This window comes from Streptomyces sp. NPDC092296, assembly GCF_044755465.1.
In the GTDB taxonomy this organism is placed as follows: Bacteria; Actinomycetota; Actinomycetes; order Streptomycetales; family Streptomycetaceae; genus Peterkaempfera.
In genome coordinates, this window is the sequence record NZ_JBIVRB010000023.1 from 1 (window position 1) to 55,326 (window position 55,326).

At 72.3% G+C, this 55,326-nt stretch carries 55 protein-coding genes and 1 pseudogene (1 of these 56 only partly in view); 26 read left to right on the forward strand and 30 right to left on the reverse strand.

From position 1 onward, the window contains the following. Positions 1-134 precede the first annotated feature (134 nt). The 6 genes from ACIQGZ_RS28380 to ACIQGZ_RS28405 all read right to left on the reverse strand — a co-directional run bounded on the left by ACIQGZ_RS28380 (position 135) and on the right by ACIQGZ_RS28405 (position 7,645). Positions 135-1,982, reverse strand: a complete 1,848-nt coding sequence (locus ACIQGZ_RS28380) for a TraM recognition domain-containing protein (protein ID WP_402607283.1) — start codon at positions 1,980-1,982, stop codon at positions 135-137. A gap of 13 nt (positions 1,983-1,995) precedes the next feature. Then, positions 1,996-3,351 carry an ATP-binding protein gene (locus tag ACIQGZ_RS28385; protein WP_402607286.1) on the reverse strand — a complete coding sequence of 452 codons (1,356 nt, stop codon included), beginning with the start codon at positions 3,349-3,351 and terminating at the stop codon, positions 1,996-1,998. Positions 3,352-3,409: 58 nt separating this feature from the next. Continuing rightward, positions 3,410-4,909 carry an SCO6880 family protein gene (locus ACIQGZ_RS28390; RefSeq protein WP_402607433.1) on the reverse strand — a complete coding sequence of 500 codons (1,500 nt, stop codon included), beginning with the start codon at positions 4,907-4,909 and terminating at the stop codon, positions 3,410-3,412. A gap of 87 nt (positions 4,910-4,996) precedes the next feature. Further along, positions 4,997-6,283, reverse strand: coding sequence for a hypothetical protein (locus ACIQGZ_RS28395; protein ID WP_402607287.1), 1,287 nt, complete (start codon positions 6,281-6,283; stop codon positions 4,997-4,999). Further along, on the reverse strand, positions 6,273-7,115 hold the full coding sequence (locus ACIQGZ_RS28400) for a hypothetical protein (protein WP_402607289.1): 843 nt from the start codon (positions 7,113-7,115) through the stop codon (positions 6,273-6,275). Before ACIQGZ_RS28400 ends, ACIQGZ_RS28395 begins: the two co-directional genes overlap by 11 nt. Before the next feature lie 212 nt (positions 7,116-7,327). Further along, positions 7,328-7,645 (reverse strand): hypothetical protein, encoded by a 318-nt coding sequence (locus tag ACIQGZ_RS28405; protein WP_402607292.1) that lies wholly within the window; start codon positions 7,643-7,645, stop codon positions 7,328-7,330. Positions 7,646-7,924: 279 nt separating this feature from the next. On the opposite strand from ACIQGZ_RS28405, the pseudogene ACIQGZ_RS28410 reads away from it, so the two are divergent. Together ACIQGZ_RS28410 and ACIQGZ_RS28415 are read left to right on the forward strand one after the other, a co-directional pair. Next, positions 7,925-8,914: pseudogene (locus ACIQGZ_RS28410) on the forward strand (NlpC/P60 family protein); the annotation flags it as partial. 441 nt (positions 8,915-9,355) lie between these two features. Further along, the gene (locus ACIQGZ_RS28415; RefSeq protein ID WP_402607294.1) at positions 9,356-10,048 is read left to right on the forward strand and encodes a phosphatase PAP2 family protein; all 693 of its coding nucleotides are present in this window, start codon (positions 9,356-9,358) and stop codon (positions 10,046-10,048) included. Between the two features lie 73 nt (positions 10,049-10,121). Here the strand turns inward: ACIQGZ_RS28415 and ACIQGZ_RS28420 are convergent, their stop codons facing one another. Both ACIQGZ_RS28420 and ACIQGZ_RS28425 read right to left on the reverse strand, forming a co-directional pair. Next, positions 10,122-11,807 (reverse strand): FAD-binding oxidoreductase, encoded by a 1,686-nt coding sequence (locus ACIQGZ_RS28420; RefSeq protein ID WP_402607297.1) that lies wholly within the window; start codon positions 11,805-11,807, stop codon positions 10,122-10,124. A gap of 165 nt (positions 11,808-11,972) precedes the next feature. Next, positions 11,973-12,197, reverse strand: a complete 225-nt coding sequence (locus ACIQGZ_RS28425; RefSeq protein ID WP_402607300.1) for a hypothetical protein — start codon at positions 12,195-12,197, stop codon at positions 11,973-11,975. Between the two features lie 194 nt (positions 12,198-12,391). Between ACIQGZ_RS28425 and ACIQGZ_RS28430 the strand changes: the two genes are divergently transcribed. Both ACIQGZ_RS28430 and ACIQGZ_RS28435 read left to right on the forward strand, forming a co-directional pair. Further along, entirely contained in the window at positions 12,392-13,249 is an 858-nt protein-coding gene (locus ACIQGZ_RS28430) for a hypothetical protein (protein ID WP_402607303.1), read from the forward strand. A 263-nt stretch (positions 13,250-13,512) separates the two neighbouring features. Next, entirely contained in the window at positions 13,513-13,707 is a 195-nt protein-coding gene (locus tag ACIQGZ_RS28435; protein WP_402607306.1) for a hypothetical protein, read from the forward strand. Between the two features lie 40 nt (positions 13,708-13,747). Here ACIQGZ_RS28435 and ACIQGZ_RS28440 read toward each other — a convergent pair whose 3' ends face one another. After that, on the reverse strand, positions 13,748-14,080 hold the full coding sequence (locus tag ACIQGZ_RS28440; RefSeq protein ID WP_402607308.1) for a metal-sensitive transcriptional regulator: 333 nt from the start codon (positions 14,078-14,080) through the stop codon (positions 13,748-13,750). 281 nt (positions 14,081-14,361) lie between these two features. On the opposite strand from ACIQGZ_RS28440, the gene ACIQGZ_RS28445 reads away from it, so the two are divergent. Both ACIQGZ_RS28445 and ACIQGZ_RS28450 read left to right on the forward strand, forming a co-directional pair. After that, a complete protein-coding gene (locus tag ACIQGZ_RS28445; protein ID WP_402607311.1) occupies positions 14,362-14,982 on the forward strand; it encodes a DUF47 domain-containing protein in 621 nt (206 codons plus the stop codon). A gap of 5 nt (positions 14,983-14,987) precedes the next feature. Beyond that, positions 14,988-15,992: an anion permease gene (locus ACIQGZ_RS28450; RefSeq protein ID WP_402607313.1), complete on the forward strand. Its 1,005-nt coding sequence runs from the start codon at positions 14,988-14,990 to the stop codon at positions 15,990-15,992. Between the two features lie 213 nt (positions 15,993-16,205). Here ACIQGZ_RS28450 and pstB read toward each other — a convergent pair whose 3' ends face one another. The 10 genes from pstB to ACIQGZ_RS28500 form a co-directional block, all read right to left on the reverse strand. Next, positions 16,206-16,982: a phosphate ABC transporter ATP-binding protein PstB gene (pstB, locus tag ACIQGZ_RS28455; RefSeq protein ID WP_402607316.1), complete on the reverse strand. Its 777-nt coding sequence runs from the start codon at positions 16,980-16,982 to the stop codon at positions 16,206-16,208. Positions 16,983-17,023: 41 nt separating this feature from the next. Continuing rightward, positions 17,024-18,097, reverse strand: coding sequence for a phosphate ABC transporter permease PstA (gene pstA, locus ACIQGZ_RS28460; RefSeq protein WP_402607319.1), 1,074 nt, complete (start codon positions 18,095-18,097; stop codon positions 17,024-17,026). After that, positions 18,094-19,152, reverse strand: a complete 1,059-nt coding sequence (gene pstC, locus ACIQGZ_RS28465; RefSeq protein ID WP_402607322.1) for a phosphate ABC transporter permease subunit PstC — start codon at positions 19,150-19,152, stop codon at positions 18,094-18,096. The genes pstA and pstC overlap by 4 nt, the downstream gene beginning before the upstream one ends. Before the next feature lie 221 nt (positions 19,153-19,373). Continuing rightward, entirely contained in the window at positions 19,374-20,543 is a 1,170-nt protein-coding gene (gene pstS, locus ACIQGZ_RS28470) for a phosphate ABC transporter substrate-binding protein PstS (protein ID WP_402607325.1), read from the reverse strand. Positions 20,544-20,787: 244 nt separating this feature from the next. After that, positions 20,788-21,852, reverse strand: coding sequence for a CHAD domain-containing protein (locus tag ACIQGZ_RS28475; RefSeq protein ID WP_402607328.1), 1,065 nt, complete (start codon positions 21,850-21,852; stop codon positions 20,788-20,790). Positions 21,853-22,010: 158 nt separating this feature from the next. Then, complete coding sequence (locus ACIQGZ_RS28480) at positions 22,011-24,266, reverse strand: RNA degradosome polyphosphate kinase (RefSeq protein WP_402607330.1); 2,256 nt, start codon at positions 24,264-24,266, stop codon at positions 22,011-22,013. Positions 24,267-24,586: 320 nt separating this feature from the next. Beyond that, positions 24,587-25,555: a mycothiol synthase gene (gene mshD / locus ACIQGZ_RS28485; protein WP_402607333.1), complete on the reverse strand. Its 969-nt coding sequence runs from the start codon at positions 25,553-25,555 to the stop codon at positions 24,587-24,589. 71 nt (positions 25,556-25,626) lie between these two features. Beyond that, positions 25,627-27,105: an ATP-binding protein gene (locus ACIQGZ_RS28490; RefSeq protein ID WP_402607335.1), complete on the reverse strand. Its 1,479-nt coding sequence runs from the start codon at positions 27,103-27,105 to the stop codon at positions 25,627-25,629. 5 nt (positions 27,106-27,110) lie between these two features. Beyond that, a complete protein-coding gene (locus tag ACIQGZ_RS28495) occupies positions 27,111-27,869 on the reverse strand; it encodes a response regulator transcription factor (protein ID WP_402607338.1) in 759 nt (252 codons plus the stop codon). A gap of 140 nt (positions 27,870-28,009) precedes the next feature. Next, on the reverse strand, positions 28,010-29,209 hold the full coding sequence (locus ACIQGZ_RS28500; RefSeq protein WP_402607340.1) for a S1C family serine protease: 1,200 nt from the start codon (positions 29,207-29,209) through the stop codon (positions 28,010-28,012). An 823-nt stretch (positions 29,210-30,032) separates the two neighbouring features. Here ACIQGZ_RS28500 and ACIQGZ_RS28505 point away from each other — a divergent pair. Next, complete coding sequence (locus ACIQGZ_RS28505; RefSeq protein ID WP_402607343.1) at positions 30,033-30,287, forward strand: type II toxin-antitoxin system VapB family antitoxin; 255 nt, start codon at positions 30,033-30,035, stop codon at positions 30,285-30,287. Then, positions 30,287-30,700: a PIN domain nuclease gene (locus ACIQGZ_RS28510; RefSeq protein ID WP_402607345.1), complete on the forward strand. Its 414-nt coding sequence runs from the start codon at positions 30,287-30,289 to the stop codon at positions 30,698-30,700. The genes ACIQGZ_RS28505 and ACIQGZ_RS28510 overlap by 1 nt, the downstream gene beginning before the upstream one ends. 94 nt (positions 30,701-30,794) lie before the next feature. On the opposite strand, the gene ACIQGZ_RS28515 is transcribed toward ACIQGZ_RS28510, so the two are convergent. Both ACIQGZ_RS28515 and ACIQGZ_RS28520 read right to left on the reverse strand, forming a co-directional pair. Continuing rightward, positions 30,795-31,838 (reverse strand): LacI family DNA-binding transcriptional regulator, encoded by a 1,044-nt coding sequence (locus ACIQGZ_RS28515; protein WP_402607347.1) that lies wholly within the window; start codon positions 31,836-31,838, stop codon positions 30,795-30,797. Positions 31,839-31,998: 160 nt separating this feature from the next. Then, complete coding sequence (locus ACIQGZ_RS28520) at positions 31,999-32,718, reverse strand: winged-helix domain-containing protein (RefSeq protein WP_402607350.1); 720 nt, start codon at positions 32,716-32,718, stop codon at positions 31,999-32,001. 462 nt (positions 32,719-33,180) lie between these two features. Here ACIQGZ_RS28520 and ACIQGZ_RS28525 point away from each other — a divergent pair, with 462 nt between their 5' ends. The 7 genes from ACIQGZ_RS28525 (at position 33,181) to ACIQGZ_RS28555 (ending at position 37,284) form a co-directional block, all read left to right on the forward strand. Then, positions 33,181-34,002, forward strand: a complete 822-nt coding sequence (locus ACIQGZ_RS28525; RefSeq protein ID WP_402607352.1) for an alpha/beta hydrolase family protein — start codon at positions 33,181-33,183, stop codon at positions 34,000-34,002. A 68-nt stretch (positions 34,003-34,070) separates the two neighbouring features. Continuing rightward, a complete protein-coding gene (locus tag ACIQGZ_RS28530; RefSeq protein ID WP_402607354.1) occupies positions 34,071-34,346 on the forward strand; it encodes a MoaD/ThiS family protein in 276 nt (91 codons plus the stop codon). Positions 34,347-34,451: 105 nt separating this feature from the next. Then, the gene (locus tag ACIQGZ_RS28535; protein ID WP_402607356.1) at positions 34,452-35,165 is read left to right on the forward strand and encodes a DUF2993 domain-containing protein; all 714 of its coding nucleotides are present in this window, start codon (positions 34,452-34,454) and stop codon (positions 35,163-35,165) included. Between the two features lie 264 nt (positions 35,166-35,429). Continuing rightward, positions 35,430-35,510 carry an Ms5788A family Cys-rich leader peptide gene (locus tag ACIQGZ_RS28540; protein ID WP_377274234.1) on the forward strand — a complete coding sequence of 27 codons (81 nt, stop codon included), beginning with the start codon at positions 35,430-35,432 and terminating at the stop codon, positions 35,508-35,510. A gap of 271 nt (positions 35,511-35,781) precedes the next feature. Next, on the forward strand, positions 35,782-36,621 hold the full coding sequence (locus ACIQGZ_RS28545) for a sulfurtransferase (protein ID WP_402607359.1): 840 nt from the start codon (positions 35,782-35,784) through the stop codon (positions 36,619-36,621). 44 nt (positions 36,622-36,665) lie between these two features. After that, a complete protein-coding gene (locus tag ACIQGZ_RS28550; RefSeq protein ID WP_402607362.1) occupies positions 36,666-36,956 on the forward strand; it encodes a DUF1416 domain-containing protein in 291 nt (96 codons plus the stop codon). 127 nt (positions 36,957-37,083) lie between these two features. Further along, a complete protein-coding gene (locus ACIQGZ_RS28555) occupies positions 37,084-37,284 on the forward strand; it encodes a DUF3099 domain-containing protein (protein WP_402607364.1) in 201 nt (66 codons plus the stop codon). A gap of 30 nt (positions 37,285-37,314) precedes the next feature. Here the strand turns inward: ACIQGZ_RS28555 and ACIQGZ_RS28560 are convergent, their stop codons facing one another. Then, positions 37,315-37,677, reverse strand: coding sequence for a DsrE family protein (locus ACIQGZ_RS28560; protein ID WP_402607366.1), 363 nt, complete (start codon positions 37,675-37,677; stop codon positions 37,315-37,317). Between the two features lie 313 nt (positions 37,678-37,990). Here ACIQGZ_RS28560 and ACIQGZ_RS28565 point away from each other — a divergent pair, with 313 nt between their 5' ends. From ACIQGZ_RS28565 to ACIQGZ_RS28575, 3 genes are all read left to right on the forward strand, one after another. Continuing rightward, positions 37,991-38,590: an FABP family protein gene (locus tag ACIQGZ_RS28565; protein ID WP_402607436.1), complete on the forward strand. Its 600-nt coding sequence runs from the start codon at positions 37,991-37,993 to the stop codon at positions 38,588-38,590. A gap of 106 nt (positions 38,591-38,696) precedes the next feature. Then, on the forward strand, positions 38,697-39,158 hold the full coding sequence (locus tag ACIQGZ_RS28570; RefSeq protein WP_402607368.1) for a Fur family transcriptional regulator: 462 nt from the start codon (positions 38,697-38,699) through the stop codon (positions 39,156-39,158). A 9-nt stretch (positions 39,159-39,167) separates the two neighbouring features. Further along, a complete protein-coding gene (locus ACIQGZ_RS28575; RefSeq protein ID WP_402607371.1) occupies positions 39,168-40,133 on the forward strand; it encodes a YgfZ/GcvT domain-containing protein in 966 nt (321 codons plus the stop codon). Between the two features lie 63 nt (positions 40,134-40,196). Here the strand turns inward: ACIQGZ_RS28575 and ACIQGZ_RS28580 are convergent, their stop codons facing one another. The 3 genes from ACIQGZ_RS28580 to ACIQGZ_RS28590 all read right to left on the reverse strand — a co-directional run bounded on the left by ACIQGZ_RS28580 (position 40,197) and on the right by ACIQGZ_RS28590 (position 42,893). Further along, positions 40,197-40,808, reverse strand: coding sequence for a DUF4232 domain-containing protein (locus ACIQGZ_RS28580; protein ID WP_402607374.1), 612 nt, complete (start codon positions 40,806-40,808; stop codon positions 40,197-40,199). Between the two features lie 193 nt (positions 40,809-41,001). After that, positions 41,002-41,649: a LuxR C-terminal-related transcriptional regulator gene (locus ACIQGZ_RS28585; protein ID WP_402607376.1), complete on the reverse strand. Its 648-nt coding sequence runs from the start codon at positions 41,647-41,649 to the stop codon at positions 41,002-41,004. Continuing rightward, on the reverse strand, positions 41,634-42,893 hold the full coding sequence (locus ACIQGZ_RS28590; protein WP_402607378.1) for a sensor histidine kinase: 1,260 nt from the start codon (positions 42,891-42,893) through the stop codon (positions 41,634-41,636). The genes ACIQGZ_RS28585 and ACIQGZ_RS28590 overlap by 16 nt, the downstream gene beginning before the upstream one ends. Positions 42,894-43,168: 275 nt before the next feature. Between ACIQGZ_RS28590 and ACIQGZ_RS28595 the strand changes: the two genes are divergently transcribed. Together ACIQGZ_RS28595 and hemC are read left to right on the forward strand one after the other, a co-directional pair. Next, positions 43,169-43,636, forward strand: coding sequence for a hypothetical protein (locus ACIQGZ_RS28595; RefSeq protein WP_402607380.1), 468 nt, complete (start codon positions 43,169-43,171; stop codon positions 43,634-43,636). 197 nt (positions 43,637-43,833) lie between these two features. Further along, the gene (hemC, locus tag ACIQGZ_RS28600) at positions 43,834-44,769 is read left to right on the forward strand and encodes a hydroxymethylbilane synthase (protein ID WP_402607382.1); all 936 of its coding nucleotides are present in this window, start codon (positions 43,834-43,836) and stop codon (positions 44,767-44,769) included. Here hemC and ACIQGZ_RS28605 read toward each other — a convergent pair. The 3 genes from ACIQGZ_RS28605 to ACIQGZ_RS28615 form a co-directional block, all read right to left on the reverse strand. Further along, a complete protein-coding gene (locus ACIQGZ_RS28605) occupies positions 44,766-45,731 on the reverse strand; it encodes a hypothetical protein (protein WP_402607385.1) in 966 nt (321 codons plus the stop codon). The two genes, hemC and ACIQGZ_RS28605, sit on opposite strands and share 4 nt — an antisense overlap. 161 nt (positions 45,732-45,892) lie before the next feature. Continuing rightward, positions 45,893-46,540, reverse strand: a complete 648-nt coding sequence (locus ACIQGZ_RS28610) for a hypothetical protein (RefSeq protein ID WP_402607387.1) — start codon at positions 46,538-46,540, stop codon at positions 45,893-45,895. Positions 46,541-46,572: 32 nt separating this feature from the next. Beyond that, complete coding sequence (locus ACIQGZ_RS28615) at positions 46,573-47,010, reverse strand: ATP-binding protein (RefSeq protein WP_402607390.1); 438 nt, start codon at positions 47,008-47,010, stop codon at positions 46,573-46,575. Between the two features lie 170 nt (positions 47,011-47,180). On the opposite strand from ACIQGZ_RS28615, the gene ACIQGZ_RS28620 reads away from it, so the two are divergent. The 4 genes from ACIQGZ_RS28620 (at position 47,181) to ACIQGZ_RS28635 (ending at position 50,734) form a co-directional block, all read left to right on the forward strand. Then, on the forward strand, positions 47,181-48,551 hold the full coding sequence (locus ACIQGZ_RS28620; RefSeq protein ID WP_402607392.1) for a transcriptional regulator: 1,371 nt from the start codon (positions 47,181-47,183) through the stop codon (positions 48,549-48,551). Between the two features lie 31 nt (positions 48,552-48,582). Next, a complete protein-coding gene (locus ACIQGZ_RS28625) occupies positions 48,583-48,942 on the forward strand; it encodes a hypothetical protein (protein ID WP_402607394.1) in 360 nt (119 codons plus the stop codon). Between the two features lie 59 nt (positions 48,943-49,001). Further along, positions 49,002-49,523, forward strand: a complete 522-nt coding sequence (locus tag ACIQGZ_RS28630) for a hypothetical protein (protein WP_402607396.1) — start codon at positions 49,002-49,004, stop codon at positions 49,521-49,523. Between the two features lie 203 nt (positions 49,524-49,726). After that, a complete protein-coding gene (locus ACIQGZ_RS28635; RefSeq protein ID WP_402607398.1) occupies positions 49,727-50,734 on the forward strand; it encodes a transcriptional regulator in 1,008 nt (335 codons plus the stop codon). A gap of 839 nt (positions 50,735-51,573) precedes the next feature. On the opposite strand, the gene ACIQGZ_RS28640 is transcribed toward ACIQGZ_RS28635, so the two are convergent. Continuing rightward, on the reverse strand, positions 51,574-52,806 hold the full coding sequence (locus tag ACIQGZ_RS28640) for a helix-turn-helix domain-containing protein (protein ID WP_402607400.1): 1,233 nt from the start codon (positions 52,804-52,806) through the stop codon (positions 51,574-51,576). A gap of 254 nt (positions 52,807-53,060) precedes the next feature. Here ACIQGZ_RS28640 and ACIQGZ_RS28645 point away from each other — a divergent pair, with 254 nt between their 5' ends. Continuing rightward, positions 53,061-53,885, forward strand: coding sequence for a hypothetical protein (locus ACIQGZ_RS28645; protein WP_402607403.1), 825 nt, complete (start codon positions 53,061-53,063; stop codon positions 53,883-53,885). 222 nt (positions 53,886-54,107) lie between these two features. After that, the gene (locus tag ACIQGZ_RS28650; RefSeq protein WP_402607406.1) at positions 54,108-55,175 is read left to right on the forward strand and encodes a hypothetical protein; all 1,068 of its coding nucleotides are present in this window, start codon (positions 54,108-54,110) and stop codon (positions 55,173-55,175) included. A gap of 79 nt (positions 55,176-55,254) precedes the next feature. Here the strand turns inward: ACIQGZ_RS28650 and ACIQGZ_RS28655 are convergent, their stop codons facing one another. Then, positions 55,255-55,326 carry the final stretch of an SIMPL domain-containing protein gene (locus ACIQGZ_RS28655; protein WP_402607408.1) on the reverse strand. Its footprint extends 636 nt past the window's final position, so only the last 72 of its 708 coding nucleotides appear in the window; its start codon lies off the right edge, out of view; its stop codon occupies positions 55,255-55,257.

The window sequence follows — 55,326 nt, forward strand, 5'->3', positions numbered from 1 at the left end:
GACCCTGTGGGAGAGTAGGACACCGCCGAACAATCATTGAGAGAGCTCCGCTCCGGAGACCGAAAGGTCTCCGGAGCGGAGCTTTTCTGCGTTCCGGGGGAAGGGGAGAAGGGGCGCCGCCGGGGCGGGGAGGCTCAGGCGTTGCCGGGCAGCTGGACGGTGGCGGTGGTTGCGGTGGTGGGGTGCAGGACCAGGGCCGTGTCAGGGCCGGGCCGGGGGAGGGGCGGGCCGGCCGGGTCGGCTGGGGAGGTCGCGGTGAGCAGGGCGTGCAGGGCGTCGGGTTCGGCCGGGCCCAGGATGGTGCGGGTGGCGGCCGTTGTCCACAGCCTGTGGACGGTGCGGTCGCTCCAGCGGGCCCGAGCCTGCTCGGGGGAGCGCAGTACGGCGAGGGTGGCGATGCCCTGGGTGCCGCCGCGCGCGACCAGGTCCGGCAGGTCGGGCAGCGGGGCCAGGGCGGCCACGTCGTCGAGGGCGGCGAGCAGCGGCGGATCGAGCCGGCCGGCCGGTGCCCGTACGGCTGCGTGCCGGGCGCGGTCCGCCACGTCCTGGGCGAAGGCGGTCAGCAGCGGCATCACGCCGGGGTGCTGGTGCGGTGCCTCGATGGACTGGGCCACCAGGTAGAGGGTCGCGCGCTCCGCGAGCAGGGACTCCACGTCCGGACGTTCGGTCGCGGACGGGGTGCAGGACTGGAGGACGTGCAGCTCGTCCAGGGCCGCGAAGGCGCGGCTGAGCAGGGCGGTGGCGGCGTCGCGCTGTTCAGCGCCTACGGCGTGGCCGGAGGGGGTCAGCAGGGCCTCCAGTTCGCCGCTCCAGCCCTCGGCGGCGCCCCGGTCGGTACGGAGGATGCGTACCGCGTCGCGGGTGCCATGACCGCCGGACCAGCGGTGCACCTGGCGGAACGGCCGGTCGTCCAGGGCGGCGGCGTGCAGCCAGCAGCGCAGCAGGGTGCGGGCCGCCGCGTGGACGGCGGCGTCGGCGGTGCTGTGCGGGGGGATCACCGGGTGCAGCAGCGCTTCGGCGCGGGCGGTGGCGGTCGCGGGGTCCGCGCAGCCCGACTGCGGGGCCCAGCGCAGCAGTTGGGCGCCGTCGGCCGGGGTGAGGCGCAGCGGGTCGAAGACCCGGACCGGGCCGGTCTTCTCCCGCGCGGCGGTGGTGGCCTGCCAGGTGGTGGGGCCGTCGCAGGTGACCAGGACCGGGCCGGGGGCGTGGATGACGGCCGGGTGGATCAGCAGCGGTCCCTTGCCACGGGCGGCGGCGGGCGGCGCGAAGACGCAGTGGCCGCGGTCGAGGGCGGCGTAGAGGGGGGTGCCGGTGGCGGTGTCCCGGCCGAGGGCGATGCCGTAGGCGAGGGGGTTGGGGGCGGTGCGGGCGCCGGGGTGCGCGAGGCCGGTGTCCGGGTGCTGCCGGATCAGGCCGGCCCGGGGCAGCAGTGCGGCGAAGGAGAGCGGGTGCGGCGGCGGTGGGGCCGCCGGGGCCGGTGGCGGGGTGGCTGCGGGCCGGGGCGCGGCCGAGGGGACGGCGGGTGCGGCCGGGGGCTTGTCCACAGGCTGTGGATGGGGCGGCGCGGCGGGCGGGACGGGGGCTGTGCGGGGCGTGCGGCGCAGGCGGGTGCGGGCGGCGAGGGCGGCGACCAGCAGTGCCGTCAGGGCGGCCAGCAGCACCAGGAAGGTCCACCAGAAGGCGGTGGCGGACGGCAGCGGGCTGGGCAGCTGGTCCGTACCGGAGCCGGCCGCCCAGGCGCCCGGGAGGTCGTGCGGCGCGGCGACCAGGTGTCGGATGGCCTGCGCGGAGCGGGTGAACGGCAGGTGCTGCGGCCAGGCGCCCTGGGTCACGGTGGCGGCCAGCCCGGTGGCCGTCCAGACGAGGGCCACCGAGCCGAGCAGCACGGCGAGCAGCGCGATCACCGCACCGTCCGGTACTCCCGAGCGGTGTGCGGCGGCGGGCGGACGCGGGGCGGGCGCGGGGGGCACGGGACGGGTCATGGCGTTCCGGGTGCTAGGCGGCGGGGTCGTCGGCGAGCTGCTGCTCGGCTCGTACCCGTTCGGCCACCGCGTCCTCGGTCATGGCGCGGTCGGTGTAGACGAGCGGCCGTTCGGTGTCGGTGATGATGTGTTTGACGACCTGGACGTTGCCGTTGACGTCCCAGACGGCGATGCCGGGGGAGAGGGTGGGGATGATCTCCACGGCCCAGCGGGGCAGGCCGAGCACCCGGCCGGTGGCGCGGGCCTCCTCCGCCTTCTGCATGTAGACGGTGCGGGTGGAGGCCATCTTGAGGATGGCGGACGCCTCCCGGGCGGCGGCGCCGTCGACCACGTCCGACAGGTGGTGGACGACGGCGACGAAGCTGAGGCCCAGGCGGCGGCCGAACTTCAGCAGCCGCTGGAAGAGCTGGGCCACGAAGGGGCTGTTGATGATGTGCCAGGCCTCCTCGACCAGGAAGATCCGCTTCTTGCGGTCCGGCCTGATCCAGGTGTGCTCCAGCCAGACGCCGACGATGGCCATCAGGATGGGCATGGCGATGGAGTTGCGGTCGATGTGGGACAGGTCGAAGACGATCAGTGGCGCGTCCAGGTTGATGCCGGCGGTGGTCGGGCCGTCGAACATGCCGCGCAGGTCGCCGTCGACCAGCCGGTCCAGCACCAGGGCGACGTCCAGGCCCCAGGAGCGCACGTCGTCCAGTGAGACGCCGAGCGGGTCCACCGAGATCTGGTTGGGGTTGCGCAGGGTGTCCACGATGTCGGTGAGCACCGGCTGGCGCTCGGTGATGGCGGCGTGGACGTGGGCGTGGGCGGCCTTGAGGGCGAAGCCGGCCCGCTCCTCCAGGCCACGGCCCATCGCCACCTCGACGATGGTGCGCAGCAGGGCCAGCTGGCCGGTGGTGGTGATGGCGGGGTCGAGCGGGTTGAGCCTGATGCCGCCGTCCAGTGCGGCCTGCGGGTCCAGCCGGATGGGGGTTATGCCGAGCGCCTCCGCGATCAGGTTCCACTCTCCGACGCCGTCCTCGCCCTGGGCGTCCAGGACGACGACCTGGCGGTCGCGGAAGCGCAGCTGGCGCAGTACGTAGGTCTTCTCCAGCGCGGACTTGCCGTTGCCGGACTCGCCCAGCACCAGCCAGTGCGGGGCGGGGAGCTGCTGGCCGTAGAGCTGGAAGGGGTCGTAGACGTACCCCTTGCCGCTGTAGACCTCGCGGCCGATGATCACGCCGGAGTCGCCGAGGCCGGGGGCGGCGGTGGGGAGGTAGACGGCCTGGGCCTGGCCGGTGGAGGTGCGTACCGGCAGCCGGGTGGTCTCCACCTTGCCGAAGAGGAAGCTGGTGAAGGACTCGGTCAGCGCGCTCAGCGGGGACGGCATGGCGACTCCTCGGTGCGGCTGGAACTGCTGGAACTGCTGGGGCTGCCCGGGTGGTGGCTCATCGGCGGATGCCGGTGGCGAAGGGCAGGGTGTTGACGAAGGCGCGGTGGTGCTCGCGGTCGCACCACTCCAGCTTGAGGTAGCTCTTGCCTGCGGAGGCGCGGATGGTGCGCTTGTCGCGGGCGAGTGCTTCGGGGGAGCGGGAGGAGACGGTGATGTAGCCGACCAGGTTGACGCCGGCCGCGCCGGAGGCCAGGTCGTCGCCGCGCTGGTCGACCCGGCCGGAGTGGGCCAGGTCGCGCGGGTCGACGGTGCGGTTCATCTTGGCGGCGCGGCTGGCCTCGGCGTCGTCGTTGGTCTTCTCGGTGAGCATCCGCTCAATGGCGACGTCGGTGGGTTCGAGGTCCATGGTGACGGCGACGGTGCGGATCACATCGGGGGTGTGGACCAGCAGCGGGGCCAGGAAGTTGACGCCGACCGGGGTGAGCGGCCACTCCTTCACCCAGGCGGTGGCGTGGCACCAGGGTTCGCGGGTGGCGGACTCGCGGGTCTTGGCGGCCAGGTACTGCGGGTCGGTGGCGTCCAGCTCGGCGGGCCAGGCGTTGCGGCGGGACATGGCCTGGATGTGGTCGATGGGGTGGTCGGGGTCGTACATCGAGTGCAGCAGCGAGGAGAGCCGGGCCTGGCCGAGCGGCTGGCGGACCCGGATGTCGGCCTCCGCGAGCCGGGCGCAGATGTCGGTGAGCTCGCGGGCCATCACGGCGGCGAGGCCCTCGTCGCCCCGGGCGCGGCGGTGGGCGGTGCGGCCCATGGCGTTGGCCTCGGCGGCCAGGTCGCGGGTGTACTGCATGCAGGCGACCAGGTAGGCGCGGTGCTGCTCGGACGAGGTGGAGACCATGGACTGGAGCTGGTCGTAGGAGTTCTGCAACCAGCCCGGGGCGGCGGGGTTGCCGCGCCGCTCGACGTCCTTGGCGTGCGCGTCGGGGTCGGCGGGCAGCGTACGGGCCAGGATCTGGAGCCGGCTGACGAAGCCGTCGCCGTTGGCGACGTGCTTGAGCAGGGTGCCGAACCGGTCGACCAGGGCCTCCTGGTCCTCGGAGTCGCGCAGGCCGACGCCGGGGCCCTCGATCTCGATGGCGGCGGTGACGGTGTGCCGGTCGAGGTGGAGCAGTACGGCGACCTCGTCCGGGCCGAAGGGGGCGGAGAGCCAGCGCAGCCGCCCCACGCCCGGCGGCGGCCCGATCTCCACCTCGCGGCCGTCCAGCCGGGTGCCGGCCTCCATGGCGCCGGACTGCCAGGTGCCCCGGCCGGAGCGGACGGTGCGCCGGTAGGTGCGGTTGATCTCCGCCCACTTGTAGAAGGTGCGTTTGCGGTACGGGACGTAGACGGCGGCGAAGGCGAGCAGCGGAAAGCCGACCAGGCCCAGGATGCGCAGCGGCAGGATGGGCAGCAGCAGGCCCCACATCATGCCGACGAACGCCCCGCCGATGATCAGCAGCACCTCGCCGGTCTCCCGGTTGCGGCCGATCATGGCGGCCGGGCGGGCCTTGCCGATCAGATAGGTCCGGCGCTGATGGGCGTACGGGCTGCCGCCGTACTGGCCGCCGTACTGGGCCTGGCCGACGGGCTGGCTGGTCACTGGCCGTCACACCCCCTTCGGGTTGGAGCTGTTGCGGTTGGCGGAGGAGGCGGGGGGCGGCGACTGGGCCGGTGGTGCGGCGGCGGTGCGGGTGGAGTGGGCGGCGATGCCGGAGCCGACGGAGCCGCCGGGAGCCGAGCCGCCGCCGGAGGCGCGGCCGGGGCCGGAGTCGCCGCTGCCGGCCCGCGAGCCGTGGGTGCTGATGCCCTGCTTGACGAAGTTGGCCGGGCCGTTGACCACGGCGGAACCGGCCGAGACGGCGCTGCTGCGGGCGCGGCGCATCGCGATCATGTCGTCGCCGAAGCCGGGGACGAAGCGGTAGATGGTGGCGCTGGCGAAGATGGACAGGAAGAGGATGGACAGGCCGGACAGCACCCGGGCGAAGGAGTCGGAGGCACCGGCGTCGGTGGCGATGGCCCCGGCCAGGCCGAGGACGATCACGATCACCGGTTTGGCCAGGTCGACGGCGATCATCAGCCCGGCCCAACGGCGTACGTGCTGCCAGAGCTTCCGGTCGACCAGGCCGGCGTAGACGGCGGTGCCGAGCAGGGCGCCGACGTAGAGCATGGCGGCGCGGATCAGCAGCTCCAGCCAGAGCACGGCGGCGGCGAGCACCGCGACCAGCGAGACGATGATCAGGATCAGCGGGCCGCCGCCGAGGTCGCCCTTCTCCAGGGTGTCGGCGAAGCCGCCCAGGTAGGTGCCGGTGTCGGACTTGGTGCCCAGGGCGATGGCCTTGGTGACGCCGTCGGTGGCGCTGACCACGGTGTAGAGGATCAGCGGGGTGAAGGCGGAGGCCAGCACGGTCAGCCAGAGGAAGCCGACGGCCTCGGAGAACGCCTGCTGGAGCGGGGCGCCCCGGACGGCCCGCTTGGCGACGGCCAGCAGCCAGAGCACCAGGGTGAGCACGGTGGAGGCGGCGAATACCACCGCGTACTGGCGGAGGAAGGCGGTGTTGGTGAAGTCGACCTCGGTGGTGCTGTCGATGCCGGTGGAGAGCTGCCGGAGCACCCAGGCGGCGGCCTGGGCGCAGCCCTGGGCGAGGGAGCCGAGCGGGTCGGTGACGCTGTTCAGGGTGTCGCCGCCGGGCACGCCGCTGCCGCCGTGGCAGATGTCGCTGCCCGGCCCCGGCAGGGCGACGCAGGTCGGGCCGGCGGAGGGGGTCGGGGAGGCGCTGGGGGGCGTGGAGGGGTCGGCCAGGGCGCGGTGGGCGGCGGTGAGCGCGGTGAACTGGAGCATGGCCAGCCCGGCGGCGAGGGTGCCCGCCCGGCGGAGCAGGGGACTAGCGGGCATAGCGGAACCCTCCGTACTGCTCGGCCGCGTTCTTGATCTCGTCGGCGCTCGCCGCCTGCTGGTCGCCGTTGACCGGGGCGGGGCCGGACTGCTGGCGGTAGTCGGCGACCTTCCAGTCGTTGCCGACCCAGCGCAGGTCGAGCGTGAGGGTGAACCAGTTCTCGGCGACGGGCTGGGTGGAGCCCTGGCCGGCCAGGCCGATCAGGCCGTTGCTCCAGACGGAGACCCGGGCGGCGGCGTCGCCGTACACCTCGGCCCGGGTGCCGACCGGGATGGTACGGCTGACGAAGGTGAGGCCGGCCGGGGCGGCGCCGTGCTCGTCCAGGCCGTACTTGGCCGCGGCGCCGCCGGCGAAGGCGGCGTCCAGTCGGCTCTGCAGGGCGGCGGCGGTGGCCGGGGTGGCGATGGTGGCGATCACCGTGTGCCGGGAGTCGGCGGCGTACATGGCGGCGGAGCCCAGGGCGACGGCGTAGTTTGCCGCGGCGGACTGGGCGCCCTGGCTGCTGTGGGGGAAGCCGGACGCGATGCCGTTGCTGGTGGTGTCGACCGGGCGCTGACCGGTGGGGGCGGTCGGCGCTGCCTGGTCGGCGGTGCCGCCGGTGCCGCTGCCCGCACCGGCGTTGCCGCCGGTGGCGGCTGTGGTGCCGGTGCCGGGCCGGGGGTCGGGCTTGCCGTGGTTGGCGATGGAGATGGCCACCACCAGCAGCACCACGATGCCCAGCACCGTCAGCAGGGTCCGCAGCGGTCGGGGCTGCCGACCGGTCTGCGGGGGCGGCAGGTCGCCGACCGGAAGCCGCGTACGGGTATGCGGCTGGTCGTCGGAGAACGACACGGCGGCCCTCCTGGGACGAAGGAAGGAGCAACCCCGGCGGGCGGGTCGGGGCACACGGTGGCAACGGTGGCGGACAGCGGGTGGATGCTGCAAGGGGCATATGACCGGCGGACGGAGCACAGCGGGTGGCGGGCGTGCGCCGTGGGCGGGCGGGCGGTCCGCTGCCCCGGGGCCGGTGACCGGGGCGCGCTGCGGGATGACTAATCAGATCGTCAGATCGCCATCCCATAGACAATGGTGAACAGGGTGCCCAGCGAACCGATGATGAACACGCCGGTGAGCCCGGCGACGATCAGCCCTTTCCCCTGTTCGGCGCTGAAGGTGTCCCGCATCGCCGTCGCACCGATGCGCTGCTTGGCCGCACCCCAGACGGCGATGGCCAGGCAGCCCAGCAGGGCAGCCGCCATCACCACCTCGACCATGACCCGCGCCTCGGCGCCGAGGCTGGCGAACGGGCCCCAGTCGGGCGCGATGCCGCCGATGATGGTGTCGATACCGGTGCCCTTGTCGGACTCCGCGCTCAGATACATGCTCTCTCACCGCCTGATCAGGCATTCAAGGCCCCGCACCGGGCTCGGGCGAAGGGCCGGGGACCATTCTTGGCCAGAATTGATGTCGACTTGGCTACTTCTAGGAGATTCGTCGTCGGATGGGGGACACGTCGGCCAGGATGTGCGGGTGTGCAGTACTACTCCTGATAGAGGATACCGCTCACTCCTTGTACCTCTGATGATTGCTCAGAGCAACGCCGTGCAGCAGACTGTGTCCGTACGTCAGCTCAGTGACCGGGCACGTGCAGGGGGCATGTGATGGTACTCCGCAAGGCGTGGGCCGTGGCCGGAGCGGCCGGGGCCGTCGGGCTCTCCTTCGCCTGCCTGGTCGCCGTCGGCACCTACGCCGCCGCCGGACCCGCGCCCGGCGCCGCCGCCCTCGCGCCCGGCACCGTCCCCGCCGCCTACCAGGACCTGATCCAGCGCTGGGGCACCAGCTGCCCCGAGCTGAGCCCGCCGCTGCTGGCCGCCCAGCTCTACCAGGAGAGCGGCTTCGACCCGCGAGCGGTCAGCCCCGCCAAGGCGTACGGCATCGCCCAGTTCATCGAGGCCACCTGGGCCGGCTACGGGGTGGACGGCGACGGCGACGGCGACAAGGACATCTGGAACCCGGCCGACGCCATCCCCGCCGCCGCCGCCTATGACTGCGCGCTGGCCCGCAGCACCCGCAACGTGCCCGGCGACAAGGTCGACAACATGCTTGCCGCCTACAACGCCGGCCCCTATGCGGTGATCCACAACGGCGGGGTGCCGCCGTACGCCGAGACCCAGGGCTATGTGAAGCGCATCCGCTCGCTGGCCATCAGCTTCACCGCCCCGACCAGCCCGATCGGCTACTCCGCGCAGGCGTCCGGCGCCATCTACTTCGCCCAGACCAAGCTGGGCACCCCCTACCTCTGGGGCGGCGAGGGCCTGCCGTCCCAGGGCGGCCGCTTCGACTGCTCCGGGCTGACGCAGGCGGCGTACGCCAGTGTGGGCATCACCCTCCCCCGGGTGGCCAACGACCAGTGGTACGCCGGCGGGCACCCGAGCCGCGACCAGCTGCGGCCGGGCGACCTGGTCTTCTTCGCGTACGACCTGAGCGACCCGCGCACCATCCACCATGTGGGCATCTACGTGGGCGGCGGCTACATGATCAACGCTCCGCACACCGGGGCCGTGATCCGCTACGACAAGATCGACTCCGCCGACTACATCGGAGCCACCCGGGTCACCTCCGACGGCGCCGCCGCGCTCCCGGTGCGCGGCAGCGACGGCACCATCGCCAACGGCGCGGGTGCTCCGGCCGGGGAGCCGGCCACGCCGAGTGGTTCCGCTGCGCCGAGTGGTTCCGCTGGGCCGACCGGTTCCGCTGGGCCGACCGGTTCCGCCGAGCCGAGCGGCTCCCCCGGGCCCACCGGCTCCGGCACCCCCGGCGGCTCCACCGGGTCGGCCTGACCCCCGGTCGGGCCCCGCCGTGTAAGGGAGCGGTGATCGACCAGTCAAGTTTCCATAACAGCCGGTTGACGTGGAACGCTGTGGCCGCTTCGCGGCGTTGTGCCGGTGGCGGCCCGGAACACCGGCCGCCCGGGAGCGCGCAGTGGCACTCCCGGGCCACGCCGCGATGGCTTTTCGCCGCGATGACGCGGGACGACCACGCGCCAGCACCCGGCCGGAAGGCGGCCGGGGAGGCGGAACAGGAGGTGCGGCGTGCCCACGCTGCTGGCTGACGGCTCCAACCCGGACGTCAGCCTGCTCTACGACGTCAACGGCCTGGCCGGGAGCGCCCCGGGCTGGCTGGACAGCGCCGTCTCCTGGATCGGCGAGTACGGCATCCTGCTCGGCCTGGCGGCGCTCTGCCTGACGGCCTGGCTGCGCGCCCGCCGCCGGCCGGACGCACCGGTGGCGGTGGCGGCGGTGGCCTGGGCCCCGCTGGCGGTCGCGCTGGCCGAGATCCTCAACATCCCGATCCGGGCGCTGGTGTCCAGACCCCGGCCCTTCGTCAACCACACCGGGTTGCAGGTGCTGGCCAGCGGCAAGGACGACTTCTCCTTCGTCAGCGACCACGCCACCATGACCATGGCGGTCGCGGTGGCGCTGCTGCTGGTCGAGCGGCGGCTGGGCATCGCCGCCGTGGGGTTGGCCCTGCTGGAGGGCTTCTGCCGGGTCTTCATGGGCGTCCACTACCCCACCGACGTGCTGGGCGGCTATGCGCTCGGCACCGCCGTGGTGCTGCTGCTCGCCCCGCTCGCCACGGCCGTGCTGGTCCCCCTCTGCCGTACGGTGGCCCGCTCCGCCGCCGCCCCGCTGGTGGTCGGCGCCGGGCGGCGCGGTCAGAGCACCCCGCCGCGCTACGAGGCGGACGGCGGCAGCGACCGCTCCGACACCGGCATGGCGGCCTGACCGCCCGCCGCCGCACCGCACCGATCAGGGGCCCCCGCCGTCGACGGCGGGGGCCCCTCGTACGTGGGCGGGGTCAGCGGTTCGGCACCGCCTGTGGGAAGGTGAACAGCCGCCCGGGGTCGTACGCCGCCTTCACCTGGCGCAGCCGGGCCAGGTTGGCGCCGTAGTACGCCTGCTGCCAGTCGGCCAGCTTGGGGTCCAGGTAGTTCTGGTACGCCTGGCCGCTGGCGTACGGCCGCATCGACTGCCAGAGCCCGTCCAGCCACGCCTGGTGCCGGGGCACCGCCGCGCCGGCCGGCCAGTTGGCGATGTACTGCGCCAGGAAGAGGCCGCCGCGGTGCACGAAGGCGGTGTCCTGCGGGCGCACCCGGTTCACCGCGCCGCCCAGCGCGTCCAGCGCCACCGCCGCGCTGCCGCCCGCCGGGACGGTGCGTGCGTAGCGCTCCACCCCGGCCAGCAGGGTGCTGATCGCGGCGTCGGACAGCTGCCGGGTGTAGAAGTCGGAGCGCGCCCCGTACGACTCCCGGACCACCCGCCCCGCCGTGCGCCGCCCCGGCAGGTCGCCCGGGAGGTGGCACTGGGCGATCGACCAGCCGGAGCAGCCCGCCATCACCAGCATGGTGTCCAGGTAGGAGCGGCTGTGCAGCGTCGGCGTCGCGGGCGCCACGCCGGTGGCGGCCGTCAGCCGGTCGATCTGCTGCTGGAGCTCGGACGCCGGCCCCAGATGCACCACGGTCACCTGCACCGCCTGCGGCCCGGTGTGGTCCGCCGCCAGGTGCAGGCCGGACCAGTACGCGTCCGGCGCGGCCGGGCCCCAGCGCTGCCAGCCCCGGAGCACCGCCGCCGCCTGCTTCCACGGCCAGGACAGGAAGGCGTACGAGCAGTCGGGCGCGGGCCGGGTGCGGAAGTCGAAGCGGGTGACCACGCCGAAGTTGCCGCCGCCACCGCCGCGCAGCGCCCAGAACAGGTCGGGGTCGTGCTTGGCGTCCACCGTGCGCACCCGGCCGTCGGCGGTGACGATCTGCGCGGCGGTGAGGTTGTCCGACGTCAGCCCGTACGCCCGGCTGGTGACCCCGACGCCGCCGCCCAGGGTGAGGCCGGCCACGCCCACGGTCGGGCAGGAGCCCGCCGGGATGGTCACGCCGTGCGCCGTCAGGCCCGCGTACACGTCCACCAGGCGGGCGCCGGCGCCCACCGAGGCGGCGCCGGTCGAACTGGTCACCGCCGACAGCCGGCCCACGTCGATCAGCAGGCCGCTGGTGGCCGACCAGCCCGCGTAGGAGTGGCCGCCGCTGCGGACCGCGACCGGGACGCCGTAGCGGCGGGCGAAGGCCAGGCAGGTGGCGATGTCGTGGGTACCGGTCGGGTAGGCGACGCCGGACGGCTGGACGGTGTCGAAGCGCGGTTGGAAGCTCTGCCGGGCGGTCGGGTAGCGGCTGTCGCCCGGCCGGATCAGGGTGCCGTCCAGGCCACGGGCGAGCGCCGCCCAGTCGCCGGGGCGGGCGGTGCCGGTGGTGGCGGGTGTGCTGGTGGTGGGGGCTGCCGTCGGCTTGGCGGTGCTGGGGCCGGGCGTCAGGCCGTCCGCCGCCGAGCCGCCGGTCGTCGCCGAGCCGCCGGTCGTCGTACGGGCGGCGCCGCCGGGTCCGCACGCGGTCAGCCAGGCGGCTGCGGCTGCGGCGCCGCCGAGCCGGAGCACGGCTCGGCGGCCGGGCCGGGTCGGGCTGCCGGACGGGGCGGTGGGGGCCGTCGGCTCGGACATCTCCGGTCTCACCTCTTCGAGTAGGCGCGACAGCGCGCCGTACGCCCGGCGGGCGGGAGCACGCCGTCTGGAGTGGAGGACGCCACGGGCGTCGGAACGGTTGGCCGGGTGGGACTCCGGGATGGGTGGGACTCCGGGATGGGCGGGACTCCGGGCGGGGGCCGGTCAGGAGGGTGCGTGCTCGGCCGCGTCCCGCCGGGCCCGGTCGCGGGAGCGCCGGGCGGGGGCGTACCAGCCGCAGCCGCACCGGGCGGTGCAGAAGGACCCGCTCTCGCTGACGGCCACCTGGTGGACGCCGCCGGGGGGCTGCGGCGCCCGGACGGGCGGTACGGCGGCCTGGTCGGCCCTGGGCGGGCTCGGCAGGCTTGGCGGGCTTGTCGGGCTGGACACGCCTTCACGTTAACGCGCGCAGCGGGCCGCGCGCCCCCTGAACCGTAACCCCGGCCGGACCTCCTCGTTAACCGGCAGGGGCCTCCCCCTGCCCGGCCCGCGTTCCGCGCGGGGCAGGGCAGCCGCACCGGACCACCAGGACCCTAAGGGGCTCAGAGCTGATGAAGCGTCGGGAACGCGGTAGCACCGCACGGGTGCACCGCTCGATCGGTTCCGCCGGAGCGGCGGCCGCCCTGCTCGCCGTGCTGGCCGGCACGGCCGGTTGCACCGGCGTCAGCGGCGACGGCGCGCAGCAGTCGCGGCCGGTCTCGGCGGACCGGCTGGCCGGTGACCCGCTCACCGCCGTCCGCAACGCCGCCGACATCACCGGCCACACCGGCTCGGCGCGGACGACGACCCATGTGGTGACCGCCTCGTCCGGCAAGAAGGCGGAGTTCCACGGCACCGGCGTCTATGACTACGCCAAGCGGATCGGCAGCGTCTCCGTGATGCTGCCGCCGGGCGCCGCGACCAAGGGGAAGATGACCGAGGTCGTGCTGCCCGGCATCGTCTACCTGCAGAACAGCGGGGCCGAAGTGCCCAAGGGCAAGTGGGTGAAGTTGCAGGTCAGCCAGCTGCCGGACGGCAATCTGGTGAGCAGCGGCACCACCGACCCGGCCACCGCCGCCGGTGCGCTGCGCGGTGCCCAGGTGGCGAAGCAGGTCGGCACCGAGACGGTCGGCGGCACCGTGCTGACGCACTACCGGGGCACCCTCGACCTGGTGAAGGCGGCCGACGCCACCGGCGGCGAGGGGGCGGCCGGGATGCGGATGGCGGCCAACACCTTCACCGTCAAGCAGGTGCCGTACGACGTCTGGCTGGACGCGCAGGGCCGGCTGCACAAGGTGGTGGAGGTCTTCACCTTCTCCTCGGTGCCCGGTTCCACGGCCGCGAAGGACCAGGTGGTGGTGACGTCCACCACATCGCTGTCGGACTTCGGCGCCAAGGTCGAGGCGGCCGAGCCCGCCGCCGCCGATGTCGTCCAGGTGAAGGCGGGCCGTTCCGCCAGGTGATCCACCAGCGCAGCGCCCCGGTCCGGTCGGCGGGCCGGGGCGCTGCGCCGTCCGGGCCCGGGAGCCGGGCCTGTTCCGGGTCAGGGGCGGGCCCCTTCGGGTGGGGCGCAAATGGCCCGTCCGTGCCATGTGGAGCGGCGCCCGGCTGCCTACGCTGATAGGGGGTGCCACCGCAGGGCCGCCCGGCGCGCGCCGACACCTCTCCGCACCACCGGTACCGGCAGGCAGTGGCATGTGGGATCGATGACGAGGAGGTGGTGTGCGTGGCGTCTCCGCGCGGGAGGGGTGTCCATGACCACGTGGCCCTCGACGAGATCGAGATGTGCGGCGACCTGATGATCGCCGCCTCGTCCAGCGGGGAGGACCGGCTGGCGCCGGCCCTGATCGACGAAGTGCTGAAGGTGGGTCGTACCGGCCCGGAGGACGCCCCCCGGGTGCCGCCGCCGCGCCACCGCTAGCCGCCGTCGGCCGCCGGTGGGCCGGCTCCCGGCGGGCCGGTCAGGTGCGCAGCATCCGTGCGATGGCGGCGGTGGCCTCCGCCACCTTGGCGTCCGCCTCCGGGCCGCCCTGTTCCACGGCGGCGGCGACGCAGTGCTTGAGGTGCTCCTCCAGCAGGCTCAGCGCGAACGCCTGGAGCGCCTTGGTGCCGGCCGAGACCTGGGTGAGGATGTCGATGCAGTAGACGTCCTCGTCGACCATCCGTTGCAGGCCGCGGATCTGCCCCTCGATCCGGCGCAGCCGTTTGAGGTGCTCGTCCTTCTGCTTGCTGTAGCCGTGCACACCGTGCCCGGTCGGCCCGGTCGGCTCGGCACGGTCCTCCGTAGCGGTCATGCGGCCCGCCCTCCTCTCGGTTCCCCCCAGGGTAGAGGCCCCGGGGCCGCAGCAGTGGGCCCGTGGCGGCGGGCCGGGAACAGCGGGTCACGGGCGGTAGCCGGCGGCTCTGCAGGGGCGCATTCCTCGGCTCCGTCCGGCACACTGTTGGCGCGCGTCCCCGGTGGAGTACGGGGGACGCGAACGGGTGCACCAGGTGGGTGCTGCCACCCCGGTTTGCGTATTCCGATCCGCCAGCACCTAGCATCGACAAGTCCGCACCCTGCACACCGGAGATTTCTGTGCGCTTTCGTCTGACCCCACGGGAGACGAGCTTCTACGACATGTTCACCGCAGCGGCGGAGAACCTGGTCACCGGATCGAAGCTCCTGCTCGAACTGCTCGGCTCGGATGTCGCGGCCCGCTCGGAGATCGCCGAGCGCATGCGCGCCGCCGAGCACGCGGGCGACGACAGCACCCACGCCGTTTTCCACCAGCTGAACTCGTCGTTCATCACGCCCTTCGACCGGGAGGACATCTACTCCCTCGCGTCCTCGCTGGACGACATCATGGACTTCATGGAAGAGGCGGTCGACCTGGTCGTCCTCTATGACATCCAGCAGCTGCCGCAGGGTATCGAGCAGCAGATCGAGGTGCTGGCCAGGGCCGCCGAGCTGACCGCCGAGGCGATGCCCAATCTGCGCACCATGTCCAATCTGACCGAGTACTGGATCGAGATCAACCGGCTGGAGAACCAGGCGGACCAGATCCACCGCAAGCTGCTCGCCCACCTTTTCAGCGGACAGTACGAAGCCATCGAGGTGCTGAAGCTCAAGCAGATCGTGGATGTCCTGGAAGAGGCGGCCGACGCCTTCGAGCATGTGGCGAACACGGTTGAGACCATCGCCGTCAAGGAGTCCTGAGCACGGTGGACACCGCCGCACTCGTCGCCGTCGTCGGCGTCGCGTTCTTCTTCACGTACACCAACGGATTCCACGACTCCGCCAACGCCATCGCCACCTCGGTCTCCACCCGGGCGCTCACCCCCCGGGCGGCGTTGGCGATGGCGGCGGTGATGAACCTGGCCGGTGCCTTCCTCGGCAACGGGGTGGCCGAGACGGTCAGCAAGGGGATCATCGAGACCCCCACCGGCAGCCAGGGCATGACCATCCTGTTCGCCTCGCTGGTCGGGGCGATCGCCTGGAACCTCACCACCTGGTACTTCGGGCTGCCGTCCTCCTCCTCGCACGCGTTGTTCGGCGGCATGGTGGGCGCGGCGCTGGCCGGGGGGACGCATGTCATCTGGTCCGGGGTGGTCGAGAAGATCGTCATCCCGATGTTCCTCTCCCCGGTGGTCGGCCTGATCGTCGGCTATCTGGTGATGGTGGCGATCCTCTGGATGTTCCGGCGGGCCAATCCGCACAAGGCCAAGCGCGGCTTCCGGATAGCGCAGACCGGCTCGGCGGCGGCGATGGCGCTGGGCCACGGCCTCCAGGACGCCCAGAAGACGATGGGCGTCGTGGTGCTGGCACTGACCATCGCGGGGGTGCAGGAGGAGCACGGCATTCCGGTGTGGGTGAAGATCTCCTGCGCGCTGATGCTGTCGCTGGGTACGTACGCGGGCGGCTGGCGGATCATGCGCACCCTGGGCCGCAAGATCATCGAGCTGGACCCGCCGCAGGGCTTCGCGGCGGAGACCACCGCCGCCGGCATTCTCTACACCACGTCCTATGTCTTCAGCGCGCCGATCTCCACCACCCATGTGATCACCTCGGCGATCATGGGTGTGGGCGCCACCAAGCGGGTGCGGGCGGTGCGCTGGGGGGTCGCCAAGAACATCGTGCTGGGCTGGTTCATCACCATGCCCGCGGCGGCGGTCGTGGCCGCGGTGGTCTACTGGATCACCCACGCGATCGTGGTCGCCCTCCGCTGACGTACGGCCCCGGTAGCGCGGCCCCGATGGCTCGGCCCCAGTACGGCGGCCCCAGTACGGCGTGCCCCAGTACGGCGGCTCCCGGACAGCGGCGAGGGCCCGCTCCCCTCGGGCAGGGGAGCGGGCCCTTTTCCATGCCCTGCGGCGGCACCGCCATGCAGCGCCGCAGGACAGCTCGGGGCGGCCGGGGCCGGGTCCGGTGGTCCGGGGGCCTCAGCCGAAGCGGCCGGAGATGTAGTCCTCGGTGGCCTGCACCGACGGGTTGGAGAAGATCCGCTGGGTGTCGTCGATCTCGACCAGCCGGCCGGGCAGGCCGACGCCCGCCAGGTTGAAGAAGGCGGTGCGGTCACTGACCCGGGCGGCCTGCTGCATATTGTGGGTCACGATCACGATGGTGAACCGCGACTTCAGCTCGCCGATCAGGTCCTCGACGGCCAGGGTGGAGATCGGGTCCAGCGCCGAGCAGGGCTCGTCCATCAGCAGCACCTGCGGCTCCACCGCGATGGCGCGGGCGATGCAGAGCCGCTGCTGCTGGCCGCCGGAGAGGCCGGCGCCGGGCTTGTTCAGCCGGTCCTTGACCTCGCTCCACAGGTTGGCGCCCTTGAGGGACTTCTCCACCACGTCGTCCAGCAGCGACCTGCGGCGCACCCCGGCGAGCCGGAGGCCGGCCGCCACATTGTCGTAGATCGACATGGTGGGGAAGGGGTTGGGCCGCTGGAAGACCATGCCGACCGTGCGGCGGACGGCCACCGGGTCGACGCCGGGCCCGTACAGGTCCTCGTCGTCCAGCAGCACCTTGCCCTCGACCCGGGCGCCGGGGATCACCTCGTGCATCCGGTTGAGGGTGCGCAGGAAGGTGGACTTGCCGCAGCCGGACGGCCCGATGAAGGCCGTGACCGAGCGGGGCTCGATGGTCATCGAGATGTCCTCGATGCCCTTGAACGATCCGTAGTAGGCCGACAGTCCGCTGACGTCGATGCGCTTGGCCATGGGGGTTGTCTTCTCTCGTTCTTCGTGGCGCGTCGGGGGGATCAGCGGTCGGACTTGGGCGAACGCCACCGGGCGACGGCCCGCGCGACCAGGTTCAGGCCCATCACGATGGCGATCAGCACCAGGGCGGCGCCCCAGGCGCGGGCGTACGTCTGGTCGTTGCCCAGCGAGTACTGGTGCCAGATGTAGAGCGGCAGCGACTCCTGCGCGTCCTGGAACGGATTGGTGTTGATCACGTCGGTGGTGAAGCAGAGCAGCAGCACCGGGGCGGTCTCGCCGGTGATCCGGGCGACGGCCAGCATGATGCCGGTGGTGATGCCGCCGATCGCGGTGGGCAGCACGATCCGCACGATGGTCTTCCACTTGGGTACGCCCAGCGCGTACGCGGCCTCGCGCAGCTCGCCCGGGACCAGCTTGAGCATCTCCTCGGTGGAGCGGACGACCACCGGCATCATCAGGATCGACAGCGCCATGCTGCCCGCGAAGCCGGAGAAGCTGAAGCCCAGGATGATGATCCAGAAGGAGAGGACGAACAGGCCCGCCACGATGGAGGGCACACCCGTCATCACGTCCACGAAGAAGGTGACGGCCTTGGCGAGCTTCCCCCGGCCGTACTCCACCAGGTAGACGGCGGTGAGCAGGCCGATCGGGGCGGCGATCAGGGTGGCCAGGCCGACCTGCTCCAGGGTGCCCAGGATGGCGTGGTAGATGCCGCCGCCGGGCTCCGAGCTGATCACGCCGTTCATGGAGTGGCTGAGGAAGGTCGCGTCGACCACCCCGGCGCCCTGCTGGACGGTGTAGACGGTCAGCGAGACCAGCGGCACCATCGCCAGGATGAAGCAGACCCAGACCAGGCTGGTGGCCAGCCGGTCCTTGGCCTGCCGGGGGCCCTCGACCGCTGCGGCCAGCGCATAGGAGCCGACCACGAAGACCATGGCGGCGATCAGGCCCCACTGGATGTGGCTGGAGAGCCCGGCGGCGGCGCCGACGGCGCAGCCGATCCCGATCGCGGCGGCCGCGGTGGCGGCGGGGGCCCACTTGGGCAGCCGGCCACCGGTGAGCGACTGGCCGACCGGCGCGGCGGCGCCGGTGCGGTGTTCGACGTCGGTGCTCATGCGCCCGCCCCCGAGAACTCCTTGCGCCGCGCGACGATCATCCGGGCGGCGGCGTTGACCAGCAGGGTGATCACGAACAGCATCAGACCGGAGGCGATCAGGGCGCTGCGCCCGGTGTCGAACGCCTCACCGAACTTGGCGGCGATGTTCTGGGCGAAGGTGCCGCCGCCCGGGTCCAGCAGATGCAGATCGAGCTTCTCCGAGGGGGAGAGCACGGTGGCCACCGCCATGGTCTCGCCGAGCGCGCGGCCCAGGCCGAGCATCGAGGCGCTGATCACACCGGCGCGGCCGAACGGCAGCACGGCGGTGCGGATCATCTCCCAGCGGGTGGCGCCGAGGGCCAGCGCGGCCTCCTCGTGCATCCGGGGGGCCTGCCGGAAGACCTCCCGGCTGACGGCGGTGATGATCGGCAGCACCATGATGGCCAGCAGGATGCCCACGGTGAACAGGTTGCGCGGGGCGCTCCCGGCGACGTTGTCGTTCTGCGCGAAGAGGTACGTCCAGCCGAGGTGGCCGTTCATCCAGGCGGTGAGGCCGCTCAGGTGCGGCACCAGGAACAGGGCGCCCCACAGGCCGTACACGATGCTGGGCACCGCGGCGAGCAGATCGACCAGGTAGGCGATCGGCTGGGCCAGGCGGCGCGGGGCGTAGTGCGAGATGAACAGCGCGATGCCGATGGCGATCGGCACCGCGACGGCCATCGCGATCACCGAGCTGACCACGGTGCCGAACAGCAGCACGGCGATGCCGAAGACCGGCGGCGTGCCGTCCGGGTTCCACTCGAAGGTGGTGAAGAAGTTGCCGTGGTTGGCGCCGATGGACTTGGCGGCCTGCCAGCCGAGGAAGACCGCGATGGCGGCCATGATGGCCAGCAGCAGGATGCCGGAGCCCCGGGAGGCGGCCAGGAAGAGCGTGTCACCGATCCGGTTGCCGCTGCGGCGCCGGGTCCTGGCGGGGGCGGTGGCGTCGGAGCCGGCCGTGAGGAGGTCGAGCGGGGTGTCGTCGTCGGGGCCGTCGTCCCGGTCCTGCGGGACGGTCGGTGCGGGTGTGTCCATGGTTGTCGTCTCCGGTCTGAAGGCGCCGGCCCGTGCGGGGGCGGGCGCCTGGCGGCGGTGCACCGGACTGTCGGGGGTGTCGGGCTGGGGGCGGCGGGCTGGGGGCGTCGGGCTCAGGGGGCTGAGGGACTGCCGGCCCAGGGGGCTGGGCGGGGGTGCGGCGAAGCGTCCGCCGTGGCCGGCCCGCCCCCCGGAAGGGGCCGGCCACGGCGGACCGGGGATCAGGCCAGGGTCGGGATGACGGCCTTCACCTTGGAGGCGATCTCGGCGGGCAGCGGGACGTAGCCCTTGTCCGCGATGGCCTGCTGGGCCTCGTCGCTGATGGTGTAGTTCAGGAACGCCTTGACGCCGGGCAGGGTGTCGGCCTTGTTGCCCTTGTCGCAGACGATCTCGTACGTGACCAGCACCAGCGGGTACGCGCCGTCGGCCTTGGTGGCGTAGTCCAGGCTCAGCGCCAGGTCGCTGCCGGTGCCGGAGACCTGGGCCAGGCCGATGGTCTTGGCGGCGTTCTCGGCGGTGGCCTCGACGGGCTCGGCGGCACCGGTGGCGATCTTCGCCGTGTTCAGGCTGTTGTTCTGCGCGTACGACAGCTCGACATAGGTGATCGAGTTCTTCTGCTGCTTGACCTGGCCCGCCAGGCCGGCGCTGCCGGTCGCGCCCTGGCCGCCCTTGCCGACCCACTTCTTGTCGGCCTCGTACGGCCAGGCGCCCTTGTCGGCGGCGGCGACGAAGTAGGCGGTGAGGTTCTTGGTGGTGCCGGAGTCGTCCGAGCGGTGGTACGCCTGGATGTTGGCGTCCGGCAGCTTGACGCCCGGGTTGAGCTTGGCGATGGCCGGGTCGTTCCACTTGGTGATCTTCGAGTTGAAGATCTCGGCCAGCGTGGTGGCGTCCAGCACCAGGTTGTCGACACCCTCGACGTTGTAGGCGATGGCCACCGCCCCGCCGACCATCGGGAGGTCGATGCCCTGGCCGCCGGCGCAGACCTGCTTGGAGGCGTCGACCTCCTCGGGCTTCAGCGCGGCGTCGGAGCCGGCGAAGGCCACCTTGCCCTGGTTGAAGTTGGCGATGCCCGCGCCGGAGCCGTTGCCGTTGTAGTTGATCACGGTGCCGGAGCACTGGCCCTGGAAGGCGGCCTTCCACACCTCGATCGCGTTCGCCTGGGCGGTGGAGCCGGCCGCGAGCAGCTGGCCGCCCTTGCCGCAGTCGGCCGCGCCGCCGGTGGCGGTGTCGGTGGTGCTGCCCGCGGAGGTGGTGGCGGCAGCAGCAGGCGTCGAACCGGCGTTGGTCTTGCTGTTGTCGTCGGAGCCGCAGGCTGCGAGCGACAGCGAGCTGACGACAGCCAGGGCGCCGATCGCGAGGGCCTTGGAGCGGCCGTTCCGCTGGAGCTTCACTGTGGTCCCTTTCTGGCAGCCCCGTTGAGAGTCCTGACCTGGGGCTTCGCGGATTCCCGACGACCTTTCCGGGCGCCGTTGACCTCGACGTTAGGGCGGGCAGGTGAAGCGTCAGGCGGGCGCGAATGAACGGCCGGTGAACCTCGGAGGGACGCCAGGAAACTGCGGCCGGTAGTAACGGTTGCCTCACGGCCGGGACACGGCCGGGACACGGCCGGGGACACGGTCGGGCCCCGAGCGGGCGTCAGCGGACCCGGCCGGCCAGCTCCGACCAGCGGCGGCCGAAGGCATAGCGGGCCGCCTCCACCTCCAACCGCTGGTCGGTGTGGAGCACGCCCAGCACATAGGCCGTCGCCGGGGTGATCCGCGGCGTACGGGCGGCCGAAGCGGCGGCGCCGGCAGCGGCGGCGGCCTCCTGGTGCCGGTCCAGCACCTGGTCCAGCGCCGCCAGCCGGGCCGCCGTCCCCGCCGCCCAGCCGCCCAGCAGCGGCCCGCACACCTCCAGCACGCAGCGGGCCCGCCCCGCCAGCACCCGCACCAGCACCCAGGGCGCGTCATCGGCGTCCAGCGCCGCATCCGCGTCCGGTACGGCGGCGGCGTCGGCCGTGGCGGCGGGCAGCCGGTGCCGGGTGTCACCGTTGTACGGCGTGCCCGCGCGCGGCAGCGGCAGCGACCGGGCCGCCTCCGCCAGCGACCGCAGCGCCCGGTCCGCGTACGGCAGCAGCGCCTCCCCGGCCGGCGCCCCGGCCGCCGCCGTCAGCGGCACCTCCCCGGTCAGCAGCGCCATCCGGTCGGCCAGCGCGTGCAGCCGGGCCGAGCGCAGCTCCCCCAGCGCCGAGGTGTGCGCCCGGGAGCGGGCCGTACTCAGCTGCCGGTCCAGCAGCGCCCGCGCCTTGGCCGCCCCCGGATGCCCGGCCAGCATCCCGGTGGCGTCCGGCCGGGGGTCACCGGGGGGACGCCCGGACGCCGCCGTACCCGCCAGCGAGTCCAGCGCGCCCAGCAGCCGGGCCAGCTGCCGGGCACAGGACGGCTCCCGCAGCAGCAGCTCCCGCAGCCAGCCCAGCTCGGCCCGCAGCTGCCCCGCCCAGTCGGCCTCGACCAGCGGTTCGAAGGCGTACAGCGCGCCGTCCAGCCGGCGCAGGGCGGTCAGCAGCCCGTCGGCCTGGTCCTCCGGCCCGGCGAGCACCGGGGGCAGCGTGCGCAGGAACGCCGCCGCCTGCCCGCTCAGCTCGGCGGTGAGTACGTCCCCTGCGGTCGCCGGCAGGGGCGCCGGGGACGCGGTGGGCTGCGGCGAGAGCGCGTCGGTCATCTGGAGGGGTCCCCGTTCCCGCTGGGCGGTGGTTGGCGGCCGGGTGTCGGCCGGAGTTCTGCGGCCGGTCGGGCGGCCCTTGGCGCGGGCGGCGGCCCGGCCGCGCCCCGGCGGCCGTACGGCGGGCCACCGGTCCGGAGCCCGGCGGCCCTGCGGTCCTAGCGGCCGGCCTTGCCCCGGCGGCGTCTGCGCGACTCGATGAACAGCTCCTGCACATGCCGCAGCCGCCGGCCGTCCGCGTCGTGCCAGTGCCGGACCCAGCTGCCGTCCGGGCCCAGGTGCCAGGACGCCGTCTCGTCGGAGGTGCCCAGCTCCAGCAGCCCGGCCAGCTCGGCCCGCTGCGCAGGGTCGCTGACCCGGACCAGGGCCTCGATCCGGCGGTCCAGGTTGCGGTGCATCAGGTCGGCGCTGCCGATCCACACCTCCGGGTCGCCGCCGTTGCCGAAGACGAAGACCCGCGAGTGCTCCAGGAACCGCCCCAGCACGCTGCGTACCCGGATGTTCTCCGACAGCCCCGGCACGCCCGGCCGCACCGCGCAGATGCCGCGCACCCAGACGTCCACCGGCACCCCGGCCTGCGAGGCCCGGTAGAGGGCGTCCACCAGGGTCTCGTCCACGATCGAGTTGACCTTGATCTGCACCCGGGCCGGGCGGCCCGCCCGGTGGTGGCCGATCTCCTCGTGGATGCGGGAGACCAGGCCGTCGCGCAGACCGCGCGGGGCGACCAGCAGCCGCCGGTAGGACTCCCGGCGCGAGTAGCCCGACAGCCGGTTGAACAGGTCGGAGAGGTCCGCGCCCACCTGCTGGTCGGCGGTGAGCAACCCCAGGTCCTCGTAGAGCCGGGCCGTCTTGGGGTGGTAGTTGCCGGTGCCGACGTGCGCGTAACGGCGCAGCGTGTCGCCCTCCTGCCGCACCACCAGCGAGAGCTTGCAGTGGGTCTTCAGCCCGATCAGGCCGTAGACCACATGGCAGCCGGCCTCCTCCAGCTTGCGGGCCCACTTGATGTTGGCCTGCTCGTCGAACCGGGCCTTGATCTCCACCAGGACCAGCACCTGCTTGCCGGCCTCGGCGGCGTCGATCAGCGCGTCCACGATGGGGGAGTCGCCGCTGGTGCGGTAGAGCGTCTGCTTGATGGCCAGCACGTCCGGGTCGGCGGCGGCCTGCTCCAGGAACGCCTGCACCGAGGTGGAGAAGTTGTCGTACGGGTGGTGCAGCAGGACGTCCCGCTCCCGCATGGCGGCGAAGACGTCCGGGGCGGACGCCGACTCCACGTCGGTGAGGCCGCGCGCGGTGCCCGCGACGAACTTGGGGTACAGCAGCTCCGGCCGCTCCTGGTCGGCCAGCGCGAACAGGCCGGTCAGGTCGAGCGGGCCGGGCAGCGGGTAGACCTCCGCCTCGGTGATGTGCAGCTCGCGGACCAGCAGGTCCAGCACGTACGGGTCGATGGACTCCTCGACCTCCAGCCGGACCGGCGGGCCGAAGCGCCGCCGCATCAGCTCCTTCTCCAGCGCCTTGAGGATGTTCTCGGCGTCGTCCTCCTCGACTTCGAGGTCCTCGTTGCGGGTGACCCGGAAGGCGTGGTGGGCGAGCACCTCCATGCCGGGGAACAGCTCCTCCAGGTGGGCGCCCATCACGTCCTCCAGCGGCACGTACCGCTGCGGGGACGCCTCCAGGAAGCGGTGCAGCGACTGCGGCACCTTCACCCGGGCGAAGTGCTTGTGGCCGGAGAGCGGGTTGCGGACGACGACCGCGAGGTTCAGCGAGAGGCCCGATATGTACGGGAACGGGTGGGCCGGGTCGACCGCCAGCGGGGTGAGCACCGGGAAGATCCGCTGCCGGAAGAGGGTGTGCAGCCGGGCCTGCTCGCCCTCGGTGAGGTCGTCCCAGCGGACCAGCTCGATGCCCTCGGCCGCCAGCTCGGGCTGCACGTCCTGCTGGAAGGCGGCGGCGTGCCGGGCCATCAGCTCCCGGGAGCGGGTCCAGATCAGGTCCAGCACCTCGCGCGGCTGGAGGCCGGAGGCGGAGCGCTGGGCCACGCCGGTGGCGATCCGGCGCTTGAGGCCCGCCACCCGCACCATGAAGAACTCGTCCATGTTGCCGGCGAAGATCGCCAGGAACTTGGCCCGCTCCAGCAGCGGGGTCTCCGGGTCCTCGGCCAGCTCCAGCACCCGCGCGTTGAACGCCAGCCAGCTGCGCTCCCGGTCCAGGAAGCGGCCCGGCGGCAGCTCCTCCTCGAACTCGGGGAAGACCTCGTCGGGCGTGTCGCTGTCGACCAGGGCCGTCCCCGAGCCCAGCGGCACGCCGAGCGTCGCGGTGAGGCCGCTCGCGGGCGGCCGGTCGGCGCCGGAATCGGCGTCGGCCGGGCCGGCGGCGGCGGAGTCGGCGGAGTCGGCGGGGCGAGGGGTGGCGCTCATGGTCTCCAGCTCCTCCTGCGGGGCGACACCCGGCGCTGCCGGGTCCTCCTCCGCCGCATACCCCGCCGACGGCCCTTCGACGGCCCCCGGCGTCGGCGGTACCACCGCAGCCGGGGGCACGGTACGCGGGCAGCGGGCACGGCGCGGGGACGGCACAGCTGACTTCATTCCGTGATCGTCGCAACGGCGGTTGAATCCACGGTGAACTGCGGGTGGCGGGTGGGAGAGCCGATGCGGTCGCGCCGTGGTCGGCTTCGCCCACCCGGCCGTGGCGGGCCGGTCAGGTGCCTCCCGGTGTGTTACCGGAGGGGCGCGCCACCTCAGGGGGTGCGGTACATCAGGTCCACCTCGTGCACGCCGAAGCCCAGCCGCTCATACACCCGCAGCGCCGCCGGATTGTCCGCGTCCACGTACAGGATCGCCGCCCGCAGGTCCCGGTCCTCGACCAGGTGGCGCAGCCCGATGGCGGTCAGCGCCCGGCCGAGCCCGCTGCCCTGCTCCGCCGGGTCGACGCCCAGCACGTACACCTCGCCGACCTGCTCCTGACCGGGCACGCGGGGGTGCACCTTCGTCCAGTGGAAGCCGACCAGCCGCTCGTCCGCGCCGCTGCCCCGGACGGCCAGGAAGAAGCCCGCCGGGTCGAACCACGGCTCGGCCAGCCGCTCCGCCAGGTCGCGGCCGGTCCAGGAGCCCTGCTCGGGGTGGTGGGCGAAGGCGGTCGCGTTCAGCCGCAGCCAGGCGTCGTCGTCTCCGCCCGGCCGGAACGGGCGGACCGCCACGCCCGGCGGCAGCGCGGGCTGCGGCAGCTCGGCGTCCAGCTCCGGGCCGGGGGCGGGCAGCGGCCGCCGCAGCTGGCGCAGCTCGCGGAAGAGCTCCAGCCCGAGCAGCTCCGCCAGCCGCCGCCCCGCCGGGTGGCCGCCGTGCGCCCAGAGCCGCACCGGGCCGTCGGCGGCCTTGAGCAGCGCCTCCGCCAGCAGCCGGCCGTGCCCGGCGCCACGGTGCGCCGGGTCCACCACCAGCTCGGCGGTGGGCGGCTCACCCGGGGCGGAGCCGTCCAGCTGGGCGTAGCCGATCAGGGTGCCGTAGCCGTCGTGCTGGAGCAGGTGCCGCACCCCGGTCCGCTCGGCCCGCAGCTGCAGGCGGCCCTGCTCGGAGACGGCCGCCCGGCCGTCCTCGGCGGCGGCGGCCTCCAGCAGCGCGGCGATGCGCCGCCCGTCCTCCGGCGTGGGCACGGTGACGGTCTCGATGCGGTCCTCGGCGGGGCTCGTCCCCGCAGCAGCAGCGTCCATGGTCACGACCATACGACTGTCCACCGACGGCGCCGCCGAATCGTCCCCAGCTGATCGTTCCCGTTGATCGTTCAGGGCTGGCCGTCCCCCGCTGATCGGTCAGGGCGCCGGGCGATCGCCGGGAGGGCGGGCGGCGGCGTGGGGGCGCCGGGGAGCCGGACGGTGGCGAGGGTGCCGGGGTCGCCGTCCTCGGCCGGGCCGAGGGTGACCTCGCCGCCGCTGTCGCGGACGGTCTGGGCGACGATGGAGAGCCCGAGCCCGGAGCCGGGCAGCTGCCGGGACGACGGTGAGCGCCAGAACCGGTCGAAGACGTACGGCAGCTCGTCCGGTGCGATGCCCGGCCCCCGGTCGCGGACCGTGAGCCGCCCCTGAGCGAGCAGGACGTCCACGCTGCCGCCGGGCGGGCTGTACTTGACCGCGTTGTCCAGCAGGTTGATCAGCGCCCGCTCCAGCCCATGGGCACTGCCGCGTACGTACCAGGGGTCGAGCCGTACGTCGAAGTGCAGCCCCGGGCCGCGCAGCCTGCCCCGCTCCACCGCCCGGCCGGCGATCTCGTGCAGCGCCACCACGCCGGTCTCCCGGGCGGAGCGGCCGCTGCTGGGCCGGGACAGCTCCAGCAGGTCACCGATCAGGGTGGACAGCTCGCCCATCTGCGCCTTCATATGGCCGAGCAACCGGGTGCGGGTCTCCGGCGGCAGCGCGCGGCCGGTGTCGTCGCTGCGGACCAGCAGGTCGACATTGGTGCGCAGCGAGGTCAGCGGGGTGCGCAGCTCGTGCCCGGCGTCCGCGATCAGCCGGGTCTGCCGGTCGCGGGAGTTGGCCAGGGCGGTGCTCATGGCGTTGAAGGACTCGCTGAGCCGGGCGATCTCGTCCTTGCCCTCCACCGGGATGGTGGTGCCCACCTCCTCGGTACGGGCCACGTGCTCGACCACGTCGGTGAGCCGGTCCACCGGTTTGAGCGCGGCCCTGGCGACCAGCAGGCCGGCGCTGGAGGCCATGATCACACCGCAGGCGGCGACGATGGCCAGGCGCAGCGCGAGCGAGCTGAGCTGGCTGTCGACGAAGCCGGTGCCGGCGGCCACGGAGAGGGCGACGCCGGGGCCGATGTTGCGGGTGTAGACGCGGACCGGAGTGCCGTCGGTGAGGGTGCCGTACCGCTGGAGTTCGGTGCCCGGCGTGGCCGCGACCTCCCGGTCGGCGGTGGTCACGGTCACCGAGCTGTCGGTGGGCTGGCCGGTGATGGCGCACGGCGATCCGCTGGTGAGGACCAGGGTGACGTTGTCGGCGCGCAGTCCGGGCGGCGGGCGGCGGTCGATGCAGTACTGGCCGATGGCCTGGGCCGGGCCGAGCTGGCCGCCGGGGCCCAGGGTGATCTTGGATCTGAGGTTGTTGTCCAGTTGCTCGTACAGCTGGCCGCGTACCAGCACCCAGCAGGAGAACGCCGAGACCGCCACCGCCACCGCCACCGCGAGCGCGGTGAGCAGCGCCAGCCGGCGGCGCAGCGGGATGCGGCGGAACCAGCCCGTGGCGCTGTGGACGCGGTCGTTCATCGCCGTCAGGTGCTCCGGCCGGCGGCGCGCAGGGCGTAGCCGACGCCCCGGACGGTCTGGATCAGCCGGGGCAGTCCGCCGGCCTCGGTCTTGCGGCGCAGGTACATCACGTACACGTCCAGCGAGTTGGAGGAGGGCTCGAAGTCGAAGCCCCAGACCGCCTTGAGGATCTGCTCGCGGGTGAGCACCTGGCGGGGGTGCGACAGGAACATCTCCAGCAGCATGAACTCGGTGCGGGTCAGCTCCACCGGGTGGCCGTCGCGGGTGACCTCGCGGGTGGCGGTGTTCATCCGCAGGCCCTCGAAGGCCAGCACCTCGGCGTCGGCGGCCTCCTCCAGCCTGGCCGCCTCGGCCGCCAGCGCGCTGCGGCGCAGCAGCGCCCGCACCCGGGCGAACAGCTCGTCCAGCTCGAAGGGCTTGGCGAGGTAGTCGTCGGCGCCCACGTCCAGCCCGGTGACCCGGTCGCCGACCGCGTCGCGGGCGGTGAGCATCAGCACCGGCACGGTGTCGCCCCGGGACCGCATCCGGCGGACGGTGGTGAGGCCGTCCATCCTCGGCATCATGATGTCGAGCAGCACCAGTTCGGGCTTCTCGCGCTCCACCGCCGCCAGGGCCTCCAGGCCGTCGGTGGCGGTGCGCACGTCGTAGCCCTCGAAGGCGAGGCTGCTCTCCAGGGCGTCACGCAGGGCGGGCTCGTCGTCGACCACCAGGATGCGGGCGGTGGTGCCGAGCGCGTCGGGGCGGTCGGCGTCGGTGGGCGTCATGGTCGGCTGTCTCTCCAGTGTGAGCAGCGGGCCGGGGTGGGGGTCGGGCCCGCTGTTGTCCGGGATGTCCTGTTCTGTGGGGCGTCTGCTTGGGCCATTGTCCGCCGCTGCGGGTGAGGCGGCCATAAGGATTCGGCGGCTCACGCGGACAGGGTCCCGCCGGACTGGAGCTGGGGCAGCACCGCGCGGATGTCGTTGATCGGGATCGCGAAGCCCAGGCCGATGCTGCCGGGCTGGCTGCTGCTCTGGCTGCTGTCGGAGGAGGAGTACATCGCGGCGTTGAGGCCGATGACCTGGCCGGAGGCGTTGATCAGCGGGCCGCCGGAGTTGCCGGGGTTCAGGGCGGCGTCGGTCTGGAACGCCTTGTAGGTGGCGGTGGAGGAGGACGTGGTCGAGGTCGAGCCGGAGTCGTCGCCGTACGAGCCGCCGTACGACCCGCCGTACGAGCCGGAGCCGCCGCCCATGCCGGGCAGCCTCGGGTAGCCGAAGCCGCCGTTGTCGCGGGTGGACTCCTCGTCCACCTGCACGGTGACCTGGCGGTTCTTGGCGCTGATGATGCCGGAGGTGACGGTGCCGGTGAGGCCCTCGGGCGAGCCGATGGCCACCACCGCGTCGCCCACGGCCACGCTGCCGGAGTCGCCCAGGGTCGCGGGGGTGAGGCCGCTGACGCCGGCGGCCTTGATCACGGCCACGTCCAGGCTCTTGTCGGTACCGACCACCTTGGCGCTCGCGGTGGAGCCGTCGGCGAAGCTGACCGTGATGGCGCCGCCGTCGTCCACCGCTGCGGAGATCACGTGGTAGTTGGTGAGGATCTGGCCGGTGGCGGTGAGGATCACCCCGGTGCCGGTGTCGGCGCCGCTGTTCGACTTGACCGAGATCTCCACAACGCTGGGCGAGACGGCTGCTGCGATGGCGGCCACCGTGGAGGCGCCGGCGGAGGTCTTCCGGGAGACGGTGTCGGCGACGGTGCCGCTGCTCACGGCGGCGGAGCCGCCCCGGTCGGCGGCCACCACGCCGCCGGTGACGCCGCCGACCAGCGCGGCCAGGGCGGCGCCGGCGACGGCCAGGGCGAGCGTGCGGCGGGGCAGCGGGCGGCGGGGGCGGCGGTCGGCGCGGTGGCTGGGCGCTTCGGCGGCGGGGTCGGCGGGGTCGGGGTGCTCGGCGGCGGGGTCGGGGGTCGGCTGGGGGTTCGGCTGGGGGGTGGGGGCGCTGAAGTCCTCGCGGTAGGCGTACCCGGCGGGGTCGATGATGGTGCCCTCCAGCACGTGGGCGGTGGGGGGCTGCTGGGGGACGGGCGGGAGGGGCGTGGTGTCTGCGCTGGGGCGCTGCTGCTCGGTCATGGGACCAAGCTCCGCCGGGTCCATGAGAACGGGATGAGAGGAGGGTCAGAAGGGGGCGAGAAGCCTGTCGGATTCTCATAAGGCCAGGTGGGGGTGGGCCTCGGGGCCCTCCGGGGTGGGGGGCTTGTTTGGGGTGGGGCGCCACGGGGGTGGGTGGTTGGTCGCGCGGTTCCGCGCGCCCCTGGGGGCGACCGTGAGCGATCGCGCTGCCGGTGCGCGGTGGTGCTGCCGAGTGACGTTCTACCTGATCAGGCATTCCCACAGCGACGCCGGGTGGGCAGCACCCCGCTGAAGATACTGTTTCAGCGCCTGCGCGGACCGGCCGCCAGCGCCACGATACCGGGGGTGTACTGGCGGTCTCTGCACCTGACGGCCCTGGACGCCACCACCCTCGCGCTGGCCGACATGTCCGCCAATGCCGCCCACTTCGGACGGGTCCAGGCACGAACGACGTCGGCGGCTACCCGCTGGCCAGGGTCTCCGCCATCGTTCGAGGCGACCATCACCACTACCGACTCGGGAGGCGCCTCCCGTCGCAGCACCCTGCGACTGATCACCACCCTGCTAGACCACACCCGCTTCCCGGCCACCGAGGTCACCGCTCTCCACCACGGGAGATGGGAAGCGGGAGACCGCGTTCTTCGGCTCGAAGATCAGTCTTCGCGGGACCGGCAGGGTACTTCGCGGCGCTTGTCCACTTCCTCCATGCGCCGACCGTGCGGAGCTTCGCGCAAGCTTACCCGCAGAGCCGCAAAACGATATCACTCACCACCCAATAGTGGTATCGTTTTCCCTACTGGACACTGCGGAGGGAGACATCCACATGGCAAGGACCGTCATCGACCTCGACGAGGACATGGTCACCGAAGCCATGCGCATCTTCGGTACCAAGACGAAGGCGAAGGCTGTGCGTCTCGCCATGGAGGATGCCGTCAAGCGTCACCTGCGCCAAGAGCTCTTCGACGCCATGGATGCCGGCGAGCTCGACTTCAGCGAGATCATCGAGACCACCGGCCCGCGCAACGCCGACGGGTCCCTCAAGCGTGACAACGGTCAAGGCGAAGGCCGCGCTGCCTGATGCAGGACCGCTACCTGATTGACAAGTCCGCCCTAGCACGCTGGACGAAACCGGGCGTGAAGGAAGTTCTCAAGCCGTTGCACGAGCGCTACCTGCTCGCAGTGTGCCAACCCACCGAGTACGAGATGATCCATTCGGCACGGGACAACGCCGAGGCTACCCGCATCAGCACCTGGCTACACGCTTTTGACTACCTGCACACCGACGATGCCTTCAGTCGCGCTCTGGAAATCCAGCGCTACGCCCTCAACGCGGGCTCCCACCGCGCCCTGTCCCTGCCGGACCTGCTGATCGCCGCCACAGCCGAAGCCAATCGACGGACCGTCCTCCACTACGACGGCGACTTCGACATGATCGCCTCCCTCACTGGCCAGCCCACCGAATGGGTCGTCCCGCCCGGCACTGCCGACTGATGGAGACGTCAGCCGTTTCTGCCTGCGGTGATGTGTCTGGCGCTAGGCGCTGGAGTGCATCAATCGGAGCATGATCGAACTGGCACGGGGTGGCTCAGGCCGGGGTGTCGTCGCCGCAGCCGCAGGAGCGGCGGATCACCAGGCGGTTGGGGAACTGGCGGACCCGTTCGGTGTCGGAGCCGGGGACGAGCAGGGAGTCGTCCAGGACCAGGTCGACGGCGGCGCGGGCCATGGCGTCGCGGTCGGAGGCGATGGTGGTCAGCGGCGGGTCGCAGAACGACGCCTCGGGGATGTCGTCGAACCCGGTGACCGCCAGGTCCTGCGGCACCCGCAGCCCCAGCTCGCGGGCGGCCCGCAGCACGCCGATGGCCTGGTCGTCGGTGGAGCAGAAGATCGCCGGCGGCCGGTCGGGGGAGCCCAGCAGCTCCAGCGCAGCCCGGTAGGTCCCGTACCGGTCGAAGGGCGCCTCGACCAGGTGCTTGGCGGTGAGCACGCCGTGCGCCTCCATCGCCCGCGCCCAGCCCTCGATGTGGTCGACCACCGGGTCACCCGGCGCCGGGGAGGCCACCGGGCCGCCGAAGCAGGCGACGTACGGGTGGCCGTGCACCTCCAGCAGGTGGCGGACCGCAGCCTCGGCGCCGCCGACGTCGTCGGTGACCACCGCCACGTCGTCGATCCCCTCGGGGCGGCGGTGCAGCAGCACCACCCGGGCGCCCTCGATGGCGGCGAACTCCTCGGCGGCGCGCTCGGACGGCCCCTGGCTGACCAGGATCAGGCCGGAGACCCGCATGCCCAGGAAGGCGCGGACGTAGTGGACCTCGCGGTCGTCCCGGTAGTCGGAGTTGCCGATCAGCACCAGCTTGCCGCGCTCGGAGGCCACCCGCTCCACGGCGTGCGCCAGCTCGGCGAAGAACGGCTGCCGGGCGTCGGGGACGACCATGCCGATCAGATTGGTGCGGCGGCTGGCCATCGCCTGGGCCACGCTGTTCGGCCGGTAGCCGAGTTGTTCGATGGCGGCGAGCACCCGTTCCCTGGTCGCGGGCGCGACCGGGCGCGGACCGTTGTTGATGACATAGCTGACGACCGCGGTCGAGGTACCTGCCAGCTTTGCCACATCGTCACGCGTCACCTTGGGCACGCCCGGGATTCTACGCGGGTGGTCAACCGGGCCGCCGCGCGGTCCACCCTTTGGGAGCTTCGGCGGCCCGGGGGCGCCGCCGCGGCCGGCCCGCCACGGGGGCGGCGGGCCGGTCGCGCGGGGTCGGTCGGGGCGGGGTCGGGCCGGTGTCGGGCCGGTGTCAGGCCGGGGTCGGCGCGGGGGAGCGGTCGCCGGCCCGGTCGGGCTTCTCCGGGATGACGAACCGGTAGCCGACATTGCGCACGGTGCCGATCAACTGCTCGTGCTCCGGCCCCAGCTTGGCCCGCAGCCGCCGTACGTGGACGTCCACCGTGCGGGTGCCGCCGAAGTAGTCGTACCCCCAGACCTCCTGGAGCAGCTGGGCGCGGGTGAAGACCCGGCCGGGGTGCTGCGCCAGGTACTTCAGCAGCTCGAATTCCTTGAAGGTGAGGTCCAGCACCCGGCCCTTGAGCTTGGCCGAGTAGGTGGCCTCGTCCACCGAGAGGTCGCCGTTGCGGATCTCCATCGGGCTGTCGTCGGCGACCCCCTGCGCCGCCCGGCCCAGCGCCAGCCGCAGCCTGGCCTCCACCTCGGCGGGTCCTGCGGTGTCGAGCAGTACGTCGTCGACGCCCCACTCGGCGGTGACGGCCGCCAGGCCGCCCTCGGTGACGACCAGGAGCAGCGGGCAGCCGGGCCCGGTGGAGCGCAGCAGCTGGCACAGGCTGCGGATCTGCGGCAGGTCGCGCCGCCCGTCGATCAGGATGACGTCGGCGCTGGGGATGGTGACGAGGGCCGAGCCCTCGGCAGGCGCCACCCGAACGCCGTGCAGCAGCAGGCCGAGCGCGGGGAGCACTTCGGCGGATGGCTGGAGGGCATTGGTCAGCAGTAGCAGAGAACTCATACCCGGTGGGCCCCTTTCCGGGTCGTCGCGGTCGGTTCCGGTCCGCTGCCGCCGCAGTCGGTGGACACCGGGGTGAGGACGGCGGTGGCGGCCGGGGCCCGGAGCGGTCCGGCGGGCGCGGCGGGGAGTGCCCGCCGGGTGGCACGGGTCCGGCGCCGGAGGTCCCGCGACCCTCGGTGTCCCGTGTCCGCCCTGCCCGTCATGGTGCGACCCTTTCGGTGTCCCGCCCCTCGCCCGGTCGGGGAGGGGCGCCCCGTGCCGGGCGGCGGCCCGGTGACGGGTTCGGCTCGGTGGCCGACCGCCGGGTGCACTCCGTCGTGCGGTGGCGGCCGTACCGTCCGGGGCGGGCGGCACGGGGTGGCGTACCGGCCGATCCGGACGTATCCGTACTGGCGTCCTCTAAGCACAAAAGGACCCGGGGGCGACTCTGCCCGGGTCCTTCACATCAGCAGAATAACTCACATGACTGGCAGTACGAAGGTCCGGAATACCGCCGAGCGGGGCCCGGCGGGCTGGGGCGCGCCCTGCGAGGCGCTGCTGACCGCCGCCGACGGGACCCGGGTGCACGCCGCCCACCGGCCGGGTCCGGCCGGTGCGGCCACGGCGTTCGTGGTGGCGCACGGGTTCACCGGGGCGGTGGAGCGGCCGGCGGTGCGGCGGGCGGCGCGGGTGTTCGCCCGGCACGGCGCGGTGGTGACGTTCTCCTTCCGTGGGCACGGCCGTTCGGGTGGTCTCTCCACGGTGGGCGACCGCGAGGTGCTGGACCTCCGGGCGGCGGTGGGGTGGGCGCGTTCGCTGGGCCACCGGCGGGTCGCCACGGTGGGCTTCTCGCTGGGCGGGGCGGTGGTCGTCCGGCATGCGGCGCTGTACGGCGGGGTGGCGGCGGTGGCGGCGGTGAGCGCCCCGGCGCGCTGGTACTACCGGGGTACGGCGCCGATGCGGCGGCTGCACCGGCTGGTGATGCACCCGGTGGGCCGGGGGGTGGCCCGGTACGGGCTGCGCACCAGGATCGACCCGCAGGAGTGGACGGCGCTGCCGGTGCCGCCGGTGGAGGCGGCGGCGCGGCTGGGGGGCACCCCGCTGCTGGTGGTGCACGGCGACCGCGACGCGTACTTCCCGCTGGACCACCCCCGGTCGCTGCACGCGGCGGCGCGGGCGGCGGGCGGCGACGCGGAGCTGTGGATCGAGCCGGGGTTCGGCCACGCCGAGAACGCCGCCGATGAGCCGCTGCTCGACCGGATCGGCGCCCGGCTGGCGCGGTGGGCGGCCGAGGGCACCGCATGATGGGGGGTGGACGGGCGGGCACGGCCCGGCCGGGACGAGTACGGCGACGAGGACGAGGAGTGGCGGCCATGACAGCACCGACGGCGCCCGCCGGGACCATCCGCTACTGGGCGGCGGCCAAGGCCGAGGCGGGGACCGCCGAGGAGCCGTACCGGGCGGCGACCCTGGCCGAGGCGCTGGCCCAGGCGCGCTCCGCCCGCGCCGACCGGCCGCGCTTCGCGCAGCTGCTCGGGCACTGCTCGTTCCTGGTGGACGGCCGTCCGGTGGGGGGCCGCGACCATGCGGCGGTGGAGCTGGCCGAGGGCGGCACGGTGGAGGTGCTGCCGCCGTTCGCGGGCGGCTGAGCAGGCGGGACGCGCTGCGGTCGTACGGCATGATGGTCGGCTCGGAACCGTGCCCCGCACCGGGGCGTCTGAAGCCCACGACGGAACCACCGATGAGGGAGCCCCATGCGCGCCTGGACCAAACTCTTGATCGCGCTGGTGATCCTGGCCGGCCTCTTCGTCGCGGTCGACCGGATCGCCGTCGGGGTGGCGGACTCCAAGGTGGCCGAGCGAATCCAGAGCCATGAGCACCTGAACACCAAGCCGCATGTCTCCATCGAGGGCTTCCCCTTCCTCACCCAGGTGCTCTCCAAGAAGCTGGACAGCGTGCGGCTCTCCGCCGACGACCTGGAGATCAGCGGCGGCGGCCACAAGGCCACGCTGCGGTCCTTCACCGCGCACATCAGCGGTGTCCGGGTGAACAGCAGCTTCTCCTCCGCCACCGCCGACAGCGCCCAGGGCACCGCGCTGATCAGCTACGCCGACCTCACCTCGCTGCTGGGCCAGGGCGCCACCCTCTCCTACGCCGGGGACGGCAAGGTCAAGATCACCGGCAAGGTCGACACCCCGCTGGGCAAGGTGGACGGCAGCGGTACCGCGCGGCTGGCGGTGCGCAAGGGGAACTCCATCACGGTGGGCGATGTCTCGGTCAGCGCCCTCGGCGGCGGGATCGACCTGGGCAGCCTTCCCGGCGGCGTGGGGTCGGCGCTCGGTTCGCTGCTGGCGCCGTCGCTGAAGCTCGCCGGGCTGCCGGTCGGGCTCAGCCTGGAGTCGGTGCAGCCGCAGGCCGACGGTGTGTCGATCGGCTTCACCGGCCACAACCTCAACCTGGCGGGCTGACCCCGGCCGGCACCCCCCGCCCGTACGCTCCGGGCTCCGCTCCGTCCCGTCCGCTCCGCGAGACGCCGTGTCCAGCCCGGCTCGCGGAGCGGACGCGTTCCCGGCCTCGGCCCTGGGGCGCGGGGGGCCGCTTCGGCGCTGGTCGGGCCCGGATGGGTGGCGAATCGGCCCCGCACCGGCATTCATATCAGCATCCGAACAAGAATGTCTCAGTATGCGATACGCCCATGACATGCGGTGCGCCCAGTCCCTAGCATCGTCAGCATGAAGCGACAGGCGGATCTCACGAAGCGGCGGGCGGTCGACCTGTGCCGCGTCTCCGCCTGCCTGTGTCGAATGTCCTGAGCGGACGGCATCTCCCGGCAGCTCCGACTGCCGTCCCCGCCGGTGAAACGGCCTCCCGGTGCGCCGAGCCCCCAGCATCCGGGCCCGCAGGCACCATCGAAGAGCACCAAGCCCGACCGCGCCCCCGCCCGGGAATCCGGCCCCGTACCGGACACCGCCGCGCGGCAGCGACGGGCGCATCTCCACTTCCGCAACTGCCCCGCCCTTCCGCAACTGCCCCGCCCTTCCGAAACTGCCCCGCCCTTCCGAAACTGCCCCGGAGGAGAACCCCATGAGCCGCAGCGACGTCCTGGTCGACGCTGACTGGGTCCAGGCCCACCTGGACGACCCGAAGGTCGTCATCGTCGAGGTCGACGAGGACACCTCCGCGTACGACAAGAACCACATCCGCAACGCCGTCCGGATCGACTGGAAGACCGACCTCCAGGACCCGGTGCGCCGCGACTTCATCGACCAGGCCGGCTTCGAGAAGCTGCTCTCCGAGAAGGGCATCGCCAACGACGACCTGGTCGTCCTCTACGGCGGCAACAACAACTGGTTCGCGGCCTACGCCTACTGGTACTTCAAGCTCTACGGCCACGAGTCGGTGAAGCTCCTCGACGGCGGCCGCAAGAAGTGGGAGCTCGACTCGCGCGACCTGGTGGCCGAGGTGCCCCAGCGCGCGGCCACCGAGTACCGGGCCAAGGCCCAGGACACCTCCATCCGCGCCTTCCGCGACGAGGTCGTCGCCGCGATCGGCACCCTGAACCTGGTCGACGTGCGCTCGCCCGACGAGTTCTCCGGCAAGCTGCTGGCCCCGGCCCACCTCCCGCAGGAGCAGTCGCAGCGCCCCGGCCACATCCCGACGTCCCGCAACATCCCGTGGTCCAAGAACGCCAACGACGACGGCACCTTCAAGTCGGACGCCGACCTCAAGGCCCTCTACGAGGCCGAGGGCGTCGACCTGGCCAAGGACACCATCGCGCTGTGCCGGATCGGGGAGCGCTCCTCGCTCACCTGGTTCGTGCTGCACGAGCTGCTGGACCAGCCGAACGTCAAGAACTACGACGGCTCCTGGACCGAGTACGGCAGCCTGGTCGGCGTGCCGATCGAGCTCGGCGCGGCCGAGTAACCCCCCCATCCATCCGACCGTCCCACCACAAGGAGAACAGGCACATGTGCGGTGCGAAGGCCGGCGGCCCCGACCTGGCAGGAGTTGACGTGGCGAACGAGACCATCATCCAGGGTTCGGTGACCCGCGACGGCGAGCCGGTCAACGGCTATGTGCGCCTGCTCGACGAGGGCGGCGAGTTCACGGCCGAGGTCCCCACCTCGGCGACCGGGCAGTTCCGCTTCTTCGCGGCCCCCGGTACGTGGACGCTGCGCGCCCTCGTCCCCGGCGCGACCGTGGACCGCAAGGTCGTCGCCCAGCAGGGTGCGTTCACCGAGGTCGCCATCGCCGTCTGACCGACGGCACCCGGCAGGACCGGACGGAGCCCGGCCACGGAGCGATCCGCGGCCGGGCTCCCGTGCGCCCGGCCGCGCACCGGTCGCGTACTGCCTGCGTACCGGCCGCCGGACGTACGGTGGAGGCATGCAGGCGCGACGACGGCGTGCGTACTTCGCCATGATGGGCGTGTGCGTGCTGCTCTTCGTACTGGCGTGGGCCGTGGTCCGGCTCTGGTCGGTCCCCGCCGCCATCGCCATGTGCGTGGTGGCCATGGTCATCCCGCCGTGCGCCGCGATCGTCGCCAACCGGCGCGGCCCGGACGACCGCTGGTGGGACGAGAAGTGAGCAGCCCCGGACGGAGCGGGGCGCGCCCGGTCAGTAGACCAGCGCCTGCACCCCGTCCGCGACGGCCTCGCTGACGAAGACCTGCGCCCCGGCGATCCGCACCCCCGCCAGCACGTCCTGCTGGGTGATGTCCCGGCGCGCCGCGCACTGGGTGCACAGGGTGACCGAGCCGCCCGCCAGCACCGCGTCCAGCAGCTCCGGCAGCGGCGCCGAGTGCGGCAGCTCGAACTCCGCCGCCCGCCCCGGCAGCGCGAACCACGCCGACTCCCCGGTCAGCCAGAGCGACACCTCGACCCCGCTGGCGACCGCCACCGCCGCCACCGTGAACGCCTGCGAGCAGCGCTCCGGCGCGTCCGCCCCGGCGGTGACCTTGATGACCAGCTTCTTCGCCACAGCCCGCTCCTCATGTCGTACGGCGACCGGCGCCAGCCTACGCGGTGGGCCTCCCGGCGATCCGCCGTACACCGCGCACTAGACTGCCCGTGCAGCCGTACCCTCACCATCGAAGCCTTGAGGAGCACAGAGGTGCTTGAGACCGCCTACACCGTCCTGCTCGCCGTGGTGGCTGTCGCCATCGTCTGGTTCGCGGTCTTCGCCGTCCTGAAGCTGTACCAGGGCCAGCGCTGACATCGGGGTACGGTGGGGGGTGGCCCGGCGCCACCCGCCGACCCGCCGTCCCGCGAGACCCCGAGGCATGACCAGGACCATGATCGAGATCCCCTCCGACCTCCACAAGGACGTCGTACCGCTCGCCTTCCTCCTCGGCACCTGGGAGGGCGCGGGAGTCTTCGCCCCCCTCGATGACACGAGGCCGGGGTACGACAAGTGCAACTTCGGCCAGGAGGTCGTCTTCCGCCACGACGGCCGGGCCTTCCTGGAGTACCGCTCCCGCACCTGGGTGCTGGACGAGGCCGGGAACAAGGTCCGCCCGCTGGAGAACGAGTCCGGCTTCTGGCGGATCACCAGCAACGCCGGCGGCGCCGCCGGCGTCCGCGGCATCGAGGTCGCCATGGTGCGCGACGAGGGCGTCATCGAGATCTGGTACGGCGAGCTGGCCGACGGCAAGCCGCAGATCGAGCTGGCCACCGACGCCGTCGCCCGCAGCCGGACCGCGGCCCCCTACAGCGGCGGCAAGCGGCTCTACGGGCTGGTCGGCGGCGAGCTGATGTGGGTCGGCGAGAAGGCCGCCCCCGAGATCCCGCTGCGCCCGTACATGTCCGCGCAGCTCAAGAAGGTGCTCAACCCGGCCAAGCTGCTGGAGGACATCGCGGACCTGCCGGACGACGGCATAGCCTTCTTCCGCTGAGCCCCGCACCGCCCGGTCCTCCGCTCCGCCGTACGCCCCCGCATCCGGCCCCCGGTCCCTAGACTGGGGGCCGGCGGACGCCGAAGCGCGCGAGGGATTGAGAGCCGTGGCCAGGACCAGCAGCGAGAGCAGCCCCACCGACTGGAAGACGGAGCTGCGCACCCGCGGCTACCGCCTCACCCCGCAGCGCCAGCTGGTCCTGGAAGCCGTGGACGCCCTGGACCACGCCACGCCCGACGACATCCTCACCCAGGTGCGCCGGACCGCCAGCGGCGTCAACATCTCCACCGTCTACCGCACCCTGGAGCTGCTGGAGGAGCTGGGCCTGGTCTCGCACGCCCACCTCGGCCACGGCGCGCCGACGTACCACCTCGCGGACCGCCACCACCACATGCACCTGGTCTGCCGCGACTGCGGCAAGGTCACCGAGACGGACACCTCGGTCGCCGCCCCGCTGATCGACCGGCTGCGCGCGGAGTACGGCTTCGACACCGACATGAAGCACTTCGCCATCTTCGGCCGCTGCGCGGAGTGCACCGCCCGCCACCAGTCCACCGCCGCCTCGTAAGGTGGGGTCATGAGGAGCCCGCTGCTGTCCCTGCCCGGTGCCGTCCCCGCCGAAGGAGCCGACGAGGGGGTCGCCGCGCACTACGGCGACATCTTCCGCGAACAGCGCCGGCTGGCCGCCGGCACCGGCTTCGTCGACCTCTCGCACCGGGGCGTGGTCACCGTCAGCGGCGAGGACCGGCTCAGCTGGCTGCACCTGCTGCTCACCCAGCACGTCAGCGAGCTGCGGCCGCAGCAGGCCACCGAGGCGCTGATCCTCTCCCCGCACGGCCACGTCGAGCACGCGCTGTACCTGGTGGACGACGGGACGACCGCCTGGGCCCATGTCGAGCCCGGCACCCAGCAGGCGCTGATCGGCTACCTGGAGAGCATGAAGTTCTTCTACCGGGTGGAGGTCACCGACGCCACCGGCGACTACGCCGTGGTCCACCTCCCGGCGGGTTCCATCGCGGAGCCGACCGGCGCCGCCGCCCTCCGCGAGACCCCCTGGGGCCGCGACCTGTTCGTGCCGCGCGCCGAGCTGCCCGCGCTGGCCGAGGGCTGGGGGCAGCCGGCCGGGATCTGGGCGTACGAGGCGCTGCGGATCGAGGCGCACCGGCCCCGGCTGGGCTTCGAGACCGACCACCGCACCATCCCGCACGAGGTGGACTGGCTGACCACCGCCGTCCACCTCCAGAAGGGCTGCTACCGGGGGCAGGAGACGGTCGCCCGGGTGCACAACCTCGGCCGCCCGCCGCGCCGGCTGGTCTTCCTGCACCTGGACGGCACCGAGGAGCTGCTGCCCGCCCACGGCACCGAGGTCCGGCTCGCCGCCGACGGCCCGGACGGCCGCCCGGTCGGCTTCGTCACCTCCGCCGCCCGCCACTTCGAGCTGGGCCCGGTGGCGCTGGCGCTGGTCAAGCGGAACGTCCCGCTGGACGCCCTGCTGCTGGCCGGCACCGTACCGGCTGGCCAGGAGGTCGTCGTACCGCAGTAGTCGTACCGCGGTGGCCGGGCCGTCGTCGTCCTGGCGGCCCGGCCACCGCGCCCGGTATCGGGACTACCACTTCAGCGCGTCGGCCGACTTGCCCTGCCAGTAGGTGACGAACGCCGAGTCGTCGGTCCAGACCTTGCCGCCGGGCAGCTTGGCGTTGAGCGCCTTGCCGACGTTGCCGGTCTGCTTGGCGTTGCTGAACATCACGCCGAGCTTCCTGGTGTAGTGCGCGTGCTTGCCCTTGCCGTTCCCGGCGGACGTCTTGATCCCGGCGTAGGCGGACTTGCCGGGCTTCAGCAGCACCACGGCGTGCGGACGGCTCTTGGCGTAGAACTGGGTGGCGGACTGGGCCTGGTCGAAGCGCAGGTACGGGGCCTGGTAGGCGGCGCAGGTCTTCTTGGAGGTGTTGGTCGCCACCAGCAGCAGATGGTTGACCGGCCGGGACACCTTCCGCACGGTGACCTTCATCGAGTTCCCGGAACAGGCCGGGGTCTTGGCCTTGGCGGCCGCCTTGGCCTTGGCGGTGGTCTTGGCGGTGGCAGCGGTCTTGGCGGTGGTCTTGGCGGTGGGCTTGGCGGTGGCGGCGGACGCGGGCTGTAGCGCGGTCAGGCCGAGCGCGGCGACGGCCACACCGGTCGCGGCCAGCCGGACGGCGGCGCGGGGCGAGCGTACGTTCATGTCCACTCCTGGGCTGTTCGGGGACCGGTGCGGCGCAGCGCCGCACCGGGCAGTGGCTTTCACTGGCCAGGACGGCAGCCCCACCCTCCCGGTTGCGGAGCTGACCACCCGTGACATGATCTTGGGTCCGCCGGGACAGAACCCGGACATTCCCCGGCCGACCGGCCCGCCGCACGCCGCGCCCCAGGGCACGTCAGGGTTGGTTCAGATAGGTGAGGACGGCGAGGACGCGACGGTTGCTGTTGTCGTCATCGGTGAGGCCGAGTTTGCCGAACATCGAGGTGGTGTACTTGCTGATGGCACTGTCACTGAGGAAGAGCCGCCGGCCGATGGCCTGGTTGGACAGTCCCTCGGCCATCAGGCTGAGCACGGAGTGCTCGCGTTCGGTGAGCCCGCCGAGGCGCCGGTGGGAGGACCCGCTGGACAGCAGCTTGGCGATGACGGCCGGGTCCATGGCCGTACCGCCGCCGGCGACCCGTTCCAGCGCGTCGATGAACTGATCGGCGTCGAACACGTTCTCCTTGAGGAAGTAGCCGATGCCACCGGCGCCGTCGGCCAGGAGCTCGCGGGCGTACAACTGCTCGACGTGCTGGGAGAGGATCAGGATCGGGAGCCCGGACAGTTCGCCACGGGCGGCCAGAGCCGCGCGCAGGCCCTCGTCCGACTGGGTCGGCGGCATGCGGACGTCGACGACGGCGACATCCGGTCGCCAGGTCAGCAGCGCGTCGAGCGTCTCGGGCCCGGTGCTCGCCGTCGCCACCACCTGGTGCCCGTACGCCTCGATGAGACGGACCATCCCGTCGCGCAGCAGGTAGAGGTCCTCGGCTACAACGATTCGCATGGAACCATCATCCTCACCCGGGTCGGACCGCCCGCCGGGCTGGTGATCTCCAGGGTGCCGTCGAAGACCGCGAGGCGGCGGCGCAGCCCCGCGAGTCCGCCGCCGGGCCGCTCGTCGGCCCCGCCCCGGCCGTCGTCCTCGACGTCGACGACGATCCCGGTGTCGTCCCGGGCGATGGAGATCCGCGCCCGGGTGGCATGGGCGTGCTTGGCCGCGTTGGTGACCAGTTCCGCGACTCCGAAGTACACGGCGGACTCGATCGGCGGGTCCAGGCGCAGCCGGACCTCGGCGCTGACGGTCGCTTCGAGTGGGCTGTCCATGGCGAGAGCGCGTACGGCGTCGACGAGCCCGCGTTCGGTCAGCACCGGTGGGTTGATTCCCCTGACCAGTTCGCGGAGCTCGGTCAGTGACGTGACGGCGCCGGCTCGCGCTTCCCGCATCAGCGCCCTGGCCTGGTCGGGGTCGGTTTCCATCAGCTTCTCCGCGGTCGCCAGGGAGAGCCCGAGCCCGACCAGGCGGGCCTGTGCTCCGTCGTGCAGGTCCCGCTCGATCCGGCGGATCTCCGCAGCCTGCGCTACCGTCGTGTCCGCGCGCTGGGCCGTCAGCTCCGCCACCCGGTCCGCCAGCACCATCGCCGGCGAGGCACGCAGGAAGCGGACGGCCACCGGCTGGACCGGCCGCCAGGCGTACGGGGCACCGGCGAGGGCCACGACCAGGCCGAGCACCCTGACGAGGTGCGCGGCGGTGCCCGACTGCCCGAACCCGAGGACCGCCGCAGCCACCCCGGCCGGCGGGAGGGACGCGACCACGCCTACGGTGAGCGGCAGGATCAGGGTGAACCGCAGGTCACGCCAGGTGGCGGGGTCGCCCCACCGGACCCGCCACCTCTGGTCCAGCAGCGCGTCGCGGCTGGTGCGCTCGTAGCCGAAGCCGTTCCACCAGTAGCCGGTGGACAACTGCGTCACCGGCCCGGCCTGCCGGTATCCGGCGGGGACGACGGTGGCGGTCCACCTCGCGACGAGGAAGCGGACCGTCCGGCAGACCGGGCGGGACAGGGCGAGCGTGCCCACGCACACCAGCAGGAACGGCGCCGGCCACGACCACGGGTTTCCCGGCCCCCACCAGATCCCCAGCGCCACGGCGGCGGCCCACACGGCCGGGACCAGCATGCCGACGACCGCCACGACGCACGCTCGGGCAAACCCCACGCAGGCACCGGCCACCCAGGAGACCACCTGTCGCATGAAACCTTCCCCCTCCTTCATCCCTGCTTCATCCATCCCGCTGCTTCATCGCCCCGACCGTGGCACCCGCGACTCCCGCGACGCGCCGATCCGGCCGGTACGGCTCGGTGTCTCCACTGTGCACCGCACGCAGCCCGGTACCCCCCGGATCGGCTCCGACGTGGGTCTGGCCCCACCCACCCCGGCGTCCAGGCGCATACCGCGCCCCCGAGGCGGTCCCTAGCGTCGATACCAGGCCAGACGACACCGGCGAGGAAGTAGGGACGAAGCGAGACATGGACACCGCCGACCACACCGCGGCCGAGACCGCCCAGTTCGACCACCCGCACACCCACCGCATCCACCGCATCCACCGCACCCACCGGGCCTTCGGTAGGACGAAGACCCTCGTCGCGGCCTACGGCGCGCTGAGCGCCGCAGTCCTGGTCACGGTCGTCGTCCTCGCGGTCACCGGGCACACGGTGACCTCGTTCATGTGGGGCCGATCGGCCGGCGTGCTCGCGAGCGCCGCCGTGACCTACTGGCTGACTGCCCGCGCCGCCCGGGGAGCACGGTGGGCCTATCTCCGCGTACGCGTCATCTCGGTCGCCGTACCGATCGCGATCATCGCCATCGACACGACCCTTGGCGCCCTCCCGCCGTGGTTCGTCGCGACACAGGCCGCCTGTGCCCTCCCCATGGCCGCAGCCGCCTTCATCGTCAACGGCCCCACCCTGCGCACCGCCTTCCCCAACCCCCGCTGACCCTCCCCAACTCCCACCCGCTCCCGGAGCCGGCACCGCGCCCCGTCGTGCCTCGGCGCCCGCTCGGTCGGCCCCTTTCGGAGCGTAACCGGGCCACCGGCGGCCGCCGCGATATGCCGACATCCCGTCTGTAAAACACGGCAGGATAACGGCGTAGCATTGCTTGAAATCCTGCCGGGCGTGGAAAGGCGGCTCCCATGGCTGCGTTCTTCATCGGGTCGCGTGCGAGCAACCTTGCAAAAGCCCAGGTGCGTGGATATCTCGCCCCGCTACGTGAGCGCTTCCCCGAGGTCACCTTTACGCACCGGGTGATTCTGGAAGGCGGCGACCGGGATCGCAGGTCGCTGCTTTCCGATGTGTCGGCCGCCAGCGGCGGCAGCGCGTTCAGCAGCGAGCAGGAGGCGGCCCTGCTCCGGGGTGACGTGGACGCCGTGGTCCACTCCCTCAAGGACCTCCCCACAGCGAACCCGCCGGGTCTGGTGCTGCTGCCCCCGCCGGGGCGCGAGGACGTGCGGGACGCCCTGTGCGGTTCGACGCTGGCCGGGCTGCGCAAGGGGGCGCGGGTCGGCACCGGCGCTCCCCGGCGGATCGCGCAGCTGCTGGCCGTACGTCCTGACCTGGAGCTGGTCCCGATCCGGGGCAATGTCCCGCCCCGGCTGAAGAAGATCGAGACCATGGGCCTCGACGCCGTGGTCCTCGCCGCCGCCGGGCTCCGCCGACTCGGTCTGGAGCACGAGGTGGGTGAGCTGCTGCCGCTGGAGCTGTTCCCGCCGAGCCCCGGGCAGGGGGCGCTGGGCATCCAGGTCCGCGCGGACGACTCCGCCGTCCGTGCGGTCCTGGCGACTGCGGGAGACCCGGCCGTCGACGCCCAGGTCCGGGCGGAACGGGCCCTGCTCGCCGAACTGCACGGCGGATGCAGCGTGCCGGTGGGCGCCTATGCCGAGACCCGGCCGGACGGCAGCCTCTCGCTGTTCGCCCAGGTCACTTCGCTGGACGGCCGCCAGCGGGTTTCCGGCACGCTCACCGGCCCGTCCTCCGAACCGGAAAAGCTCGGCACCGCCCTGGCCGGCCGACTCACCGACCAGGGCGCCCGCTCGATCCTCGACGCGCTGCGGACCGCCACGGCGGTCTAACCGAGCTGCCGGGCGATATCCAGCGCCGCGTACGTGATGCTGGCGGCAGCGCCTGCCCGCTTCAACATGGTGAAGAGTTCCACCAGCTTGCGGACATCCCGCCTGCCGGTGTCGGATTCCACGTCAGTGAGCGCGTTGTACTCGCCTGAAACCGAGAACGGCGCGAGTGGCACCAAGGTACGCGTCTGCAGTTCGCGGAGTACATCAGCACAGAACAGTGCGGGCTCCAGCAACAACATGTCAGCCCCGTCGCTCACCAGCTTGAGGGCCGAGTCCACAAACTGTTCGGGCCTACCGGGGTTGATCTGAAATTCGCGGTCGACTCCGGCCTTCGGCGTGGCGCCCATGGTGAGCCGGAATCCGTCGTACAGCGAACTCCAGAAGATCACATGCGGCATGACGGACACACTCTCGTGCCCGGTCCCGTCCAATGCGAGCCGTGCGCCCCTCGTCGTTCCGAGCACCATCGAGGCGGGGCCGACGATGTCCGCTCCTGCTTCGGCGTGTACGACCGCCTGCCTGGCGGTCACGTCAACCGTGGCCGGTACATCCGGCCGCCCGTACCGGTCGGTGAGGTAGCAGACCCCGTCGGCGGTATAGCTGCACAGGCATGTTTCGGTCATGACCGCGATGGACGGCTCCGCCTCCTTGGCGGAGCGGATCGCGCGGGCCATGAGCGAGTCGGACCTGTGTGAGGCTTCGCCTGTGGCGTCCCGCGCGGCGGACTCGGCGAACAGCTTCACCGACCGGATGCCCAGCGCGGCGGTCTCACGCATCACGGAGGGAATCTGCTCGAGCGTAACCGTGGGCATGGGGCGGTCGGCTGCTTCTGCGGTGACGAGCAGCACCATGGACAGATCCGCAGGGCTGAGCGCCGGTCCCTCCAAGAAGTGGCGGACAGCCGGTCGGCTTCGAAGCGGGCTGGTCGTCCCGGCAATGCGGGCGGACTCGGTGACGCGCATCAGTCCTCATTTCGTCTGGGGGCACAGCGAGTTGGACACGAGGAGTGCAAGGCATGAAGGCGTGGCAGGACATCCGACCGCACGTCGTCACCGATCCGCAGCGCGTCGCCGCGTATCGGGAGCGGCTCGACGCCGAGGTCGATCGGTGGGACGGCGGTTCCTCAGCGGGCGGTGGTGCTGCTGCTGGTGAGTTCGTGGGTGAGGTCGACGGGGGTGCAGTCCTGGAGGGCGGTGACGAGTTGGCCGGCCAGGATGCGGTGGATGCCGGGGTCGGTGTAGAGCATGGTCATTCGGGTGGCGAGTCGGGGGTGTGGGGAGCCGGGGACGGGGGTGTAGAGGGCGCCGTGGACGCCGACGACCTGGGGGTTCTTGACGCGTACGGCGGTGTGGTGCCCGGTGAGGTGGGGGCAGAGCCGGGTGGCGAGGGGGGCGCAGGGCAGGCAGACCGGGGGGTGGGTGGCGGCCATCTGCTCGGGCCAGTTCGGCCAGTCGCCCCGGTCGTCGTGGAGCAGCCACAGCACGCCCCGGTCGTCGCGGTCGGCGGGTGCGGCGCAGATCTGGCAGCGCAGGTGCCGCATGGCGTGCCGCTGCCGGTACGGGTGCACCCGGGCGTACTGCGGCTGTCCCTTGCCCGGCCGGCTGCCGCTCCGCCGCCACAGCACCCCGTACTCGTCGCGGTCCCCGACCCGTTCCCGCCGGAAGGCGATGCCCCCGGTCAGGGCGTCCTCCACCACCTCCGGCGCGGCCTCCTCCTCGCTGCTCCACGAGGTGATGTAGGGGACGGTGGGCTGCCGCTTCGGCTTGGTCATCGTCTGTCCTTTCGGTTGGGCGCTGTGTTTCGTCAGCGGATGGTGTGGCCGGGCGTCGGTACCGTGCAGAGGGCCCAGACCGTCTTGCCGGCGCGGAAGCGGTGTGCGATCACGCCCCAGGTGTCCGCGACGGCGGCCACCAGGAACATGCCGCGCCCGGATTCCTGTTCCGGGTCGGCCTCGCTGATCTCGGGCGGTCGCGGACTCGGGTCGGACACCGCGACCAGCAGGTGTGGGCCGTCGGCGGCCACGCGCAGCCGGGCCCGGCCGAGGCCGGAGCAGCCGTGGTCGACTGCGTTGGCGACCATTTCCCCGAGGACCAGGTCCACGTCTGCCAGCCCCTCGCGGGGGTAGCCCGCGTCCACCAGATCCGAGCGGGCCCGTCGGCGGGCGAAGCGCACCGCGCCCGCGTTCGCGGGCACCCACAGATCGCAGACCGGTTCCGCCTTCGCGCGAATGCTCGCCAGCATGTGCGTCTCCCGTCCTCATGCACGGACCGCCGGCCAACTTCGGTAGACGCTGGCCAACTCCGACGATGCCGTGCTGTGGGAGTACGCATAAAGGCCCACATGGTTACCCAACGTGGATAAAGTGATGGGACGTCGAGTCGTGTTCCATCCGTCCTGTGAGTGCCTGCACCATGACGAGGCAGATTCCGCGAGACCTTCCCACGTCGCTGCTCAACGCTCCCGACATGCTGAATGCATGCCGTGCCAGGGACTTTGCAGCGATCTTCACTTTGGTGCGCAAGCACGCGGGCATCTACCCGTCGCGCATCGCCGCCCTCTGCGACATGACGCCGAGCCGGGTCGGTGAGATCGTCAAAGGGCAGCGGACTGTCGCGCACATCGAGGTGATTGAACGAGTAGCGGACGGACTTCGTATCCCGGGTGGGATGCTGGGGCTTGCCGCGCGCCCCTGGGAGACAGGCGCGTACGCTGCCGTCGATGGGCCGGTCCCTCCGACGCCCCCGAGTCCACTTGCGGACGCGATCACGGAGATGGATGACATGAACCGTCGTGAGCTGCTGCGCCTGCTCAGCGTGACCGGCACCATGCTCGCCATACCTGACGGAGCAGCCCTCGGGGGCGAGCGGGGCGGCTTCGACGCTCCGGGCGCGCCGGGCAGGTTCGCATTGGCGGACTACACGCGGCTCAATGAACACCTCTGGAAGGTGTTCGCTCTGGCTCCGAGCAAGTCCCAGGTGCTTCCCCTGGTGCGTGATCAGCTCGACGTACTCCGTGCAGAGATTGGTGGCAGTCCGGGTGCGGAGGCCCGTCGAGACCTCTGCGTCCTGATCTCTGACCTTTTCCAACTCGCTGGTGAAGCGTTCTTCGACAGCAGTAGTTACACCGAGGCAGCTCACTGCTACACACTGGCCGCCGAAGCCGGGAAGGAGGCCGCAGCGTTCGACCTCTGGGCCTGTGCCCTCACCCGGCACGCCTTCATCTCCATCTACGAGCGCCAGTTCACGAAGGCCACGCCCATGTTGGAACTGGCCTCAGCTTTGGCCCGCCGCGGTGACTCCGCTCTCTCCACGCGCTACTGGGTTGCAGCCGCCCAAGCCGAGGCATACGCGGGGCTCGGCGACTTCCAGCGTTGCCAGCGTTCCCTTGACACCGCTGGTCGGGTGGATCAGCTCACCGGACGCGTACACACGGGAGGCTGGCTTCGTTTCGACGGCTCGCGTCTCGCTGAGCAGCGCGGTTCCTGCTATGCGACGCTTCAGCGGCCGGACCTGGCGGAGGAAGCCCTGAACCAGGCGCTCGTGGAGGCGGTGACGACCCGGAGGCGCGCCGGCGTTCTGGTGGACCTGGCCAAGGTCGGTGCCCAACTCCAGGACACACAGCGCGTCATCACCTACACAGGTGCCGCGATGGCCATCGCACGTCGTACGAACTCGGGCGTCGTCGGTCAGAAGCTGCGTGCTCTTGACCCACTGCTCACCCCGTTCAAGGGTGACGTACAGGTTCGTCAGTTGCATGACGAGATCACGGCTCTCGGCAGATGAGTACGTTGTGACTATCACCCAGGAGGAACAAATGGCGGACGAAGGCGGGCGCAGCTTTCGCGAGGCGTGGATCGCCGGCGTGAAGAAGCACTTTCCCGGTGAGCCCAAGCCGGGATACATCTCGCCGTGGGAGGAGATGCCCGACTGGGAGCGGGCGAGTGCGACCGCTGTCCATGGGCAGATCCGTGGGTTCATCGATGCCACGGGCGGCGCGGTCTCCAAGCTGACCAGGGAGCAGAAGGGGCGGTTCGTCGCCCTCTGCTGGATCGGCCAGATCCACGCCCACATCCCCGACCCGAAGCCCTCCTACATCGCGGACTGGGATGCCCTGCCCGCGTGGCAGCAGGAGACCGACATCGAGATCTTCGAGCACATCGAGCGCACCGCGTAACCCGGTCCGCCGCAGGCACCTGGGGGCACCCCGGGCGCGCTTACGCCGCAGCCACCGAGTTGGAGGGCCTTTACGACCTTGGCCGTTGCAAGGGACGATCCGGCACGCCGGGCTGTGGAGCGGCGGTCGGCCAGGGTCGATGGGCCGTCGGGCAGTCCGAGGCCGCCCAGCTCGACCACCCGCACACCCACCGCACCCACCGGGCCTTCGGCAGGACGAAGACCCTCGTCGCGGCCTACGGCGCGCTGAGCGCCGCAGTCCTGGTCACGGTCGTCGTCCTCGCGACCACCGGACACACGGTGACCTCGTTCATGTGGGGCCGATCGGCCGGAGTGCTCGCGAGCGCCGCCGTGACCTACTGGCTGACCGCCCGCGCCGCCCGGGGAGCACGGTGGGCCTATCTCCGCGTACGCGTCATCTCGATCGCCGTGCCGATCGCGATCATCACCATCGACACGACCCTCGGCGCCCTCCCGCCGTGGTTCGTCGCGACACAGGCCGCCTGCGCCCTCCCCATGGCCGCAGCCGCCTTCATCGTCAACGGCCCCACCCTGCGCACCGCCTTCCCCAACCCCCGCTGACCCGCGCGCCCCTGTACACCGCCGTCTCGCTGCTCCCAAGTCGCAGCCCTTGAACTCGACGCAGTCGGAGGCACACCGTCCAGCCGGGCGCGGGCGACCCGTGGCCCGGTTGGCTCCCCGTGTGGGAAGTGACGGGCATCACGGCGCCGTGGACGCCTGCCGGTACCGTGGAGGTACTGGTGAACCTGGTCGGGAGTGGACGTATGGATCGTCGCGGGTTTCTCACTGTCACCGGCACTGCGATGGCCGCCGTCGCGGCGAGTTGGGCCGCCGCCCCGGAGGCGTTCGCCCAAGCGCTCGGCGGCGACCGGGTCACCGATCGGATGGCGGACACCCTTGAGGCGCGGGTGGCCACACTGCGGACCCTTGACGACCAGCTGGGCGGTGCCCGCCTCCTGGAACAGGCCCGAGCGGACCTGTCGCTGATCACCGGCCTGCTGCAACACGGTTCCTGCACCGACGCGGTGGCCGCCCGCCTGTACGGCCTCGCTGCGGAGGTCTCGTACCTGGCCGGCTGGATGGCCTATGACTCCGGCCTCCGCTCAGCCGGTCAGCTGTACTACGTCGGCGCCCTGCGGGCCGCCCGGACTGCGGGGAACAGCGTCCTGGGCGCCTTTCTGCTGGCGGAGATGGGCGTCCATCTGTCGGAGGGCGGCAGGTCGGCCGAGCGCGTCGGGCTGGTGGAGACCGCGTTGCGCAATGCGCCCGGTGACACCTCTCCGGGCGTCCGGAGCTACCTGGAACTCCACCACGCCGAGAGCCTGTCCCGGGACAACCTGCCCGCTCAGGCGGGCGCTGCGCTCAACCGGGCGTTCGACCTGTGGGAACGCCAGGGCGCCGAGGAGATGCCGACCTGGCTTGCCTGGTACGGCGAGGCCCAACTCCGCTCCACCGAAGGCAAGATCATGCTTCGCTCAGGCCAGGTGGACCGGGCGACGGACGCGCTCGCGGCTTCCGTCGACCGAGCCGTCCCGCGTGACCAGGCCGTCCGTTCGGGCCGGTTGGCCACCGCCCGTCTCGCGGGGAAGGACCTGGACGGTGCGCTCGATGCGGCGAACCGGGGGCTGGGCCTGCTGGAGGGCAAGGTGCAGTCCGCCCGTGCCGTTGATCGGCTCAAGAAGTTCGAGGGGTACCTCAGGCCGCACTACGCCGAGCCGGCCGTCGGCGCATTCCGGGAACGCCTGCGCTCGCTGCCGGTACTGGCGGCCTGAGCGGGCCCAGCCGTGGCGGTGCTCTGCGGGCGGTTCGGTCCTCGCCGTAGGTGGGGTCTAACCGGCGAGACAGCTCTCAACCTTGGGGCTGCTCGTGATGGTGCAGATCGGTACCGGGTGAGGGAAAGTCCGGACAAGCCCCGCGAGATCGACCGGTTCCTGAGGCGGTGGGCTGCTATGACCGCCTCAGCTGCGGCACCCGAGGACACCCCCGAGATCCTGAACCGACTAGCACGAGAGATGTGAGAGCCATGAACACGCACCTCATCACACCCCAGCCGGTGACCAGCTGGCGGATCTGTAGCCGTCCGACGCGGACGCTGGAGGGGGCGCGGGCCAGGAAGAGGGCACGGCTGTGCACGGGCATGGCGGAATCTCCTCGGACGAGGTGGGGATGGGCTCGGCCGGCAGGCACCGTCACCCCAGGAATGGAGGGTGTGGTCGGGTCGTGCCGACGAGAAGCAATTGCGCAACAGCCCCATGCAGCGGTCTGGTGCACGGTCAGGAACTCTGGCTCTCGTCGATTTGCTCGACGCGCTCGGAATCGGGCGGCGGGGCACCGGTGGGGCGGAGCGTGGAACCGTTCGGAAGTGCGGTCCACTCGTCACCGCCGCCGGGAGGGCAGAGGTGGTAGGCGTAAACGCCTGCTCCGGGTACATCCACCACAACGCCTACTCGGTCGGTGGCGGTGTCTTCGGCAAGGTCACCGAGGCGTGGTGTCCAGCCTAACGGCGGGCAGGTCACAGCCTCGCGAGCTGCGTTTCCTTCGCTCATGACCACTGACTGTATGGGGATGACTACAGATGAATATGAATCTGAGGAATGCCTCTTCGCCGGTTCTATCCGTCGAGGTGGAAGCGGTCGGACATGCGGCGCAGCTTCTCACGGGTGGCCGTCCGCTCCGCGTAGACGATCCTGCGGAGGGTGGCGCGGGCGATCGGGTGGTTGCGGATGAGCTGAGGGGCGATCCGCTCTGCGTTCTCGAGTTCCCGCAGGGCGTTCTCCCGGTTGCCGTCCCAGAGCCAGGCCCGTGCCAGGTCCATCCGGTGGTGGCCGCGTCGTGAGTTGGGCAGTGCCGTGACCTGCTGCGGGTCGGCCCGCTCGTTCAACGCCAGGGCCGTCTGGTGGTCGCCCATCTCCAACTGCACGGAGATCCCGTGGATTTGGACGTTGCCGGAGGAGAACGTCAGCGAGTGGCGGTCGAAGACCGGCGGCCCGTCGGCGCTGTCGATCCGCTCCGCCGCTTCCCGGGCGTACCGGATGCGCTCCTCACACTGGCTGCGATTGCCCGCGCGTGCCGCTGAGACGGCGGCGCGCAGGTGCAGCGTCCCCCAGGCCCGGACGGCGAGGGTGTCACCGGAGTCGTATGCACGCTCGATGGAGAACAGTGCCTGGTCGGAGAGCGCGAGGGCGTCGTCCCAGTCGGCTGTCGCCCACATGTCCCGGACCCGCATCCAGTCGGCCACCGCGATCGTCACCGGGTCGCCGGACAACCGCGCGGACCAGGCGGCCCGTTCGCAGGCCATGGCGATCAACTCTGGGTGGCCCAGGGCGTGAGCCGCCGTGTGCGTGAACTTGCACGCCACCGAGTAGACGGCGAACGCCTCCTCGCGCTCGCGACCGGTCGCCACCTCTGCCAGGGCGCGGGCCTCCCGCAGCAGGTCGGGCAGCACGCGCAGGATGGCGACATTGGCTGCCGCGTCGCGCAACCGGTGCAGCCGCTCGGTCTCCTGCCACAGCTCGGCCGACGCTCGGGGCCGGCCGTCGAACGTCGGGGCGAGGTCATAGCGGCGGAGTTCGCGCAGGATCGAGGCTGCCGACACCTGCCACTGGTTCTCCGAAGCCTTGCCCGCGACGTACGGGCGTTCCACCAGGTCGTTCGGGTGGCAGTGCAGGGCTGCGGCGAGGCGGTTGACGGTGCTGGTGCGGTCCAGCTCGATCAGGCCTTTCTCCACCTTGGACACCCAGCCCTGGGTCTTGCCGATGGCGGCTGCGAGGTCGGCCTGCGGCATACCGAGGCGCAGCCGTGCGCGACGGACGCGCTTTCCGACGGACTCCCGCTCCTCAAGCACTGCACGCCTCCGATGTCCATGCGGTGTTCGGGTCCACCTGATCCGGCTCCCTGCACAGAACGTACCCGGTAGAGCACACCGGGTGGAATGGAAGGGGTATCAGGAGGCTTGCGGACACGCTTGGCTGAGTGAGCGCGCCGGGCCGATGGGGCGTCAGAGTGGTCAACGGGTCACCGCTTTGATAGCGGGTGGCGTAGTCCTGGCCCTCAATGCCGAAGGCGGCCCCCCTCACTCAGGGGAGCAGCCGCCGCCACGTGCACGACAAGACCCCGTACAAGTGGCTCCGCGGCCAAGTCCCCCACGCACCGGTGCCCGAGGCCACCGTGCAACTCCTGTCGCAGGCCCTCGGTACCGATCTCTCCTATGAACAGGTGTGGACGCGCGGCAAGGCACGCTCCCTGTCATGGACGTCGGCCGACCATGGCCTGGACGTAGCCTGGGACACCCGAGGGCTCCTGGACCTCCTGGCGGAAGGGCAGGCTCCGAGCATGCTGTCCCGGCGCAACTTCATCGCCGTCTCCGGTGCCGCGCTCACCAGCCCGGCGTGGCAGGCGATCGAACACCCCGCTCCCCACCTGTCCACCCGGACCGGGGGTACCGGCCCCGTCAGCGAGCCCGTCCTCCAACTCTGTGAAGAGATCGTCACCCGAGTCCAGCAACTGGACGACCAGCAGGGCGGAGCTGCGTACCTTTTCGTCAGCGACCAGTTCACCGCCGTTTCTCACATGTTCCGGCACGCCGGCTACGACCAGCCCAGCGGCAGGCGCCTGGCTGCCTGCACCGCCCAGCTCGCCCAGACCGCCGGGTTCATGGCCTACGACCGCCAGGACGACGGCGACGCCCAGCGCTGGTACCTCACCGGTCTGCGGGCCGCCCATGCCGCCGCCGACCCCGCCCTGGCCGCCAGCATCATGGGCCTGATGAGCAACCAGGCCGCCGACCTCGGCCGCACCGACGACGCACTGCAACTCGCCGGCTCCCCGACGTCACCTCCGCCCGCAGTATCGCCCTGCTCCAGCAACTGCGCCGCGACCTCACTCCCAGCGCGCCCCGCTCCCCCGCCGTCCGCAGCCTGGTAGCCGACCTCCAACAGCAACTTCCAGCATGACGCGGCGAACAAAGCCAGGGAGCGGTCACACATTCGAGCTCTCGGCCGCCCTGTGCCGCTCACCCGCCTGTGGGGGGCCGGGGTTCGTCCTTCCGCGGCGTGGGTGCGCGCGGACGACGGCCTGCCCGCGCCCACCGGGCCCGGCGCTACCGTGGAGACAGCCACGCAATGGGTCACCCAGGACGGGGGCGACATGGACCGCAGGACGTTCCTGGCTGTCAGCGGCGCGGCCTTCACCGGCCCCGCTCTCACCGCCACCGCCGCGACCAGGGTCGGCGCCGCTCCGGATGCGTCCTTACCCGGCCCCGTTGTCACCCCGGCCATCACCGACGCCATCGCCGCCACTGTCGATGCCGTCCGCCACCTCGATGACGCCGAGGGAGGCGACCGCTCCACCCTTCGCCACGCATACCGGCACTTCACGCTCGTGGCCGACCATGTGCGGGCGAGCCGCTTCACCGACGCAGCCACCCGTACCCGCACCATCGACCTGTGGGCGCAACTGGCCCAGACAGTCGGGTGGATGGCGATGGATGCCGGGCTGCACGGCCTCGCGCAGCGGTATTTCCGCACCGGGCTCACCGCCGCCCACGAATCCGGTGACGCTGCCCTGGCCTCCCACCTGCACGGCTGCCTGACCTACCAGGCCATCACCCTCGGCCACTTCCGCGACGCGATCGACCTGGCCAACGCCGGCATCGCCACCGCCCGCAGCGCATCGCCCGCCGTCCGGGCCCTGGCCGCCGCCCGGCACGCCCACGCCCACGCCGCGCTGGGCGACATCCACGGGCTACGCCAGTCCACCGACGAGGCCCGGCGCCATCTCGACCACCCCGACGCGCTCGGCAGCCGACCGCCGTGGCTGTACTGGCTCACGGACCTGAACGTGGTCACCGGGCAGAGCCTCATCGTCGCGGCCTTCGCAGGCGACGCCACCCACTCCCGGCGCTCCGCCGCCCTCCTCACCGAGGCCGACCCACTGATCACCGGGTGGCTCGGCACCCACGCCGAGCGCACCGAGGACCGCGACGCACTTCTCCATGGAACATGGCTCGCCCGCTCCTACCTACGCCGCGACGACGTCGAGCAGACCCTCGTCACCGCCACCTCGCTGCTCCAGTACGCCTCGACCGTCCGCTCCGCCCAGGTCCGGGGCACCCTGCTCGACCTCGAAGCCGACCTCTCCCGGCGCCGCGATCTGCGCACCCACCGGGGTGTCGTCCGGCTTCGCGCCGACCTCAAGGACATCACGGGGACCTGACCGGCGTTTCACGGCTGGTCGGCGGCGCGCCCACACCGGCAGGCACCGGCCGCGTCGGGGTCAGAGGGTTGCGCCAGGGTCAGAGGGCTGTTGGGGGGCTGATGGTCCAGCGGGCTTCGACGGTGGCGTGGAGGTGCTGCTTGACCGGTTC

Coding starts and splice junctions, on each gene's coding strand:
- ACIQGZ_RS28380 (WP_402607283.1), bottom strand. CDS start 1,982: ATGACCCGTCCCGTGCCCCCCGCGCCCGCCCCGCGTCCGCCCGCCGCC.
- ACIQGZ_RS28385 (WP_402607286.1), bottom strand. CDS start 3,351: ATGCCGTCCCCGCTGAGCGCGCTGACCGAGTCCTTCACCAGCTTCCTC.
- ACIQGZ_RS28395 (WP_402607287.1), bottom strand. CDS start 6,283: ATGCCCGCTAGTCCCCTGCTCCGCCGGGCGGGCACCCTCGCCGCCGGG.
- ACIQGZ_RS28405 (WP_402607292.1), bottom strand. CDS start 7,645: ATGTATCTGAGCGCGGAGTCCGACAAGGGCACCGGTATCGACACCATC.
- ACIQGZ_RS28420 (WP_402607297.1), bottom strand. CDS start 11,807: ATGTCCGAGCCGACGGCCCCCACCGCCCCGTCCGGCAGCCCGACCCGG.
- ACIQGZ_RS28440 (WP_402607308.1), bottom strand. CDS start 14,080: ATGACCGCTACGGAGGACCGTGCCGAGCCGACCGGGCCGACCGGGCAC.
- pstB (WP_402607316.1), bottom strand. CDS start 16,982: ATGGCCAAGCGCATCGACGTCAGCGGACTGTCGGCCTACTACGGATCG.
- pstA (WP_402607319.1), bottom strand. CDS start 18,097: ATGAGCACCGACGTCGAACACCGCACCGGCGCCGCCGCGCCGGTCGGC.
- pstC (WP_402607322.1), bottom strand. CDS start 19,152: ATGGACACACCCGCACCGACCGTCCCGCAGGACCGGGACGACGGCCCC.
- ACIQGZ_RS28475 (WP_402607328.1), bottom strand. CDS start 21,852: ATGACCGACGCGCTCTCGCCGCAGCCCACCGCGTCCCCGGCGCCCCTG.
- ACIQGZ_RS28480 (WP_402607330.1), bottom strand. CDS start 24,266: ATGAGCGCCACCCCTCGCCCCGCCGACTCCGCCGACTCCGCCGCCGCC.
- mshD (WP_402607333.1), bottom strand. CDS start 25,555: ATGGACGCTGCTGCTGCGGGGACGAGCCCCGCCGAGGACCGCATCGAG.
- ACIQGZ_RS28490 (WP_402607335.1), bottom strand. CDS start 27,105: ATGAACGACCGCGTCCACAGCGCCACGGGCTGGTTCCGCCGCATCCCG.
- ACIQGZ_RS28495 (WP_402607338.1), bottom strand. CDS start 27,869: ATGACGCCCACCGACGCCGACCGCCCCGACGCGCTCGGCACCACCGCC.
- ACIQGZ_RS28500 (WP_402607340.1), bottom strand. CDS start 29,209: ATGACCGAGCAGCAGCGCCCCAGCGCAGACACCACGCCCCTCCCGCCC.
- ACIQGZ_RS28505 (WP_402607343.1), top strand. CDS start 30,033: ATGGCAAGGACCGTCATCGACCTCGACGAGGACATGGTCACCGAAGCC.
- ACIQGZ_RS28510 (WP_402607345.1), top strand. CDS start 30,287: ATGCAGGACCGCTACCTGATTGACAAGTCCGCCCTAGCACGCTGGACG.
- ACIQGZ_RS28520 (WP_402607350.1), bottom strand. CDS start 32,718: ATGAGTTCTCTGCTACTGCTGACCAATGCCCTCCAGCCATCCGCCGAA.
- ACIQGZ_RS28525 (WP_402607352.1), top strand. CDS start 33,181: ATGACTGGCAGTACGAAGGTCCGGAATACCGCCGAGCGGGGCCCGGCG.
- ACIQGZ_RS28530 (WP_402607354.1), top strand. CDS start 34,071: ATGACAGCACCGACGGCGCCCGCCGGGACCATCCGCTACTGGGCGGCG.
- ACIQGZ_RS28535 (WP_402607356.1), top strand. CDS start 34,452: ATGCGCGCCTGGACCAAACTCTTGATCGCGCTGGTGATCCTGGCCGGC.
- ACIQGZ_RS28540 (WP_377274234.1), top strand. CDS start 35,430: ATGAAGCGACAGGCGGATCTCACGAAGCGGCGGGCGGTCGACCTGTGC.
- ACIQGZ_RS28545 (WP_402607359.1), top strand. CDS start 35,782: ATGAGCCGCAGCGACGTCCTGGTCGACGCTGACTGGGTCCAGGCCCAC.
- ACIQGZ_RS28550 (WP_402607362.1), top strand. CDS start 36,666: ATGTGCGGTGCGAAGGCCGGCGGCCCCGACCTGGCAGGAGTTGACGTG.
- ACIQGZ_RS28555 (WP_402607364.1), top strand. CDS start 37,084: ATGCAGGCGCGACGACGGCGTGCGTACTTCGCCATGATGGGCGTGTGC.
- ACIQGZ_RS28565 (WP_402607436.1), top strand. CDS start 37,991: ATGATCGAGATCCCCTCCGACCTCCACAAGGACGTCGTACCGCTCGCC.
- ACIQGZ_RS28575 (WP_402607371.1), top strand. CDS start 39,168: ATGAGGAGCCCGCTGCTGTCCCTGCCCGGTGCCGTCCCCGCCGAAGGA.
- ACIQGZ_RS28580 (WP_402607374.1), bottom strand. CDS start 40,808: ATGAACGTACGCTCGCCCCGCGCCGCCGTCCGGCTGGCCGCGACCGGT.
- ACIQGZ_RS28585 (WP_402607376.1), bottom strand. CDS start 41,649: ATGCGAATCGTTGTAGCCGAGGACCTCTACCTGCTGCGCGACGGGATG.
- ACIQGZ_RS28590 (WP_402607378.1), bottom strand. CDS start 42,893: ATGCGACAGGTGGTCTCCTGGGTGGCCGGTGCCTGCGTGGGGTTTGCC.
- ACIQGZ_RS28595 (WP_402607380.1), top strand. CDS start 43,169: ATGGACACCGCCGACCACACCGCGGCCGAGACCGCCCAGTTCGACCAC.
- hemC (WP_402607382.1), top strand. CDS start 43,834: ATGGCTGCGTTCTTCATCGGGTCGCGTGCGAGCAACCTTGCAAAAGCC.
- ACIQGZ_RS28605 (WP_402607385.1), bottom strand. CDS start 45,731: ATGCGCGTCACCGAGTCCGCCCGCATTGCCGGGACGACCAGCCCGCTT.
- ACIQGZ_RS28610 (WP_402607387.1), bottom strand. CDS start 46,540: ATGACCAAGCCGAAGCGGCAGCCCACCGTCCCCTACATCACCTCGTGG.
- ACIQGZ_RS28615 (WP_402607390.1), bottom strand. CDS start 47,010: ATGCTGGCGAGCATTCGCGCGAAGGCGGAACCGGTCTGCGATCTGTGG.
- ACIQGZ_RS28620 (WP_402607392.1), top strand. CDS start 47,181: ATGACGAGGCAGATTCCGCGAGACCTTCCCACGTCGCTGCTCAACGCT.
- ACIQGZ_RS28625 (WP_402607394.1), top strand. CDS start 48,583: ATGGCGGACGAAGGCGGGCGCAGCTTTCGCGAGGCGTGGATCGCCGGC.
- ACIQGZ_RS28635 (WP_402607398.1), top strand. CDS start 49,727: ATGGATCGTCGCGGGTTTCTCACTGTCACCGGCACTGCGATGGCCGCC.
- ACIQGZ_RS28650 (WP_402607406.1), top strand. CDS start 54,108: ATGGACCGCAGGACGTTCCTGGCTGTCAGCGGCGCGGCCTTCACCGGC.